Origin of the sequence: Azospirillum humicireducens (assembly GCF_001639105.2) — a bacterium.
Classification (GTDB): domain Bacteria; phylum Pseudomonadota; class Alphaproteobacteria; order Azospirillales; family Azospirillaceae; genus Azospirillum; species Azospirillum humicireducens.
Genome location: NZ_CP028906.1, coordinates 419,141 through 475,781, shown reverse-complemented (window position 1 = coordinate 475,781; position 56,641 = coordinate 419,141). Strand labels below are relative to the sequence as shown.

Annotated in this window: 46 protein-coding genes, 6 pseudogenes and 1 riboswitch (1 of these 53 only partly in view); of the genes and pseudogenes, 30 read left to right on the top strand and 22 right to left on the bottom strand. The window is 69.4% G+C overall.

The window, feature by feature from the left end:
* The 7 genes and pseudogenes from paaE to paaK form a co-directional block, all read left to right on the top strand.
* Positions 1-417, top strand: the 3' end of a protein-coding gene (gene paaE, locus A6A40_RS26615) for a 1,2-phenylacetyl-CoA epoxidase subunit PaaE (protein ID WP_108548836.1). 663 nt of this gene lie to the left of the window's left edge; only the last 417 of its 1,080 coding nucleotides appear in the window; its start codon lies beyond the left edge, outside the window; it ends in the stop codon at positions 415-417.
* Between the two features lie 40 nt (positions 418-457).
* The gene (paaN, locus tag A6A40_RS26610) at positions 458-2,137 is read left to right on the top strand and encodes a phenylacetic acid degradation protein PaaN (protein ID WP_108548835.1); all 1,680 of its coding nucleotides are present in this window, start codon (positions 458-460) and stop codon (positions 2,135-2,137) included.
* A complete protein-coding gene (paaG, locus tag A6A40_RS26605) occupies positions 2,134-2,925 on the top strand; it encodes a 2-(1,2-epoxy-1,2-dihydrophenyl)acetyl-CoA isomerase PaaG (protein ID WP_108548834.1) in 792 nt (263 codons plus the stop codon). The genes paaN and paaG overlap by 4 nt, the downstream gene beginning before the upstream one ends.
* Positions 2,925-4,424: pseudogene (gene paaH, locus A6A40_RS26600) on the top strand (3-hydroxyacyl-CoA dehydrogenase PaaH); the annotation flags it as partial. The gene paaG and the pseudogene paaH, both read left to right, overlap by 1 nt.
* 155 nt (positions 4,425-4,579) lie before the next feature.
* Positions 4,580-5,038, top strand: coding sequence for a hydroxyphenylacetyl-CoA thioesterase PaaI (gene paaI / locus A6A40_RS26595; RefSeq protein ID WP_108548833.1), 459 nt, complete (start codon positions 4,580-4,582; stop codon positions 5,036-5,038).
* Positions 5,031-6,239, top strand: a complete 1,209-nt coding sequence (gene pcaF, locus A6A40_RS26590; RefSeq protein ID WP_108548832.1) for a 3-oxoadipyl-CoA thiolase — start codon at positions 5,031-5,033, stop codon at positions 6,237-6,239. The genes paaI and pcaF overlap by 8 nt, the downstream gene beginning before the upstream one ends.
* A gap of 62 nt (positions 6,240-6,301) precedes the next feature.
* Positions 6,302-7,592: pseudogene (paaK, locus tag A6A40_RS26585) on the top strand (phenylacetate--CoA ligase PaaK); the annotation flags it as partial.
* A gap of 101 nt (positions 7,593-7,693) precedes the next feature.
* Here the strand turns inward: paaK and A6A40_RS26580 are convergent.
* The 8 genes and pseudogenes from A6A40_RS26580 to A6A40_RS26550 form a co-directional block, all read right to left on the bottom strand.
* Entirely contained in the window at positions 7,694-8,347 is a 654-nt protein-coding gene (locus A6A40_RS26580) for a MarC family protein (protein ID WP_108548995.1), read from the bottom strand.
* Positions 8,348-8,456: 109 nt separating this feature from the next.
* Positions 8,457-9,269 carry an IclR family transcriptional regulator gene (locus A6A40_RS26575; protein WP_014189500.1) on the bottom strand — a complete coding sequence of 271 codons (813 nt, stop codon included), beginning with the start codon at positions 9,267-9,269 and terminating at the stop codon, positions 8,457-8,459.
* A gap of 113 nt (positions 9,270-9,382) precedes the next feature.
* Positions 9,383-9,973, bottom strand: a pseudogene (locus tag A6A40_RS31860) (AAA-type ATPase lid domain-containing protein); the annotation flags it as partial.
* Position 9,974: 1 nt separating this feature from the next.
* Positions 9,975-10,223 (bottom strand): annotated as a pseudogene (locus A6A40_RS32510) (sigma 54-interacting transcriptional regulator); the annotation flags it as partial.
* 1,103 nt (positions 10,224-11,326) lie between these two features.
* A complete protein-coding gene (locus A6A40_RS26565) occupies positions 11,327-12,139 on the bottom strand; it encodes an IclR family transcriptional regulator (protein WP_014189500.1) in 813 nt (270 codons plus the stop codon).
* 84 nt (positions 12,140-12,223) lie between these two features.
* Positions 12,224-13,432, bottom strand: a complete 1,209-nt coding sequence (locus A6A40_RS26560) for an ABC transporter substrate-binding protein (RefSeq protein ID WP_108548831.1) — start codon at positions 13,430-13,432, stop codon at positions 12,224-12,226.
* 166 nt (positions 13,433-13,598) lie between these two features.
* Positions 13,599-14,321, bottom strand: coding sequence for an ABC transporter ATP-binding protein (locus A6A40_RS26555; RefSeq protein ID WP_108548830.1), 723 nt, complete (start codon positions 14,319-14,321; stop codon positions 13,599-13,601).
* Entirely contained in the window at positions 14,314-15,081 is a 768-nt protein-coding gene (locus A6A40_RS26550) for an ABC transporter ATP-binding protein (protein WP_108548829.1), read from the bottom strand. Before A6A40_RS26550 ends, A6A40_RS26555 begins: the two co-directional genes overlap by 8 nt.
* Before the next feature lie 342 nt (positions 15,082-15,423).
* Positions 15,424-15,646: riboswitch (cobalamin riboswitch) on the top strand.
* Positions 15,647-15,690: 44 nt separating this feature from the next.
* Between A6A40_RS26550 and A6A40_RS26545 the strand changes: the two genes are divergently transcribed.
* The 8 genes and pseudogenes from A6A40_RS26545 (at position 15,691) to cobJ (ending at position 24,678) form a co-directional block, all read left to right on the top strand.
* The gene (locus A6A40_RS26545) at positions 15,691-15,879 is read left to right on the top strand and encodes a CbtB domain-containing protein (protein WP_108548828.1); all 189 of its coding nucleotides are present in this window, start codon (positions 15,691-15,693) and stop codon (positions 15,877-15,879) included.
* Positions 15,880-15,889: 10 nt separating this feature from the next.
* Positions 15,890-16,663 (top strand): CbtA family protein, encoded by a 774-nt coding sequence (locus A6A40_RS26540; protein WP_108548827.1) that lies wholly within the window; start codon positions 15,890-15,892, stop codon positions 16,661-16,663.
* Between the two features lie 13 nt (positions 16,664-16,676).
* Positions 16,677-17,738: a cobalamin biosynthesis protein CobW gene (cobW, locus tag A6A40_RS26535; RefSeq protein WP_108548826.1), complete on the top strand. Its 1,062-nt coding sequence runs from the start codon at positions 16,677-16,679 to the stop codon at positions 17,736-17,738.
* A 128-nt stretch (positions 17,739-17,866) separates the two neighbouring features.
* The gene (gene cobN, locus A6A40_RS26530; protein WP_108548825.1) at positions 17,867-21,280 is read left to right on the top strand and encodes a cobaltochelatase subunit CobN; all 3,414 of its coding nucleotides are present in this window, start codon (positions 17,867-17,869) and stop codon (positions 21,278-21,280) included.
* Positions 21,277-21,953, top strand: a pseudogene (locus tag A6A40_RS31850) (precorrin-3B synthase); the annotation flags it as partial. The gene cobN and the pseudogene A6A40_RS31850, both read left to right, overlap by 4 nt.
* Positions 21,954-22,517: 564 nt before the next feature.
* Complete coding sequence (locus A6A40_RS26520; protein ID WP_108548824.1) at positions 22,518-23,156, top strand: precorrin-8X methylmutase; 639 nt, start codon at positions 22,518-22,520, stop codon at positions 23,154-23,156.
* Positions 23,153-23,908: a precorrin-2 C(20)-methyltransferase gene (locus A6A40_RS26515; RefSeq protein WP_108548823.1), complete on the top strand. Its 756-nt coding sequence runs from the start codon at positions 23,153-23,155 to the stop codon at positions 23,906-23,908. Before A6A40_RS26520 ends, A6A40_RS26515 begins: the two co-directional genes overlap by 4 nt.
* Entirely contained in the window at positions 23,905-24,678 is a 774-nt protein-coding gene (gene cobJ, locus A6A40_RS26510; RefSeq protein WP_108548822.1) for a precorrin-3B C(17)-methyltransferase, read from the top strand. Before A6A40_RS26515 ends, cobJ begins: the two co-directional genes overlap by 4 nt.
* 49 nt (positions 24,679-24,727) lie before the next feature.
* Here the strand turns inward: cobJ and A6A40_RS26505 are convergent, their stop codons facing one another.
* Entirely contained in the window at positions 24,728-25,498 is a 771-nt protein-coding gene (locus A6A40_RS26505) for a cobalt-precorrin-6A reductase (protein ID WP_236784056.1), read from the bottom strand.
* Positions 25,499-25,505: 7 nt separating this feature from the next.
* On the opposite strand from A6A40_RS26505, the gene cbiE reads away from it, so the two are divergent.
* The 3 genes from cbiE to cobM are packed head-to-tail and all read left to right on the top strand — an operon-like array spanning position 25,506 to position 27,960.
* Entirely contained in the window at positions 25,506-26,759 is a 1,254-nt protein-coding gene (gene cbiE / locus A6A40_RS26500) for a precorrin-6y C5,15-methyltransferase (decarboxylating) subunit CbiE (protein WP_108548821.1), read from the top strand.
* A complete protein-coding gene (locus A6A40_RS26495; RefSeq protein ID WP_108548820.1) occupies positions 26,747-27,190 on the top strand; it encodes a cobalamin biosynthesis protein in 444 nt (147 codons plus the stop codon). The genes cbiE and A6A40_RS26495 overlap by 13 nt, the downstream gene beginning before the upstream one ends.
* Entirely contained in the window at positions 27,187-27,960 is a 774-nt protein-coding gene (cobM, locus tag A6A40_RS26490) for a precorrin-4 C(11)-methyltransferase (RefSeq protein ID WP_108548819.1), read from the top strand. Before A6A40_RS26495 ends, cobM begins: the two co-directional genes overlap by 4 nt.
* On the opposite strand, the gene A6A40_RS26485 is transcribed toward cobM, so the two are convergent.
* Positions 27,927-29,087: a cobalt-precorrin-5B (C(1))-methyltransferase gene (locus A6A40_RS26485; protein ID WP_108548818.1), complete on the bottom strand. Its 1,161-nt coding sequence runs from the start codon at positions 29,085-29,087 to the stop codon at positions 27,927-27,929. The two genes, cobM and A6A40_RS26485, sit on opposite strands and share 34 nt — an antisense overlap.
* Between A6A40_RS26485 and cobA the strand changes: the two genes are divergently transcribed.
* From cobA to bluB, 3 genes are read left to right on the top strand one after another with little or no spacing between them, the layout of a single operon-like run.
* The gene (gene cobA, locus A6A40_RS26480) at positions 29,086-29,901 is read left to right on the top strand and encodes a uroporphyrinogen-III C-methyltransferase (protein ID WP_108548817.1); all 816 of its coding nucleotides are present in this window, start codon (positions 29,086-29,088) and stop codon (positions 29,899-29,901) included. The two genes, A6A40_RS26485 and cobA, sit on opposite strands and share 2 nt — an antisense overlap.
* A complete protein-coding gene (locus A6A40_RS26475; RefSeq protein ID WP_108548816.1) occupies positions 29,879-31,207 on the top strand; it encodes a cobyrinate a,c-diamide synthase in 1,329 nt (442 codons plus the stop codon). The genes cobA and A6A40_RS26475 overlap by 23 nt, the downstream gene beginning before the upstream one ends.
* Before the next feature lie 3 nt (positions 31,208-31,210).
* On the top strand, positions 31,211-31,876 hold the full coding sequence (gene bluB, locus A6A40_RS26470) for a 5,6-dimethylbenzimidazole synthase (protein ID WP_108548815.1): 666 nt from the start codon (positions 31,211-31,213) through the stop codon (positions 31,874-31,876).
* A 172-nt stretch (positions 31,877-32,048) separates the two neighbouring features.
* Here bluB and A6A40_RS26465 read toward each other — a convergent pair whose 3' ends face one another.
* The 7 genes from A6A40_RS26465 to A6A40_RS26435 form a co-directional block, all read right to left on the bottom strand.
* Complete coding sequence (locus A6A40_RS26465) at positions 32,049-33,332, bottom strand: TRAP transporter large permease (RefSeq protein WP_108548814.1); 1,284 nt, start codon at positions 33,330-33,332, stop codon at positions 32,049-32,051.
* Positions 33,323-33,862, bottom strand: coding sequence for a TRAP transporter small permease (locus A6A40_RS26460; protein WP_108548813.1), 540 nt, complete (start codon positions 33,860-33,862; stop codon positions 33,323-33,325). Before A6A40_RS26460 ends, A6A40_RS26465 begins: the two co-directional genes overlap by 10 nt.
* Positions 33,863-33,925: 63 nt before the next feature.
* The gene (locus A6A40_RS26455) at positions 33,926-34,930 is read right to left on the bottom strand and encodes a TRAP transporter substrate-binding protein (protein ID WP_108548812.1); all 1,005 of its coding nucleotides are present in this window, start codon (positions 34,928-34,930) and stop codon (positions 33,926-33,928) included.
* Between the two features lie 532 nt (positions 34,931-35,462).
* On the bottom strand, positions 35,463-36,104 hold the full coding sequence (locus A6A40_RS26450) for a TerC family protein (RefSeq protein WP_108548811.1): 642 nt from the start codon (positions 36,102-36,104) through the stop codon (positions 35,463-35,465).
* A gap of 266 nt (positions 36,105-36,370) precedes the next feature.
* A complete protein-coding gene (locus tag A6A40_RS26445; protein WP_108548810.1) occupies positions 36,371-37,456 on the bottom strand; it encodes a Gfo/Idh/MocA family protein in 1,086 nt (361 codons plus the stop codon).
* Complete coding sequence (locus A6A40_RS26440) at positions 37,456-38,277, bottom strand: GntR family transcriptional regulator (protein ID WP_108548809.1); 822 nt, start codon at positions 38,275-38,277, stop codon at positions 37,456-37,458. The genes A6A40_RS26445 and A6A40_RS26440 overlap by 1 nt, the downstream gene beginning before the upstream one ends.
* 149 nt (positions 38,278-38,426) lie before the next feature.
* A complete protein-coding gene (locus tag A6A40_RS26435) occupies positions 38,427-40,472 on the bottom strand; it encodes an NADPH-dependent 2,4-dienoyl-CoA reductase (RefSeq protein ID WP_108548993.1) in 2,046 nt (681 codons plus the stop codon).
* 294 nt (positions 40,473-40,766) lie between these two features.
* On the opposite strand from A6A40_RS26435, the pseudogene hyi reads away from it, so the two are divergent.
* The 3 genes and pseudogenes from hyi to A6A40_RS26420 form a co-directional block, all read left to right on the top strand.
* A pseudogene (hyi, locus tag A6A40_RS26430) lies at positions 40,767-41,554 on the top strand (hydroxypyruvate isomerase); the annotation flags it as partial.
* A gap of 80 nt (positions 41,555-41,634) precedes the next feature.
* Positions 41,635-42,519, top strand: coding sequence for a 2-hydroxy-3-oxopropionate reductase (gene glxR, locus A6A40_RS26425; RefSeq protein WP_108548808.1), 885 nt, complete (start codon positions 41,635-41,637; stop codon positions 42,517-42,519).
* Positions 42,520-42,698: 179 nt separating this feature from the next.
* On the top strand, positions 42,699-43,973 hold the full coding sequence (locus A6A40_RS26420; RefSeq protein WP_236784053.1) for a glycerate kinase type-2 family protein: 1,275 nt from the start codon (positions 42,699-42,701) through the stop codon (positions 43,971-43,973).
* A 565-nt stretch (positions 43,974-44,538) separates the two neighbouring features.
* Here the strand turns inward: A6A40_RS26420 and A6A40_RS26415 are convergent.
* The 3 genes from A6A40_RS26415 to A6A40_RS26405 form a co-directional block, all read right to left on the bottom strand.
* On the bottom strand, positions 44,539-45,786 hold a 1,248-nt coding region (locus tag A6A40_RS26415), incomplete at its 3' end, for a methyl-accepting chemotaxis protein (protein ID WP_236784052.1).
* A gap of 470 nt (positions 45,787-46,256) precedes the next feature.
* Positions 46,257-47,048, bottom strand: coding sequence for a cyclic nucleotide-binding domain-containing protein (locus A6A40_RS26410; RefSeq protein ID WP_108548806.1), 792 nt, complete (start codon positions 47,046-47,048; stop codon positions 46,257-46,259).
* 60 nt (positions 47,049-47,108) lie between these two features.
* Positions 47,109-47,726 carry a TlpA family protein disulfide reductase gene (locus A6A40_RS26405; RefSeq protein WP_335645206.1) on the bottom strand — a complete coding sequence of 206 codons (618 nt, stop codon included), beginning with the start codon at positions 47,724-47,726 and terminating at the stop codon, positions 47,109-47,111.
* Between the two features lie 89 nt (positions 47,727-47,815).
* On the opposite strand from A6A40_RS26405, the gene argH reads away from it, so the two are divergent.
* Genes argH through lysA form a run of 3 tightly spaced genes read left to right on the top strand, consistent with a single transcriptional unit; the run spans position 47,816 to position 50,783 of the window.
* Complete coding sequence (gene argH / locus A6A40_RS26400; protein WP_108548804.1) at positions 47,816-49,264, top strand: argininosuccinate lyase; 1,449 nt, start codon at positions 47,816-47,818, stop codon at positions 49,262-49,264.
* Entirely contained in the window at positions 49,261-49,467 is a 207-nt protein-coding gene (locus tag A6A40_RS26395; protein WP_108548803.1) for a hypothetical protein, read from the top strand. The genes argH and A6A40_RS26395 overlap by 4 nt, the downstream gene beginning before the upstream one ends.
* A gap of 56 nt (positions 49,468-49,523) precedes the next feature.
* A complete protein-coding gene (gene lysA / locus A6A40_RS26390) occupies positions 49,524-50,783 on the top strand; it encodes a diaminopimelate decarboxylase (protein WP_108548802.1) in 1,260 nt (419 codons plus the stop codon).
* A gap of 66 nt (positions 50,784-50,849) precedes the next feature.
* Here lysA and A6A40_RS26385 read toward each other — a convergent pair whose 3' ends face one another.
* Entirely contained in the window at positions 50,850-51,359 is a 510-nt protein-coding gene (locus A6A40_RS26385; RefSeq protein WP_108548801.1) for a hypothetical protein, read from the bottom strand.
* Positions 51,360-51,613: 254 nt separating this feature from the next.
* Between A6A40_RS26385 and A6A40_RS26380 the strand changes: the two genes are divergently transcribed.
* From A6A40_RS26380 to A6A40_RS26370, 3 genes are all read left to right on the top strand, one after another.
* Complete coding sequence (locus A6A40_RS26380; RefSeq protein ID WP_108548800.1) at positions 51,614-52,258, top strand: DUF47 domain-containing protein; 645 nt, start codon at positions 51,614-51,616, stop codon at positions 52,256-52,258.
* 10 nt (positions 52,259-52,268) lie between these two features.
* Positions 52,269-53,282, top strand: coding sequence for an inorganic phosphate transporter (locus A6A40_RS26375; protein WP_108548799.1), 1,014 nt, complete (start codon positions 52,269-52,271; stop codon positions 53,280-53,282).
* Positions 53,283-53,425: 143 nt separating this feature from the next.
* Positions 53,426-53,740 (top strand): hypothetical protein, encoded by a 315-nt coding sequence (locus A6A40_RS26370; RefSeq protein WP_108548798.1) that lies wholly within the window; start codon positions 53,426-53,428, stop codon positions 53,738-53,740.
* 196 nt (positions 53,741-53,936) lie between these two features.
* Here the strand turns inward: A6A40_RS26370 and A6A40_RS31845 are convergent.
* The coding region (locus A6A40_RS31845; RefSeq protein WP_418208638.1) for an ATP-binding protein at positions 53,937-55,849 on the bottom strand (1,913 nt) is incomplete at its 3' end.
* Positions 55,850-56,641: the final 792 nt, after the last annotated feature.

Genomic DNA, 56,641 nt, shown 5'->3' with positions numbered 1-56,641 from the left:
CCGATGGTGGAGGAGGTGCGCGACGCACTGGCCGACTGCGGCATGCCGGCCGCGAATATCCATGTCGAGCTGTTCGGCACCACGACCGCCGCGCGGCCCTCGGTCAGGAAGGTGGCGACCGACACGCCGACCGACGCCGCGACCATCGCCATCCTTCAGGACGGCAAGCGCAAGGAATTCACCCTGCCTTACGACGGCGAGAGCATCCTCGACGCCGCCCACCGGCACGGCGCCGACCTGCCCTATTCCTGCAAGTCCGGCGTCTGCTGCACCTGCCGCGCCAAGCTGCGCGAAGGCAAGGTCGAGATGGCCGAGAACTACTCGCTGGAACCGTGGGAGGTCGAGGCCGGCTATGTCCTGACCTGCCAGTCGCGCCCTCTGACCGAACGGGTCGTCATCGACTTCGACGCCGCCTGAGCAAAGACAGCCAACAACGACAACAAGGAAACGCCCCGCCATGACCACCACCCCGCAGAGCCTGTTCGAGACGCATGAGGCGACGCTGCAGAAGGCCGTCGAGGCCTGCCGCAGCCGCGCCTACTGGTCGGCCTTCCCCGAAATGCCGAGCCCGCGCGCCTATGGCGAGACGGCGGCGGTGGATGGCGAGGCGGCCTTCGCGGCCTATCGCGACAAGCCCTTCGAGCTGGACCAGCCGGGCGTCATCGGCACGGTGGGCGGCGAGCGCTCGCCCTTCGGTTTCGACCTCGGCATCAGCTACCCGGTGTCGGACGTCGAGGCTCTGGTGACTGCGGCCAAGGCGGCGATGCCGGGCTGGCGCAAGGCCGGGCCGAACGGCCGCGCCGGCGTCTGCCTGGAAATCCTGAAGCGGCTGAACGCGCGCAGCTTCGAGATCGCCAACGCGGTGATGCACACCACCGGGCAGGCCTTCATGATGGCCTTCCAAGCCGGCGCCCCGCACGCCCAGGACCGTGGGCTGGAGGCGGTCGCCTATGGCTGGAAGGCGATGACCGACCAGGCCCCGGCGGCGCGCTGGGAGAAGCCGCAGGGCAAGAACCCGCCGCTGGTGATGGACAAGCGTTTCGAGGTGGTCGGCCGCGGCGTCGGGCTGGTCATCGGCTGCGCCACCTTCCCGACCTGGAACGGCTATCCCGGCCTGTTCGCCAGCCTCGTCACCGGCAACGCGGTGATCGTGAAGCCCGGCCCGACCGCCATCCTGCCGCTCGCCATCACCGTGCGGATCGCGCGCGAGGTGCTGGCGGAGTGCGGGCTCGACCCCAACCTCGTCACGCTGGCCATCGGCGACACCATCGCCAAGGATCTGGCTCTGCGGCCGGAAGTGGCGGTGATCGACTACACCGGCTCGACCGGCTTCGGCGACTGGCTGGAGCGGAACGCCCGCCACGCCCAGGTCTACACCGAGAAGGCCGGCGTCAACAGTGTGGTGATCGATAGCACCGACGATCCCAAGGGCATGGTGCGCAACCTCGCCTTCACGCTCAGCCTCTATTCCGGCCAGATGTGCACGACGACCCAGGTCATCTTCGTGCCCAAGGACGGCATCCAGGCCGGCGGCGAGCACATGACTTTTAATCAGGTGGTCTCGGCCCTTGCCGGCGGCGTCGACAAGTTCCTGTCCGACCCGGAGCGCGCGGTCGAGGTGCTGGGCGCCATCCAGTCCGACGCCACGCTGGCCCGCATCGACGAGGCGGCGAAGCTCGGCACCGTCGTGCTGCCGTCGCGAACCATCGCCCATCCGAAATTCCCGGACGCCCGCATCCGCACGCCGCTGATCCTGACCATGGATGCGGATGAGGAGGACAAGTACGGCCATGAGCTGTTCGGCCCGATCTCCATCATCGTGAAGACCGACAGCACCGCCGACAGCCTGGAACGCGCCGCCCGCCTGACGCGGACCAAGGGCGCGCTCACCACCGGCCTCTACAGCACCGACCCGCAGTTGATCGAGCAGGCGACCGACCTGTTCGTCGAGGCCGGCGTCGCCCTGTCGGTGAACCTCACCGGCGGCGTCTTCGTCAACCAGTCGGCGGCCTTCAGCGACTTCCACGGCACCGGCGCCAACCCGGCGGCGAATGCCGCGCTGTGCGACCTCGCCTTCGTCGCCAACCGCTTCCGCGTGGTGCAGAGCCGCGTTCCGGTGCTGGAGGCCGCGCAATGAGCGACAAGACGATCCTCCTCGACATCGCCGACGGCGTCGCCACCGTCACGCTGAACCGGCCGGACCGGCTGAACAGCTTCACCGCGGCGATGCATGAGGAGCTGCGCGAGGCCATCGCCGAACTGCGCGACGACAAGGCGGTGCGCTGCCTGCTGCTGACCGGGGCCGGGCGCGGCTTCTGCGCCGGGCAGGATTTGTCCGACCGCGCCGTCGCGCCGGGTGCCCAGGGGCCGGATCTCGGCGCCTCGATCGAGACCAACTACAACCCGCTGGTCCGCAGCCTGCGCGGCCTGCCGATGCCGGTGGTCTGCGCGGTGAACGGCGTCGCCGCCGGGGCCGGGGCCAACATCGCGCTCGCCTGCGACATCGTTCTGGCGGCGCGCTCGGCCAGCTTCATCCAGGCCTTCTGCAAGATCGGGCTGATCCCCGACAGCGGCGGCACCTGGACCCTGCCGCGTCTGGTCGGCCATGCCCGCGCCATGGGCCTCGCCATGCTGGGCGACAAGCTGTCGGCCGAGCAGGCGGAAGCCTGGGGCATGATCTGGAAGGCGGTCGATGACGACAAGCTGGCGGCGGAGGCCGGGGCGCTGGCCCGCCAGCTCGCCACCCAGCCGACGCACGGTCTCGCGCTGATCAAGCGGGCGCTGAACGTCTCGCTGGACAACGACCTGAACACCCAGCTCGATCTGGAGCGCGACCTCCAGCGCGAGGCCGGCCGCACCCAGGATTACCGCGAGGGCGTGGCCGCCTTCGTGGCCAAGCGCGCCCCGAAGTTCGAGGGACGGTGATGGCGGCGCTCGATCCCTCCGTCACCGTCGCGGTGGTCGGGGCCGGCGCCATGGGCCAGGGCATCGCCCAGGTCGCGGCGCAGGCCGGCCACCCGGTCCTGCTGGTCGACAGCCGCCCCGGCGGCGCCCAGGCCGCCGTCGAGTCCATCGCCAGGGCGCTGACCGCGCTGGTCGAGAAGGGCAAGCGCACGGCGGCGGAGCGTGACGCCACGGTGGACCGCCTGCGCGCGGTGGACGGCCTGTCCGACCTCGCCCCCGCCGGTCTGGTGGTGGAGGCCATCGTCGAGGATCCCGACGTCAAGCGCCGCCTGTTCGCCGAGCTGGAAGGCATCGTCGGGCCTGACGCCATCCTCGCCACCAACACCTCGTCGCTGTCGGTCACCGCCATCGGCGCCGGGGTGCGGCGGCCGGAGCGTCTGGCCGGGCTGCATTTCTTCAACCCGGCGCCGCTGATGGCGCTGGTCGAGATCGTCAGCGGCCTCGCCACCGATCCGGCGGTGCTCGACACGCTATTCGACACGGCGAAGGCGTGGGGCAAGAGCCCGGTTCGCTGCCGCTCGACCCCCGGCTTCATCGTCAACCGCGTCGCCCGCCCCTTCTACGCCGAAGGGCTGCGTCTGGTGCAGGAGCAGGCGGCCGATCCCGCCACCATCGACGCCGTCGTCCGCGAGGCCGGCGGCTTCCGCATGGGGCCGTTCGAGCTGATGGATTTGATCGGCCACGACGTGAACTTTGCCGTCACCCGCTCGGTCCATGCCGCCTATTTCGGCGACCCGCGCTTCCAGCCCTCGCTGATCCAGCAGGAGCTGGTCGAGGCCGGGCGTCTCGGCCGCAAGACCGGCCGCGGCTTCTACGACCACAGCCCCGGTGCCGCCAAGCCGATGCCGCGCAGCGCCGAGCCGGCCGCCAAGCCAGAGCGCGTGACCGTGCAGGGCGACCTCGGCCCCGCCGCGTCCCTGGCCGGGCTGCTGCGCGAGGCCGGCATCGCGGTGGAGGAAACCGCCGGCAGCGGGGTGCTGCTGGTGGACGGTATCACGCTGGCCCTGACCGACGGCCGCACCGCCACTGCGCGAGCGGCGGAGGACGGCATCGCCCCGCTGGTGCTGTTCGATCTGGCGCTGGATTACGCCAAGGCCACCCGCGTGGCTCTGGCCCCCGCCGATGGCACGCCAGCCGAGGCGCTCGCCGTATCCGCCGGGCTGTTCCAGGCGCTGGGCAAGGCGGTGTCGGTGATCGACGACGCCCCCGGTCTGGTGGTGATGCGCACCGTCGCCATGCTCGCCAACGAGGCGGCGGACGCGGCGATGCAGGGCGTCGCCAGCGCCGCCGACATCGACATCGCGATGACCAAGGGCGTGAACTACCCGCTGGGTCCGCTGGCCTGGGCCGAGCGCATCGGCCTGTCCCATGTGCTGGGCGTGCTCGACGCATTGGCCCGCACCTACGGCGAGGACCGCTACCGCGCCTCGGCCCTGCTGCGGCGAAGGATCTCCGCAAGCNCGGGGAGGGGGAGGGGGCCCAAGCGGAGCTTGGGAAGGGTGAGGGGTGATCCAAGACGAACGCACCTGATCCTTGGATCACCCCTCACCCGGCGCCTGCGGCGCCCCCCTCTCCCGAGACGGGAGAGGGATTCAAGAAGCAAGGAGCCGCTCCTATGACCACCGCCCCCGACACCCCCCAATCCCTCGCAGAAGCGGTCGGCCGCGGCATGTACGAGCGCGACCATTGCGCCCAGGCCCATGGCATCGAGCTGCTGGAGATCGCCCCCGGCTATGCCCGCATGAGCATGACCGTGCGCAAGGACATGGTGAACGGCCACGACATCGGCCATGGCGGCATGACCTTCACGCTGGCCGACACCGCCTTCGCCTATGCCTGCAACGCGGCGAACGAGGTGACGGTGGCGGCGGGCTGCTCCATCACCTTCCCGGCTCCGGCTAAGCTGGGCGATTTGCTGACCGCCGAATGCCGCGAGGTGCACAAGCGCGGCCGCTCCGGCGTCTACGACGTCACCGTCACCACCCAGGACGGCACGGTGGTCGGCCTGTTCCGCGGCCAGTCGGCGCGCCTCGCCGGCAGCGTGATCCCCGTTCCCGGAGCCTCCCATGCGTGAAGCCTTCCTCTGCGACGCCGTCCGCACCCCCTTCGGCCGTTACGGCGGCGGGCTGGCCCCGGTGCGCCCGGACGACCTCGCCGCGGTGCCGCTCCGCGCCCTGATGGAGCGCAACCCCGGCGTCGAATGGTCCGCCGTCGATGACGTGATCCTCGGCTGCGCCAATCAGGCCGGCGAGGACAACCGCAACGTCGCCCGCATGGCGGCGCTGCTGGCGGGATTGCCCGACGCAGTGCCCGGCACCACGGTCAACCGCCTCTGCGGCTCCGGGATGGACAGCATCGGCATGGCCGCCCGCGCCATCAAGGCGGGCGAGGCCGAGTTGATCGTCGCCGGCGGCGTGGAGAGCATGACCCGCGCCCCCTTCGTCATGGGAAAGTCCGACAGCGCCTTCTCCCGTCAGGCCGAGATCTTCGACACCACCATCGGCTGGCGCTTCGTCAACTCAGCTATGAAGGCGAAGTTCGGCATCGACAGCATGCCGGAGACGGCGGAGAACGTCGCCGCCGACTACGGCATCTCCCGCGCCGACCAGGACGCCTTCGCCGTCCGCAGCCAGCAGCGCGCCGGCCGCGCCCAGGAGTCCGGCCGCCTCGCCCGCGAGATCGTCCCGGTCAGCATCCCGCGCCGCAAGGGCGAGCCGACCATCGTCGCCACCGACGAGCATCTGCGCCCCGACACCACGCTGGAGGCGCTGGCCAAGCTCTCCACCCCCTTCCGCAAGGAGGGCGGCAGCGTCACCGCCGGCAACGCCTCGGGCGTCAATGACGGCGCCGCCGCGGTGATCGTGGCGTCCGCGGACGCCGTGAAGCGCTACGGCCTGACCCCGCGCGCCCGCGTCGTCGGCACCGCGGTGGCCGGCGTGGCGCCGCGCGTGATGGGCATCGGCCCGGCGCCTGCAACGCAGAAGCTGCTGGCCCGCCTCGGCCTCTCCATCGGCGATATCGACGTGATCGAGCTGAACGAGGCCTTCGCCGCCCAGGGCCTCGCCGTGCTGCGCATGCTGGGCCTGCCCGACGATGCCGAGCATGTGAACCCCAATGGCGGCGCCATCGCGCTGGGCCACCCGCTGGGCGCCAGCGGCACCCGTCTGGTCGCCAGCGCGGTGATGGAGCTGGAGGACCGCAAGGCGACCCGCGCGCTCTGCACCATGTGCATCGGCGTCGGCCAGGGCATCGCCATGATGGTGGAGCGGGTCTGAAGGGTATTGGGCTTCACCGGCCGCCAAGCGCCGGGCATCAGTACGAAGGGGAGAAACGCACCATGTCCATCGTGACCGACAGCGGCGTGAACCAGACCAAGCCCGGCATGGACCGCTACGAGTTCGCCAGCCGCGACGAGATCACGGCGATGCAGACGGAGCGGCTGGCATGGTCGCTCCGCCATTCATACGCCAACGTCGACTCCTTCCGCGCCAAGTGCGAGGCGAAGGGCGTCCATCCCGACGACTTCAAGGATCTCAAGGATCTGGCGCTGTTCCCCTTCACCGTGAAGGACGATCTGCGCCGCGCCTATCCCTACGGCATGTTCGCCGTGCCGATGGAGGACATCGTCCGCGTCCATGCCTCCAGCGGCACCACCGGGCGGCCGACGGTGGTCGGCTACACCAAGGGCGACATCGACGTGTGGTCGGAGGTCGTCGCCCGCTCCATCCGGGCGGCGGGCGGCACGCGCAACGACATCGTGCACATCGCCTATGGCTACGGCCTGTTCACCGGCGGCCTCGGCGCCCATTACGGGGCGGAGCGGCTGGGCTGCGCCGTGGTGCCGATGTCGGGCGGCCAGACCGAGAAGCAGGTCCAGCTGATCCAGGACTTCAAGCCGACCATCATCATGGTCACGCCGTCCTACATGCTGAATATCGCCGACGAGATGCGCCGCCAGGGCATCGACCCGCGCAGCACCAGCCTGCGCGTCGGCATCTTCGGCGCCGAGCCCTGGACCGGCGCGCTGCGCGAGGAGATCGAGCGCACCTTCAACATCCATGCGGTGGACATCTACGGCCTGTCGGAGGTGATGGGGCCGGGCGTGGCATCGGAATGCGTGGAGACCAAGGACGGCCCGGTGATCTGGGAGGACCATTTCTATCCCGAGATCATCGACCCCGACTCAGGCGAGGTGCTGCCCGACGGCTCCTACGGCGAGCTTGTCTTCACCACGCTGACCAAGCAGGGCATGCCGGTCATCCGCTACCGCACCCGCGACCTGACCCGGCTGCTGCCGCCGACCGCGCGCGGCATGCGGCGGATGGACAAGATCACCGGCCGCTCCGACGACATGCTCATCATCCGCGGCGTGAACGTCTTCCCGACCCAGGTCGAGGAGCTGATCTGCAAGATCCCGGCGCTGGCCCCCCATTATGAGCTGGTGGTCAGCCGCGACGGCCACATGGACAACCTCGCCGTCCGGGTGGAGATGCATGACGGCATCCATCCGTCGGAATGGGACGGCCACGCCCGGCACCTGCAGCACTCGATCAAATCGCTGATCGGCATCAGCACCCGCGTCGAGGTGGTCGAGCCCGGCGGCATCGCGCGCTCCATCGGCAAGGCCANGGATCGATTCGCTGGCGCCCAGGAACTGCGAGAAGGAGTATTTGGCCCGGCGCTCATGCGCCAGCTCCTTCCCTCTCCCGGGGCGGGAGAGGGAGAGATCTCAGCCCTTCTGCGACAGCAGCGGGAAGGCGTCCAGAACACCGGTCAGCAGGATCTGGACGCCGACGCAGAACAGCAGGAAGGCGAACAGCCGCGTCAGCACCCGCACCCGCGTCGGGCCGAGGAAGGCGACGATGCGGTCGGCGGAACGGTAGGACAGCCAGATCAGCGCGGCGATCGCCAGCGCCGCGCCCGACATGCCCAGGAAGAACTCGATCAGCCCGTCACCCCGCGTCGGGCGGGTGGATCCCAGCGCGATGGCGACCGAGATGGTGCCCGGCCCGGTGGTGAAGGGAATCGTCATCGGGAAGAAGGCCGATTCCGCCAGCCCGTCGCCGTCGCCGGCCGCCTGTTCCTGCTTGCGTGCCTCGTGCCGTTCCGGCGCGGTCAGCAGCGCCCAGGCCCGTTCGGCCACGACGAAGCCGCCCGCGATCCGCAGTGCCGCCATCGACACGCCGAAGAAGTTCAGCACATAGGCGCCGGCCCACAGCGCGGTCAGCATGACGATGGCCGAATAGAGGCTGACCAGCCCGGCCAGCCGCGCCCGGTCGCGTGGACTGCTGTCGGCCGTCACCTGACTGAAGATCAGCGCCATCGCCAGCGGGTTGACGATGGAGAACAAGGCGGTGAAGGCGAGCAGGAAGCTGTCGAGCATGGGATCCGGGGAGTCGGTCGGCTGTCCGAACAGTTAGCTGGGACGGGACAATGCTGGCAAGGGCGGCGTTGCCGTCTCCGGCTTCACCCGGTTCATCCCTTCACCCCGCTCATCCGTTGAACAGCGTGGCGTCGATCCGCCGGACCATCGCCACCAGCCGCGGGGCGAACTCCTCCTCCAGCTTCTGCAGATCGACCATGAAGGCCGGCCCGCCGCAGTTGAAGGCCAGCACCTGCGATCCGTCACGCGGCACGAAGGGAACGCCGACGGCGTGCACCTCCGACTTCCAGGCCCCGATGGAGCGGCAATAGCCGCGCGTCCGGTAATCCTCGATGGCCTGGAGGATGCCGTCGCGGATCTCGGGCCAGCGCTCCCCCTCATGCTCCTCCAGCTTCGCCATCAAGGGTGCCCGCTCCGCCTCCGGCAGGGCGGCCAGATAGGCGCGGCCCATGCCGGTGGTCGACAGCTTGATGTGGGAGCCGACGTCGAGCGACAGGGTGATCGGCCCGGTCGCCTTGCAGCATTCCAGATAGATCATGCTCAGCCGGTCGCGCCCGCCCAATGCCACGGCAAGCCCGGTCTGGTCGGCCAGTTCCTGCATCAGCGGGCGGGCGACCTGCCGGATGCCCATGCCGGACAGGCTGGCATAGCCCAGCGCCAGCACCGAGGTGCCGAGCCGGTATTTGCCGGTGTTCTGGTCATAGGCGAGATAGCCCAACTTGGCCAGCGTGTAGGTCAGCCGCGACACCGTCGGCTTGGGCAGGCCGGTGCGCTGGGCCAGCTCCAGATTTCCCAGCATCGATTCGTTGCGGCGGAAGGCGCGCAGCAGTTCCAGCCCGCGGGCCAGCGCCGTGACGAAGCGCGGGTCCTTCTCGTCCTCCGCCAGATCGTCGGCGACCAGAGCCTCTTCCCGCCTGCGCATGACACAATCCTCCCGCAACACCTCACAGGACGATCCTGCCAGCGGTCGGCCGGCGCGTCAACGAAACAGCATTTCGTAGTACGAAATTTGCGGCCGGCGGCCGGTGCCCGCGTCTACTGCGTCGCCCCCAGCCCCAGCGTCATCATGCGTTCGTACAGCGACGCGCGCGATATGCCCAGCAGCTTCGCCGCCCGCGCCTTGACGCCGTTGGCCTCTTCCAGCGCGGCGGCGATGGCGTGGCGCTCGGCGGCGTGCAGCACCTCCTGCAACGGCCTCGCCCCCGCCGCCAGCGGCAGGGCCGAGGCGCCGGCCGGGTGCTGCATGCCGGGCAGAACGCTGCGGATGTGCGGCGCGGTCAGGATCGGCGCGTCGGTCAGCGCCACCACCCGCTCCAGCGTGTTGTAGAGTTCGCGCACATTGCCGGGCCAGTCATAGTCGCGCAGCACCTGCACCGCCGACTCCAGAAGCTCGCGCGGCGGCGTGCCCTGCTGGATCGCCAGCTGCTCCAGGATGCGGTCGGCGATGCTCTCGATGTCCTCCGGCCGGTCGCGCAGCGGCGGCAGGGTGATCGGCACCACGTTCAGCCGGTAATAGAGGTCGGCACGGAACTGCTTGTCGCGCACCAGTGCGTGCAGGTCGCGGCTGGTGGCGGCGATGATGCGCACATCGACCCGCACCACCTTGTTGGAGCCGAGCGGCTCGATNGATCTCGTCCAGGAACAGGGTGCCGCCGTTGGCGAGCTGGAACTTGCCCTCGCGGTGGCGGCGGTCGGCGCCGGTGTAGGCGCCGGGGGCGACGCCGAAGAACTCAGCCTCCAGCAGGGTGTCCGGAATGGCGGCGACATTGACGCCGACGAAGGGCTTGGACGCCCGCGGGCTGGCCGAATGGATGGCCTGGGCCAGCAGCTCCTTGCCCGTCCCCGTCTCCCCCAGCAGCAGGACGGTGCTGTCCATCTGCGCGGCGCGGCGGCCCAGACGCTTGATCTCGCGGATCGATTCGCTGGCGCCCAGGAACTGCGAGAAGGAGTATTTGGCCCGGCGCTCATGCGCCAGCTCCTGCTGGGCGCGGGCCAGCTCCTCCTGCATCTTCTCGTATTTGCGGACCAGCGGGCGCAGATACTCGGCGCGGTCGAACAGCACGAAGCCGATGGCGCCGATGATCGAGCCGTCGATGCCGAACAGCGGCATCCGCGTCACCACGAAGGACCGGTCGTCGAACTCCATGATGTCCAGCGGCTGGGGCTGGCCGCTCTCGATCACCCGGCGCAGCTGGCTGTTGGGGATGACGTCCTCGACCTGACGGCCGCGCGGGTCGCCGGGAACCCCCAGCAGCGCCTTGTACTTCTCGTCCATCCAGGCGATGCGGCCAGTGTGGTCGACCGCGACGGCACCGACGCACATGGATTCCAGATGTTCGAACAAGGAGTGCACCGCTCGCTGGCGCAACGCTTCGAAATCGACGGTGTCGCCCACGTCACCCTCCCAGACGGGACCGATCTTCGTCGTCCCGGTGTCGAGGCCCATTGCGGCGCCGGCCTTGGTGCCTGCTGCATTGCAACGCAATTTGCCAACAATATCAGAGGTCAACATAGTAGCCCATCCGTCGGATTAAAGGGAAGGCGCACAGGATCGGGCGGGTGCGCGGGGTCGATCCGCACCCGTTCAACAGACCAGAGCTTGACGGCACGCGCACCGTGGCGCTTTTTTAAAAATGCAACCCGGACCTGTTCTCTACATCCTCCGCCATATCCATTCTATTATTCGCGATTTTCAACCCAAACGAGCAATTGGGCGGAAAAAGGAGGGGGACCTCTCGGTCCCCCCTGGGGGAGTTCGCGGAAATGGGAGGCGGTCTCAGTGCCCGCGCTTGGGCAGCCGATGCAGAATCTCGCCGACGATGCCGCGTCGGAAGACCAGGACGCAGACGACGAAGATGCAGCCGATCACCAGGATCCGGGGAGTCGGTCGGCTGTCCGAACAGTTAGCTGGGACGGGACAATGCTGGCAAGGGCGGCGTTGCCGTCTCCGGCTTCACCCGGTTCATCCCTTCACCCCGCTCATCCGTTGAACAGCGTGGCGTCGATCCGCCGGACCATCGCCACCAGCCGCGGGGCGAACTCCTCCTCCAGCTTCTGCAGATCGACCATGAAGGCCGGCCCGCCGCAGTTGAAGGCCAGCACCTGCGATCCGTCACGCGGCACGAAGGGAACGCCGACGGCGTGCACCTCCGACTTCCAGGCCCCGATGGAGCGGCAATAGCCGCGCGTCCGGTAATCCTCGATGGCCTGGAGGATGCCGTCGCGGATCTCGGGCCAGCGCTCCCCCTCATGCTCCTCCAGCTTCGCCATCAAGGGTGCCCGCTCCGCCTCCGGCAGGGCGGCCAGATAGGCGCGGCCCATGCCGGTGGTCGACAGCTTGATGTGGGAGCCGACGTCGAGCGACAGGGTGATCGGCCCGGTCGCCTTGCAGCATTCCAGATAGATCATGCTCAGCCGGTCGCGCCCGCCCAATGCCACGGCAAGCCCGGTCTGGTCGGCCAGTTCCTGCATCAGCGGGCGGGCGACCTGCCGGATGCCCATGCCGGACAGGCTGGCATAGCCCAGCGCCAGCACCGAGGTGCCGAGCCGGTATTTGCCGGTGTTCTGGTCATAGGCGAGATAGCCCAACTTGGCCAGCGTGTAGGTCAGCCGCGACACCGTCGGCTTGGGCAGGCCGGTGCGCTGGGCCAGCTCCAGATTTCCCAGCATCGATTCGTTGCGGCGGAAGGCGCGCAGCAGTTCCAGCCCGCGGGCCAGCGCCGTGACGAAGCGCGGGTCCTTCTCGTCCTCCGCCAGATCGTCGGCGACCAGAGCCTCTTCCCGCCTGCGCATGACACAATCCTCCCGCAACACCTCACAGGACGATCCTGNCCCAGCGGGGGAGGGTTAGGGAGGGGGTCTAACTCCGACGCCCCCTCACTTCACCAGCGCACATCCGCTCTGCTTCGGGTCCATGAAGGCGGTGTCGGCCGGGATGGTCTTGACAACCTTGTAATAGTCCCAGGGCGCCTTCGACTCGGCCGGAGTCTTCACCTGGACCAGATACATGTCGTGGACCATGCGGCCGTTGGCGGCAATCCTGCCCTTCCTGGCGAACATGTCCTCGACCGGCGTCTCGCGCATCTTGGCGGCGACCTTGTCGGCGTCGTCGGTCTTGGCCGCCTCGACCGCCTTCAGATAGTGCCTCACCGCCGAATAGACGCCGGCCTGCACCATGGTCGGCTTCTTGCCGGCCTTGGCCTCGAACTTTTTCGACCATTCGCGGGTCTGGTCGTCCATGTCCCAATAGAAGCCGGTGGTCAGCATCAGCCCCTGCGCCGACTGCAGCCCCAGCGCATTCACGTCGGTGATGAACAGCAGCAGGCCGGCCAGGCTCTGGCCCGACTGGGTGATGCCGAACTCCGCCGCCTGCTTGACCGCGTTGATGGTATCGCCGCCGGCATTCGCCAGCCCGATCACGTCGGCCCCCGACCCCTGCGCCTGCAGCAGGAAGGAGGAGAAGTCGGCGGTGCCCAGCGGATGGCGGACCGCACCGGCGACTGAGCCGCCCAGCGACTTGACCATCTTGGAGGTCTCCTCCTCCAGCGACTGGCCGAAGGCGTAGTCGGCGGTGACGAAGAACCACTTCTTCTTGCCCTGCTCGTACAGGGCGCGGCCGGTGCCGGCGGCCATGGCGTAGTTGTCGTAGGTCCAGTGGAAGCCGTAGGGGCTGCACTGCGCGCCGCTCAGCGCCGTCGCACCCGGACCGGACATCAGGAAGATGCGCTTCTTGTCCTTGGTGATGCCCTGCACCGCCAGCGCGGCGGCGGAGTTCGGCACGTCGGCGATCACGTCGACGCCGCCGGTGTCCACCCACTCGCGCGCCTTCGACGCGGCGATGTCGGCCTTGTTCTGGTGGTCGGCGACGACGATCTCGATGGCGGCGCCGGCGGCCTTGTTGCCGAACTCCTCAGCCGCCATCCGCGCGGCGATGGCGGACCCCTCGCCGGCCAGATCGGCGTAGATGCCGGAGCGGTCGTTCATCACGCCGATGCGGATGACGTTGTCCGACACCTGGGCGGCGGCCGGAACCGCAGTCCCGGCCAGCGTCAGCAGGGCGGTGCCGGCGAGAAGAAGCGTGCGCATCGGAAGGTCTCTCCCTCTTTGGATTTGTTGTCGGCCGGTCCCCGTCGCGGGAACCCGGAGCCATAATCGGGCAAATCCCCGGCGGTTCGCCGACCCGGCCCCAGGAGCGGGCCCAGGAGCGGACGGGGCGGCGTCGAGGCCGGGAAGGATCGGAAGGCTGGACGGGCTACACGCCGAGATAGGTGTGGAGCTTGTCCATGTTGGCGTTGAGCTGGTCGTTGGGGATCATGTCCACCACATGCCCCTCCTCCATCACGTAATGGCGGTCGGCGATGGTGGCGGCGAAGCGGAAATTCTGCTCCACCAGCACGATGGTGAAGCCGCGCGCCTTCAGCGCCCGCACCGCCACGCCGATCTGCTCGATGATGACCGGGGCCAGCCCCTCGGTCGGTTCGTCCAGCAGGATCAGGGTGGCGCCGGTGCGCAGGATGCGGGCAATGGCCAGCATCTGCTGCTCGCCGCCCGACAGCCGCGTGCCCTGGGTGCTCCCACGGCCCTTCAGGTTGGGGAACAGGTCGTAGATCTGCGGGATCGTCATCCCGCCGTCCTTCACCACCGGCGGCAGCGTCAGGTTCTCGTCCACGCTGAGGCTGGAGAAGATGCCGCGCTCCTCCGGCACATAGCCGATGCCGAGCCGCGGGATCCGGTGCTGGGCCATGCCGATCAGCTCCTGCCCCTGGAAGCGGATGGAGCCGGTGCGCTTGCCCATGATCCCCATGATGGCTCGCATGGTGGAGGTCTTGCCGGCGCCGTTGCGGCCCAGCAGCGTCACCACCTCACCCTGGCGCACCTCCAGGCTGACGCCGTGCAGCACATGGCTCTCGCCGTAGAAGCCGTGGAGGTCGGCGATCTCCAGCATCGCCGTTTTGGTCTGCATCCCGTCAGGCATGTCCGGTCCCCATATATGCTTCCATCACCTGCGGGTTCTTCGAGACGACCTCGTACGGCCCCTCCGCCAGGATCTCACCGCGGCGCAGGACGGTGATGGTGTCCGACAGGTGGGCGACGACCGACAGATTGTGCTCCACCATCAGCACGGTGCGGTCGGCGGCGACGCGCTTGATCAGGGCGGCGGTGCCCTCGATGTCCTCATGGCCCATGCCGGCCAGCGGCTCGTCGAGCAGCATCACCTCCGGGTCGAGCGCCAGGGTGGTGGCGATCTCCAGCGCGCGCTTGCGGCCATAGGGCAGCTCGGCCGCCAGATGGTTGGCCCAGGGGGAGAGGTTGACCGCCTCGATCAGCTCCAGCGCCCGGTCATGCAGGTCGTAGAGCGACGATTCGGACTTCCAGAAGTGGAAGCTGGTGCCGAGCGGCCGTTGCAGGGCCACGCGGACATTCTCCAGCACGCTGAGGTGCGGGAAGACGGCGGATATCTGGAAGGAGCGGACCAGCCCCATCAGCGCGATGTCCGCCGGCTTGGTGCGGGTGATGTCGCGGCCCTTGTAGAGGATCTGGCCGCGGGTGGGGGTGAGGAACTTGGTCAGCAGGTTGAACACCGTGCTCTTGCCCGCGCCGTTCGGGCCGATCAGCGCATGGATGGTGCCCCGCTTCACTTGCAGGTTCACATCCCGAACCGCCACGAAGCCTTTGAACTCCTTCGTCAGGCCACGCGCTTCCAGGATGATGTCGTCGTTCGGTGCGGCGTTCATCGGTCGCGAATTCTCCTCCCGTTCGTCCTTATATCGGGCTTCGAGCCCTTAGCTTGTCCCGGCGCCGAACACCGGGGCCGCCATGCGGCGGGACGTTTCACCGGCTGTCGTACGCACGAAGCGTGCCACGGTGGGGGTCACGTCGTCCGGACCAGCGGACCCGTTGTTTCTCCGCCGGTTCCGTTTCGCTTTCTCCCTCTCCGCTCCGGAGCTTCGCGCCGAAAAGTGTCGGAATCGCGGACACTCTGTCCATCGAACATGACACCATCCAAAATGTCGGCACGCAAGACCATCCGTGCGACCGACACCATATTGCGGGCTTGCCAAATCGGCACCGCACTGCGATGGTGCCCCTCCGACGGTGCCCTGCCCGTCCTGACGGACGGCGGGGATAATAGGGAATGCGGTGCGGACCTCCATTGCATGGAGTCCAAAGCCGTGGCTGCCCCCGCAACTGTGTGCGGCGAGCGTCCCGTCCATCATGCCACTGGCCTTGGCGCCGGGAAGGCGGACGGCGATGCGACGACCCGCGAGCCAGGAAACCTGCCGGCGGATGTATCGACCCTTCCCAACCCCGCCGGGTGTGGCGGGACAGCGAGGATTCAGTCAATGACCACCCATTCGCTCCACACGGCCGCCGGCTCCGCGAGCCGCAGCGCCACCCAGACCGCGGTCGCCGCCTTCGCCGCGATCCTGCTCGGCAGCTTCCTGCTGTATGGCGTCGGCTTCGCCCAGCCGCAGCAGATCCACGACGCGGCACACGACGCCCGTCACTCCTTCGCCTTCCCCTGCCACTAAGCAGCGGGTCATGGATCTGATCCGGCGGCTGTTCACAGCCGCTTTGGTCGCGGGCGTGCTCTCCGGCACGGCCGCTTCCGTCGTTCAGCAGGCGACGACCGTCCCGCTGATCCTTGAAGCCGAGAAATACGAGGTGGTGACTCCGCCGCCCGCTCCGGCCGTGGCCGCCCCCGGCGCTGCTGCCGCTGGCGAGTCGCACCAGCACGGCCCCGTGCGCGAGGTCGGCGAAGGCGTGCCCACGACGCTGGACGAGGCGATGCAGCGCATCGGCCTGACCATCGCCTCCAACCTGCTGACCGGCGTCGCCTATGCGCTGCTGCTGTCGGCGGCGATGCTGCTGGCCGGCCGGCCGGTCGATGCGCGGCGCGGGCTGGTGTGGGGGGCCGGCGGATTCATCGCCGTGTCGCTGGCGCCCTCCTTCGGCTTGGCCCCGGAATTGCCGGGCATGGCTGGAGCCGAGCTGGAGCTGCGACAGCTCTGGTGGCTGTCAGCCGCGGCCGGGGCCGGGGCCGGCGTGGCGGCACTCGCCTTCGCCCGCAACCGCCTGGTCATCGCCGCCGCCGTCCTGGCCGCCGCCTTGCCCCATCTGATCGGCGCCCCCCATCCGGAAAGCGCCGAGGGTGCCGTGCCGCCGGAACTGGCCGCCCATTTCGTCACCGCCTCGCTGGGCAGCGCCGCGCTGTTCTGGGCGATTCTGGGCGCGGCCTGCGGCTGGCTGATGAGTGGTCTGGTCCGCGAGACCGACCATCGCCCTGCCCTGCGGGCCCAGCCCGGCGCGCGTTAAGGAGGCGCAAACCATGTCCGCTCTTGAGAAAGCGGCCGCCGGCAAGGTTCCGGCGACCGTCATCACCGGCTTCCTCGGCGCCGGCAAGACCACGCTGATCCGCGGCCTTCTGGAAAAGGCAGACGGTCGCCGGCTGGCCCTGATCATCAACGAGTTCGGCGATGTCGGGATCGACGGCGACATCCTGCGCGCCTGCGGCAACCCGACCTGCACCGAGGACGACGTGATCGAGCTGGCGAACGGCTGCCTGTGCTGCACCGTCGCCGACGATTTCGTCCCGGCCATCGAGAAGCTGCTGGCCCGGCCGGAGCCGCCCGAGCATATCATCATCGAGACCAGCGGCCTTGCCCTGCCGAAGCCGCTGGTCCAGGCCTTCCACTGGCCGGCGATCAAGACCCGCGTGACCGTGGACGGCGTCATCGCCGTGGTCGACGCCGCCGCCGCCGCCGAGGGCCGTTTCGCCCCCGACCCCGCGGCGCTGGAGGCCCAGCGCGACGCCGCCGGCACCGTCGACCACGAAACGCCGATCGAAGAGGTGTTCGAGGACCAGCTGCTCTGCGCCGACCTGATCGTCGTCAACAAGACCGATCTGGTGGCATCCGGCGACCTCGCCCGCGTCGAGGATCTGATCCGCGGCGCCCTGTCCCACGCGGTCGGCCGCGACGCCAAACTGGTGCGTGCCTCGCAAGGGGCCGTCGATCCGCTGGTCCTGCTCGGCGTCGGGGCGGCGGTGGAGGACGACCTCGCCAACCGTCCCAGCCACCATGACGACGAGGACGGTCACGACCACGACGACTTCACCAGCTTCGTCGTGGAGCTGCCGCCGCAGCCCGACCCCGCCCGTCTGGCGATGACGCTGGAGCAGGTCGCCGGCCTGCATGGCGTTCTGCGCCTGAAGGGCTTCATCGACGTGCCCGGCAAGCCGATGCGCCTGCTGGTCCAGGGCGTCGGCACCCGCATCCAGACCCATTACGACCGCCTGTGGAAGCCCGGCGAGGAACGCCGCAGCCGTCTGGTGGTGATCGGCGAGACCGGGCTGGACCGTGATGCGGTGACGCGGGCGGTTGTTGGGTAAGAGTTGCGGTTGTTGGGTATTAGTTAGNCAGCCGATCGCGGGAGAGGGGACTGCCGCCGCTTCGCAAATCTACCCTCTCCCTCGAAGAGGGGGAGGGAGGGGGCACCGCCGCCCCTGGACATCGAACCATGCACCTGCTCGCCGCCCGCCAGGACGAACTGGACGCCGGCCCCCAGGCGGAAGATCTGGGGCAGACGCCGGCCGACCTCGTCATGCTGTCCTTCTCCGACAGCGACCTGACCGCGCTCGCCGCCGCGTGGCGGGCGGGGCGCGGGCACTTGCCCAGCCTCCGCCTTGCCAACCTCAACCGCCTCGGCCATCCGCTGTCGGTCGATCTCTACGCCGACGCCATCGTCGCCAAGGCGAAGCTGGTGGTCCTGCGCCTGCTCGGCGGCAGCGGCTATTGGCGCTACGGCCTCGACCGCCTCTCCGCCCTGTGCCGCGGGCGTGGCATCCCGCTGGCCGTCCTGTCCGGCGAGGCGCAGCCCGACCCGAACCTCACCGCCTACGGCACCATCGCCCCCGAGGCCGCCGACCGGCTGTGGCGCTATTTCACCGAGGGCGGCCCGGCCAACATGGCCCATCTGCTGGCCTGCGCCGCGACGCTGGCCGGCACGCCCCTGCCCCATGACGACCCCGCCCCGGTCCCGCGCTTCGGCGCCTATGAGGGCTGGAGCGGACCCGTCACCGCAAACGCTCCGGTCGCCGCGGTGGTCTTCTACCGCTCCCACCTGCTGGCCGGCGATCTGGCCCCGATCCATGCGCTGTGCGACGCGCTCAGCGCCCGCGGCCTCACCCCCCGCCCGCTGTTCGTCGCCAGCCTGAAGGAGCCGGACTGCGCCGCCTGGACGCGCGCCAGCCTGACCGCCCAGAACGCCGCCGTCGTCATCAACACAACCGCCTTCTCCGCCGCCCGCGACGACGGTTCCCCCCTGGAGGCCAACGGCAGCCCGGTGCTGCAGGCCATCCTCTCCACCACGCCCGAAGCCGGCTGGCAGGCGTCCACGCGCGGGCTGGCGCCGTCCGACCTCGCGATGAATGTCGTGCTGCCGGAAATGGACGGCCGCATCATCGCCCGCGCCATCGCCTTCAAGACGGCGGGAGAGCCCGACCCCGACCTGCAATTCGCCGCCCCGCTCCTGCGTCCGATTCCCGACCGGGTGGCCTTCACCGCCGACCTCGCGGCAAGCTGGGTCCGGCTGTCCCGCATCCCACGGGCAGAACGGCGGCTGGCGCTGGTGCTGTCGGACTATCCCGGTCCCGGCGGCGGCATCGGCCATGCGGTGGGCCTCGACAGCCCGGCCAGCACCGTGGCGATGCTGAACCGCCTGTCCGGCGAAGGTTACGGCCTGTCCGCCATTCCGGACAGCGGTGCCGACCTGATGGCGGCACTCACCGCAACGCCCACCCCGACCCTGTCGCTGGCCGATTACCGGCGCCTCGCCCCGCCGAGCTTGCGCGCCCGCATCGCCGAGACCTGGGGCGAGCCCGAGGCCGATCCCGCCTGCCGCGAGAACGCTTTCGCCTTCCGCGTCCTGCCCTGCGGCACTGCCGTGGTTGCGGTGCAGCCCAGCCGCGGCCATGGCCCCTTGACCACCGCCCAGCATCACGACCCCGACACGCCCCCCAGCCACGGCTATCTCGCCTTCTACCTGTGGCTGCGCCATGTCGCCGGCATCCATGCCCTGGTGCAGATCGGCGCCCACGGCACGCTGGAATGGCTGCCGGGCAAGGCGGTGGCGCTGTCGGCAGAGTGCTGGCCGGAGATCGTCGGCGGCGCCCTGCCGACCCTCTATCCCTTCATCGTCAACAACCCCGGCGAGGGGGTGCAGGCCCGCCGGCGGCTGGGCGCCGTGCTGATCGGCCATCTGACCCCGCCGCCGGTCGACTCCGGCCTCTACGGCGACCTCGCGGCACTCGAAACCGCCATCGACGAATATTCGCAGGCGACCGGACTCGACCCGCGGCGGCTGGGCATGCTGCGCGAAACGATCCTCGACCTCGCCTGGAAATCCGGCGTCGCCGCCGACTGCAATCTGCGCCCGGACGACGATCCCGACGCCATCCTGTCGCGGCTGGACGCCCATCTCTGCGACATCAAGGAGCTGCAGATCCGCGACGGGCTGCATGTCTTCGGCCACAGCCCGGCCGGCGAGCGCCGCGACCGACTGACCGCCGCCGTCGCGCGCTCCGCCGATCCGGCCATGGTGGCTTCCGCCGCCGAAAACATAGACGCCTGCGGCGAGGCGGAGATGCGGGCGCTGCTCGATGGGTTGGACGGCCGCTTCGTTCGCCCCGGCCCCGGCGGATCGCCCGCGCGCGGGCGGGCGGACACGCTGCCGACCGGCCGCAACCTCTATGCGCTCGACCCGCGCGGCGTGCCGACGCCGACCGCCTGGACTCTCGGCTGGCAGGCGGCGGACGCGCTGATCACCCGCTATCTCCAGGACCATGGCGACTGGCCGCAGCGGCTGGTGGTGGATTGCTGGGGCACCCCCGCCATGCGCACCGGCGGCGACGAGCTGGCGCAGGCGCTGGCCCTGCTCGGCGTCCGCCCGATCTGGGAGAACGGCTCCGGCCGCGTCACGGGGTACGAGATCATGCCGGCCGGCGTGCTCGGCCGTCCGCGGGTGGATGTCACGCTGCGCATCTCCGGCCTGTTCCGCGATGTCTTCCCGCAGCAGATCGCCCTGTTCGATCAGGCGGTGCGCGCCGTCGCCGGGCTGGACGAACCGGACGACACCAACCCGCTGGCCGCCACCGCGCGGGCCGAGGAGCTGCGCCTTGCGGCATCGGGCACCGCTGCTGCGGACGCCCGCCGCTGGGCCACCGCCCGCATCTTCGGCGCCGCCCCCGGCATCTACGGCACCGCGCTGTCCGGCATGATCGCGCGCGGCGACTGGACGTCGCGGGCCGATTTCGGCGCCGCCTATCTGGAAGGCGGCTGCCACGCCTATGGCGCCGGGCTGGAGGGCGTGCCGCTGCCGGCATTGTTCCGACGCCGGGTCGGTGGCGCCGACGCGCTGGTCCACCACCAGGACCAGCGCGAGCATGACGTGCTGTCCACCGACGGCTTCATGCAGTTCGAGGGAGGATTCGCCGCGGCGGCGGCGCTGGAGGAGTCCGAACCGGCGCTCTACCACCTCGACAGCGCCGATCCGGAAAAGCTCACCGTCCGCACGCTGGCGGAGGAGATTGCCCGCACCCTGCGCGGCCGGGCGGCCAACCCGCGCTGGATCCAGGGCATGATGCGCCACGGCTATCGCGGGGCGGCGGAGCTGGCGGCCGGCGTCGACACGCTGTTCGCCTTCGCCGCCACCACCGACGCCGTACGTCCCGCCCATTTCGACCTGCTGTTCGACGCGTATGTCGAGGATGCGGAGGTGTGGGACTTCCTGTCGCATGCCAATCCCGCCGCCGCCCGGCACATTCTGGCGCGCATGAGCGAGGCGCTCGACCGCGGCCTGTGGCATCCCCGCCGCAACTCCACCGCGGAGGATTTGGCCGAGGAGCAGCGGCGCCTCCGGGAGATCGCCGCATGACCAGCCCTGTCGCCAACCAGCCGAGACGGCGTGGCACCTGCCCCGGCGTGCTGGCGCCGATGCAGGTCGGCGACGGGTTCCTGCTGCGCATCCGCGTCCCCGCCGGCGTTCTGCCGGCCGAGCACGCCCGCCGTATCGCGGAACTGGGCGATCGTTTCGGCAACGGCCTGATCGACCTCAGCCACCGCGGCAATCTGCAGCTGCGCGGCATTCCCGCCGACGCGCTGGAACCGGTGACCGACGCCCTGCGCGAGATGGGCTATGTCTCCGACGATGCAACGGGCGAAGCGGTGCGCAACGTCCTGTGCTCCCCCACCGCCGGGCTGGATCCCGCCGCGGCGATGGACGTACGGGAGGTGGCACGTACGCTCGACGCGCGTCTGGCGGAGGACACGGCCCTGCACCGCCTGCCGCCGAAATTCGGCTGGCTGGTCTGCGGCGGCGGCATCGGCCATCTGGCCGGCAGCAGCACCGACGTACGCTTCGACGCGGTGGACGCGGCCCGGTTCCGGGTGTCGCTGGGCGGGACGCTGGCGAAGGCTGCGCCGCTGGGGCTGTGCCGGGCGGAGGATGTGGCGGATGTGGCCTCCGCGCTGGGCCGCGCCTTTCTGGACTTGCGCGCATCGCTGCCGGAGCCGCCGCGCCGCATGGCCGGTCTGGTCGCGGTGATCGGNGGTCCGCCTGTCGCGGCAGCGCAAACTTTGTTTGCGCGAGAGCGGGGGGGAGAAGGGACTTATAGCCGGGAAAGTGGTCGCCTTCCCCTTCGGCCGCCTGACCGCCAACGCCCTCTCCGTCCTCGCGTCCGCCTGCGTCGAGATCCGCATCACCCCCTGGCGCGCCCTGATCCTCGTCTCCCCCTCCGCCGACGCCGAAACCGTCGCCCGTGCCCACGGCGCCATCCTCTCCCACACCGACCGCCGGCTGAAGCTGACCGCCTGCAGCGGGGCGGGCGGCTGCGATGTCGGCACCACCGACACCCATGCGACGGCGCTCGCCATCGCCGAGCGCGCAGGCCCCTTGCTGGACCATGTGCGAATGGTGCATGTGTCGGGCTGCGCCAAGGGCTGCGCCCATCCCGCCATCGCCGATGTCACCCTGACCGCCCGCGACGGGGTGTATGACGTCGCCCTGAACGCCAAACCCGGTGATGCCGCCCGCCAGAAGCAGGAGCACACCGGCCTGTCTCCCGCCGACGCCGTGGCCCGCGTCGCGGATCTGTTGACCGAGGAGTCCACCGGTGCCTGAGCCGCTCTACGACTATATCCGCGACGGAGCGGCCATCTACCGCCAGTCCTTCGCCACCATCCGGGCGGAGGCCGACCTGTCCGCCATTCCCGACGATCTGAAGCCGGTGGCGGTCCGCGTCATCCACGCCTGCGGCATGGTCGATGCCGCCCAGGACATGCTGTTCTCCACCGATGTCGGCACCGCCGCCCGTGCCGCTCTGCGGTCCGGCGCCCCCATCCTCTGCGACAGCGAAATGGTCGCCCATGGCGTGACCCGTGCCCGCCTGCCGGCCGACAACGCGGTGGTCTGCACGCTCCGCGATCCCGCCGTGCCCGATCTGGCCAGGAGCATCGGCAACACCCGCTCCGCCGCCGCGCTCGACCTGTGGGGCGACCGGCTGGGCGGATCGGTGGTCGCCATCGGCAACGCGCCGACCGCCCTGTTCTACCTGCTGGAGATGCTGGCGGCCGGCGCGCCCAGACCGGCGGCGATCCTCGGTTTCCCCGTCGGCTTCGTCGGCGCGATGGAAAGCAAGGACGCCCTGGCGGAAAACCCCTTCGGCGTCCCCTATCTGGCGATCCGCGGCCGGCGCGGCGGCAGCGCCATGGCCGCCGCCGCCGTCAACGCGCTGGCGAGCGACGTCGAATGAACGGCGAAATCCCTCCCCCAAATCCGTCCACCCTGGGCACCCTGTTCGGCGTCGGCGTCGGCCCCGGCGACCCGGAGTTGATGACGCTGAAAGCGGTGCGCACCATCGGCGCCTGCCCGGTCGTCGCCTATTTCTGCAAGCGCGGCACCCGGGGCCAAGCCCGTCGCATCGCCGATCAAGCCATCGCGCCCGACCAGATCGAGCTGCCGATGGTCTATCCGGTGACGGTGGAGCTGCCGCCGACCCACCCGGAATACGGCCGTCAGATCGAGGCCTTCTTCGACGAGTCCGCCGAGCGCATCGCCGAGCATCTCGCCGCCGGCCGCTCGGTGGCGGCGCTGAACGAGGGGGATCCGTTCTTCTACGGCTCCTTCATGCATCTGTTCCTGCGGCTGTCCGGCCGTTTCAGGGCGGAGGTGATTCCCGGCGTCACCAGCATGGTGTGCAGCGCCTCGCTGCTGCCGCGGCCGCTGATGCTGCGCGACGACGTGCTGTCGGTGATCCCCGGCACGCTGGACGAGGAATCGCTGGTCCGTGCCCTGACCGCCGCCGACGCCTGCGTGGTGATGAAGCTGGGCCAGAATTTGCCCAAGGTCCGCCGCGCCATCGCCACCGCCGGGCTGGCCGAGCGTGCGTGGTACGTCGAGCGCGCCAGCATGGACGAGCAGCGCTTCATGCCCTTCCTGGAGGCGCCGGACGTCGCCCCCTACTTTTCGCAGATCGTCATTCCGGGCGAGGGAAAGCGCGGATGAGCGGCCCTGAAAACAACGGCTGGCTCAAAGTCGTCGGCCTTGGCCCCGGCCCCGAGGATTGGCTGACGCCGGAAGCCCGGCGCGATCTGGCCGAGGCGACCGATCTCGTCGGCTATTTCCCCTATGTCGAGCGGGTGCCGCCGGGCAATCAGGTGCGTCACGCCTCCGACAACCGGGTGGAGCTGGACCGTGCCCGCTTCGCGCTCGATCTGGCGGCGCAGGGCCGGCGGGTGGCGGTGGTCTCGGGCGGCGATCCCGGCATTTTCGCCATGGCCGCCGCCATCTTCGAGGCGCTGGACGATCCCGACGTGCCCGAGGCGTGGCATGCGGTGCATCTCTCGGTCGATCCCGGCGTTTCCGCCATGCAGGCCGCCGCGGCGCGGGCCGGCGCGCCGCTGGGGCATGATTTCTGCGCCATCTCGCTGTCCGACAATCTGAAGCCGTGGGAGGTGGTGCTGCGGCGCTTGCGTCTGGCGGCGGAGGCGGATTTCGTCATCGCGCTCTACAACCCGATTTCCAAGGCCCGCCCCTGGCAACTCGGCGCCGCCTTCGACGCCCTGCGCGACATCCGCGCCCCGGAAACGCCCATCGTGCTGGGCCGCGCCGTCGGCCGACCCGACGAGCAGTTGATGGTGACGACGCTCGGCGAAGTACGGGCGGAGCAGGCCGACATGCGCACGCTGGTCATCATCGGCGCCTCGCACACCCGCTTCTTGCCCAAGGCCGATGGCGGGCGCTGGGTGTACACGCCCCGGCATTACCGGGGGTGAGGANCATGGGAGGGTTAGGGAGGGGGCAAAGGTTGAGGACGCAAAAGCCTCACACCCCCTCCAGCCACCGCACCGCATCCTCCACGTCGTGCAGCTCCGTCACACCGTTGCCGGCCGGCCGCTCCACCATCACCACCGGCAGACCCAGCTTGCGCGCGGCCTCCAGCTTCGCGTCGGTGGCGCGTCCGCCGCTGTTCTTGCTGACGACCACCTCCACCCCCTCCCCGCGCATCAGCGCCAGTTCGCTTTCAACGGTGAACGGCCCGCGGTCGAGGATAAGGCTCATGCGCGGCAGGGCCGGCATCGGTTCCGGCGGATCGACCGCGCGAATCAGGTAGCGCTTGTCCGGCACCGCCTCGAAGGCGGCGACCTCCTGCCGACCGATGGTCAGGAACACGGTGTCGCCCAGACCGCGCAGCGCCAGCGCCGCCGCATCCATGTCCGGCACGCCGATCCAGCGGTCGCCCGACCCCTCCACCCAAGCCGGCCTGGTCAGCAGCCGCAACGGCACGCCGACCTGCGCACAGGCCGCGGCGGCATTGGCGGAGATCTGCGCGGCGAAGGGATGCGTCGCGTCGATCACCGCCCCGATCCCCTCGACGCGCAGGTAGTCGGCCAAGCCCTCCACCCCGCCGAAACCGCCGATGCGGGTGGGCAGCGGCGGCAGCACAGGGTTCTTCGTCCGGCCGGCCAGCGACACACGGGCGTCGATGCGCGGATGACCGGCCAGCCTTTTCGCCAGCGCCGTCGCCTCCGTCGTGCCGCCCAAAATCAGCGCCTTGACCAACTCCCCCTCCCCACCCGTCAGGATCGGCGCCATGGATAGCATGGGAACGGCCCGCTGGCTCACCATCGTCGGCATCGGCGAGGATGGCTGGGACGGTTTGCCGCCCGCCGCCCGCGCAGCGGTGGAAAGCGCCACAATCCTCTATGGCGGCAGCCGCCATCTCGGCCTCACACCGGTCGTTGCGGGACAGCAACGGCTGCCCTGGCCGTCGCCGATGACCGACGCCTTCCCCGGCCTGCTCAGCATGCGCGGGCAGCGGGTTTGCGTGCTGGCGAGCGGCGATCCGTCCTGGTACGGGGTGGGCGCCACCCTGTCGCGGCTCGTTCCGGTTTCGGAAACGACGGTGATTCCAGCCCCGTCTGCCTTCAGCTTGGCAGCATCACGGCTCGGCTGGCCCCTGCAGGACTGCCGTTGTCTGACCGTCCATGGCCGTCCGCTGGAGCAGATTGTTCCGCATCTGCAACCGAATTGCAGATTGCTGCTTCTTTCCTGGGACGGAACGACACCGGCCAAGCTCGCCGCCCTGCTGCGCGCCCGCGGTTTCGGCGCCTCGCGCCTGACGGTGCTGGAGGCGATGGGCGGCCCGCGCGAGGCCCGGCTGGAGGCCACCGCCGACGCCTGGAGCGCCGGACAGGTCGCCGACCTCAACACCATCGCGCTGGACTGCGTCGCCGCCCCCGATGCCCGCATCCTGCCGCTGGCGCCCGGCCTGCCCGACGACTGGTTCGAGCATGACGGCCAGATCACCAAGCGCGAGGTGCGCGCCGTCACCCTGTCCTTCCTGGCGCCGCGCCGGGGCGAGCTGCTGTGGGACGTCGGCGCCGGGTCGGGCTCCATCGGCATCGAATGGATGCTGCGCGATCCCGCCAACCGCGCCATCGCCGTCGAACATCATCCGGAGCGCATCGCCCGCATCCTCGCCAATGCCGCGGCCTTCGGCGTGCCCGGCCTGACGCTGGCGCGCGGCAAGGCTCCCGCGGCGCTGGACGGGCTGGAGCAGCCGGACGCCATCTTCATCGGCGGCGGGCTGACGGCCGATGGCGTGCTGGCGGCCTGCTGGGACGCCCTGCCCCCCGGCGGCCGGATCGCCGCCAATGCGGTGACGCTGGAAAGCGAGGCGGTGCTGTTCGACGCGCACAAGCGGCTGGGCGGCGAGCTGACCCAGATCACCGTTGCGCGCGCCACGGCGGTCGGCGGCTTCCGCGGCTGGCGCGCCGCCATGCCGGTCACGCTGTGGCGAGCGGAAAAGCCATCTTCCGAGAAGCCGTATGCGGAGGGCGCATGGACCGTCTGACGCCTGACTCCCTGCTGCTCGGCCCCGTCTTCGTCGGTCTCGGCTGCCGCCGCGGCTGCGGCTGGGAGGAGATCGCCAATCTGGTCGCCGTTGCCTTCGACGAGGCTGCGCTGCCCGACGCCGCGCGCCAGCTGGCGGCGCTGGCCGTCCCGGCAATGAAGGCCGACGAGGCGGGACTGGCGGAAGCGGCCCGCGCGCTCGGCCTGCCTCTGCGCTTCATCGAGGAGGAGGCGATGCTGGCGGCGCAGGACCGCGTCCACACCCGCTCCGCCACCGTGCTGGCGGCGGTCGGGCTGGCCTCGGTCGCGGAGGCCGCGGCGCTGGCCGCCGCCGGGCCGGGATCGCGCCTGCTGCTGCCGCGCCGCTCCACCCCCCGCGCCACCGTGGCGCTCGCCCTGCCTGCCGTCGCTCTCTCGGAGTCCCGTTCATGACCGTCCATTTCATCGGTGCCGGACCGGGCGCTCCCGACCTGCTGACCCTGCGCGGCCGCGACCTGATCGCCCGCTGTCCGGTCTGCCTCTATGCCGGCTCCCTTGTCCCGAAGGAGATAATCGCCCACGCCCCCGCCGACGCCCGGATCATCGACACCGCGCCCTTGACGCTGGAGGAGATCGTCGCCGAATTCCGGGCCGCCCATGCCGCCGGCCAGGACGTGGCGCGACTGCATTCCGGCGACCTGTCGGTCTACAGCGCGCTCGGCGAACAGACCCGCGCGCTGCGGGAACTCGGCATCCCCTACAGCATCACCCCCGGCGTGCCGGCCTTCGCCGCCGCGTCGGCTGCGCTTGGGCGGGAGCTGACTTTGCCGGAGGTCAGCCAGACCCTGATCCTGACCCGCACCGAAGGGCGCGCCTCGGCAATGCCGGCGAACGAGACGCTGGAGGTGCTGGGCGCATCGGGCGCCACGCTGGCGATCCACCTGTCGATCCACGTCATCGACCGGGTGGTGGAGCGGCTGACCCCGCTCTACGGCGCCGACTGCCCGGCGGCGGTGGTCTACCGCGCGACATGGCCGGAGGAGCGGGTTCTGCGCGGCACGCTGGCCGACATCGCGGCGCAGGTGGCGGCCTCACCGATGGAGCGCACCGCGCTGATCCTGGTCGGCCCGGCGCTGGGCCATGAGGAGTTCCGCTGCAGCGCGCTGTATGACGGCAGCCATGTGCGCCGCTATCGGGGGTTGGGCCAGGAGATGGGGGAGTGAGCCTCTCCGACGATGCGCCCCTGGCGGTCGGTGACGAGCACCTCGACGGCGACCGGCGCATCCTCCAGCACGTCCTGAGCGGCGCGGCGGGCCAGCTCGGCCACATGATCGGCCAGGGCCAAGCCGGCGGCGTCCGCCATGCCCAGCACCTGCGCCGCCGTGTTGGCGCCGCGCGCCTCTGCGACAAGCTCCGGCCCGGCGCCCAGTTCCGCCAGCCGGTCGGCCAGCCAGTCGAAATCGACACTGTTGCGCTTGCTGTGCAAATCCATCAGCCCACGCGCCAGCTTGCCGAACTTGGCGAAGCCGCCGCACAGGGTCAGGCGCGGAACGGGATGGCGGCGCAGGTATTTCAGCGTGCCGCCGACGAAATCGCCCATGTCGAGCAGCGCCTGCTCCGACAGGCCATAGCGCGCCACCACCGCCTTTTCCGACAGATCGCCGGTGCAGGCCGCGACATGGCTCAGCCCGGCCGCCCGCGCCACGTCGATGCCGCGCTGGATCGAGGCGATCCAGGCCGCACAGGAATAGGGCACGACGATCCCCGTCGTCCCCAGGATCGACAGCCCGCCCAGGATGCCGAGCCGGCCGTTCATGGTGCGCTTGGCGAGCTGCTCCCCCTTCTCAACCCCGACCTCCACCACCAGATCGGCCGGCTGGCCGGCCTCACGCGCCGCCTCTCCCACCGCCTGCGCGATCATGCTGCGCGGCACCGGGTTGATGGCGGGCTCGCCGACGGGCAGCGGCAATCCGGGCAGGGTCACGGTGCCGACGCCGGGACCGGCGCGGAAACTCACGCCGCTGCCGGGCGCGCCGCGCCAGACACGCGCCCGCACCAGCGCGCCATGGGTCACGTCGGGATCGTCGCCGGCATCCTTGACCACGCCGGCCGCGGTCCAGGGTCCATCCGCCCCCTCCCCCTGCCCCGTCACCGCCAGCGCGAAGGCCGGGGTCTGACCACCGGGCAGGGTCACGGTCACCGGGTCGGGAAACTCACCTCCGAACAGGGCCTCTGCCGCCGCCCGTGCCGCCGCGGTTGCGCAGGTTCCCGTCGTCCAGCCGCGGCGCAAGGGTGTAGCATCCTCCCCGGCACCGCCTTCCGTCTTCTCCGACCCTGAGTCCGCGTTCATGTCGTTTGAGTCGTCCATTCCCGAAAGCGTCCTGGTCCCCTTCGCCCCCGGCAGCGTCTGGCTGGCCGGCTCCGGCCCCGGCGATCCCGGCCTGCTGACCCTGCTGGCGCTGCAAGGTCTAAGGCAAGCCGACGTCATCGTCCATGACGCGCTGGTCGCCGAACGGATCATGGCGCTCGCCAGCCCGTCGGCAAGGCTGGAGTTCGCCGGAAAACGCGGCGGCCGTCCCTCCGCCCATCAGGACGACATCACCAACCGCCTGATCGAACTGGCGAAGGAGGGGCACCGCGTGCTTCGCCTGAAGGGCGGCGACCCCTTCGTCTTCGGCCGCGGCGGGGAGGAGGCGCAGGCGCTGGCCGCCCACGGCATTCCCTTCCGCATCGTGCCGGGCATCACGTCCGGCATCGCCGGCCCGGCCTATGCCGGCATCCCGGCGACCCACCGCGACACCAACCAGGCGGTGATCCTGGCGACCGGCCACTCGCTGGGCGGCGGGCCGGACTGGCGGGCGCTGGCCGCCACCAAGGCACCGCTGATCCTCTATATGGGCTGGAAGGCGCTGCCGACCATCGCGGCGGAGCTGATGGCCGGCGGCCTGTCCGCCGATACCCCCGTCGGTGTGGTGACGGAGGCGACCACCGCCAACCAGAAGAGCCTCGTCACCAGCCTCGGTACCTGCGTCGCCGATCTGGCGGCGAGCGGGCTGGAACCGCCGGCCATCATCGTGATCGGCGAAATGGTGCGGCTGCGCCCGGCGCTGGACTGGCTACCGGCCCAGGCGGTGCTGCAAAATGCCAGAGGGAACAATGGCTAAGGGCCTCATCATCGCCGCCCCGGCCTCGGGCACCGGCAAGACCACCCTGACGCTGGGCCTGCTGGCGGCACTGCGCGCCCGCGGCATGGCGGTGGGGGCGGTAAAGTCGGGGCCGGACTACATCGACCCGGCCTTCCACCGCGCCGCCACCGGCCGGCCGAGCGTCAATCTCGACACTTGGGCGATGGGGCCGGACCTGCTGGACGGGCTGGCCGCCCGCGCCGCCGAGGGCGCCGACCTGCTGGTCTGCGAAGCGCTGATGGGCCTGTTCGACGGTGTCGCCGGGGTCGGGGCCACCGGCACCGGATCGACGGCGGAGATCGCGGCGCGCACCGGCTGGCCGGTCCTGCTGGTGGTGAACGCCAAGGGCCAGTCGCAATCGGCCGCAGCGCTGGTGAAGGGCTTCGCCACCTACCGCGATGACGTGACCATCGGCGGCGTCGTGCTGAACAATGTCGGCAGCCCGCGCCACACCGCGCTGGCCGGCGGCGCCATCGAGGCGCTCGGAATTCCGGTTCACGGTTCCCTGCCCCGCGCGCCGGATCTCAGCCTGCCCGAACGCCATCTCGGCCTCGTCCAGGCCGACGAGACTGAGGGGCTGGCCGACCGGCTGGCCGCACTTGGCCGCTTCGTCGCCGAGCATGTCGATCTCGACCGCATCGCCGCCCTAGCCAAACCCTCGAAGTCCGGTCCCGGCAGCGACGCCCCCGCCCTGCCGCCGCTGGGCCAGCGCATCGCCATCGCGCGGGATGCCGCCTTCACCTTCGTCTATCCGCACCTGACCTCCGGCTGGCAAGCGGCCGGCGCTGAGCTGCGCTTCTTCTCCCCCCTGGCCGACGAGGCACCGCCGCCGGATGCGGACGCCATCTATCTGCCCGGCGGCTATCCGGAACTGCATGCCGGCCGCCTTGCCGCCAATGCCGTCTTCCGCGACGGCCTGCGTGCCGCGGCGGAGCGGGGGCCGGTCTATGGCGAGTGCGGCGGCTACATGGTGATGGGGGAGACGCTGGAGGACGCCGATGGCGTCACCCACCCGATGACCGGGCTGCTGGGGGTGCGCACCTCCTTCGCCAAGCGGCGGCTGCATCTGGGCTACCGCCGGGCGTCCCTGCTGGCCGACGGGCCGCTGGGTCCGGCGGGATCGCCGCTGATGGGGCACGAGTTCCACTATGCCTCGACCCTGTCCCGCGGCGACGACGCCCCGCTGCTGCATGCGACGGCGGCGGACGGCAGCGACCTGGGCGCGCTGGGCAGCAGCCGCGGGCGCGCGCTGGGATCCTTCGTCCACCTGATCGCGCGGGGATAACGGATGGCCAAAGAGAAGGACGAGGCTTTCACCGCGGCGGAGCGCGATGCGCTCTACAAGGCGATCTTCTCCCGCCGCGACGTGCGCGGGCAGTTCCGCCCCGATCCGGTGCCGGACGAGGTGCTGGCGCGCATCCTGCTGGCCGCACACCATGCGCCGTCGGTGGGCTTCATGCAGCCCTGGAACTTCATCGTCGTCACCGACAAGGATGTGAAGTCGCGCATCCATGCCGACTTCACCCGCGCCACCGAGGAAGCGGCGGCGATGTTCGAGGGCGAGCGGCGCAGCCTCTACAGCCGCCTGAAGCTGGAGGGCATCCGCGAGGCACCGATCAATCTCTGCATCACCTGCGACCGCGAGCGCTCCGGCCCGGTGGTGCTGGGCCGCACCCACATGCCGGCGATGGACCTCTACAGCTGCGTCTGCGCCGTTCAGAACCTGTGGCTGGCGGCGCGGGCGGAAGGGCTGGGGGTCGGCTGGGTCAGCATCCTGCACGAGGACGCGCTGCGGGACGCGCTGGGCATCCCGGAACGGATCGTACCGATCGCCTATCTCTGCCTCGGCCATGTCACCCATTTCGAGGCGACGCCGGAACTGGAAACCAAGGGCTGGCGCAAGCGCCTGCCGCTGGAGGATCTGGTGTTCCGCGACCGCTGGCAGGGCGAATGAAGGACGGGGCGCCAGCCCCGCACAGGGATGGCGCCCGCCGCCGCTCCAGCCAGAAACCCGCGGCCTGAAGCCGGCGCAAAAAATGGGCCATCGGCGGAAAGCCGGTGGCCCAGTCCAGGAGAGAAATCGTTCAGGAGAGTGTTTGTTCAGGAGAACCGCGGCCCGCCCCGGTTCAGTTCATCAACAGACGCGGCAGCCACAGCGAGAAGGCCGGAACATAGGTGACCAGCAGCAGCGCCACGAACAGCGCCCCGTAGAAGGGCGTGATGGAGCGCATCACTTCGCCCACCGACACGCCGCCGATGGCGCAGCCGATGAACTGGGTGGTGCCGACCGGCGGGGTGTTCAGGCCGAGCGCGCAGTTGATCAGCATCACGATGCCGAACTGCACCGGGTCCATGCCGTAGGTCATGGCGATCGGCAGGAAGATCGGCGTGCAGATCAGGATCGTGCTGGCCATGTCCATGAAGGTGCCCAGCAGGAACAGGATGATGTTGATCAGCAGGAAGATGACGATCGGGTTGGACGAAATGCCGGCCAGCAGTTCGCCGGTCATGTCCGCCACCTCATAGAGTCCCATGAGGTACTGGAACATCGTCGACACGCCGATCAGCAGCAGCACCACACCGGTGGTCTTCACCGTCTTGGCGGCGGCGGCCAGGAACTTCTCCAGGGTCAGCGTGCGGTAGACCAGCGTGGTCAGCAGCAGCGCGTAGATCACGGCGACGGAGGCCGATTCGGTCGCGGTGAACACGCCGCTGGTGATGCCGGCCAGGATGATGACGACAATCAGCATGCCCGGCAGGGCGGCGGCGAAGGTATGAAGCAGGATGTCCCAGCCGGGGAAGGATCCCTTGGGATAGCCGCGCTTCACCGCGACGTAATAGGCGGCGCCCAGGTTGCAGACCATCAGCAGCAGCGCCGGCATCAGGCCTGCGGCGATCAGCGCGCCGATGGACGCCTTTCCGCCGGCGGCCAGCGCGTAGATGATCATGTTGTGGCTGGTCGGCATCAGCGCGCCGACCAGCGCGGCGTGGGTGGTGACGTTGACCGCATAGTCGGCGTGGTAGCCCTCCCGCTTCATCATCGGGATCATCACCGCGCCCATGGCCGACACGTCGGCGACGGGGGAGCCGGCGACGCCGCCGAACAGGGTGCAGGCCACCACGTTGGACATGCCCAGCCCGCCGCGGATGTGGCCGACCATGCTCTTGGCCGCGGCGACGATCTTGTCGGCGACGCCGCCATGCAGCATCAGCTCGCCAGAGAAGACGAAGAAGGGAATGGCCAGGAACGAGAAGACGTTCATGCCCGACATCATCTGCTGGAAGACCACCGCGACCGGCAGGCCTTCATAGAGGATGGTGCAGAGCGCCGACAGGCCGATGGCGAAGGCGACCGGAATGCCGAGGATGAGGAAGCCGAAGAAGGTGATGCTGAGGATCATCAGTTCCATGACGGCTTTACCTCCTCGCCGCGCAGGATGGCGACGATATGCTCGATGGAGAACAGGACGATCAGCACACCCGACAGGACCAGCGGCACGTAGCGCACGGCTTCGGAGATGTGAAGGTTAGGGATCGTGTAGGACATGACCGAACTGCCGAGAACCCAGCCGTTGTAGGCCATGCAGCCGCCGAAGAGTCCGACCAGCGCGTAGATGAAGATGTCCATCTTGCGCCGCGCACTGTCAGACAGCATCACCAGCAGGGATTCGAGCCCGATGTGGCCGGCGTCGCGGACGCCGACGGCGGCACCGATCAGGGTGACGTACAGCACCAGCACGATGGCCAGGCTTTCCGCCCAGGTCGGCGAGTTGTTCAGCACGTAGCGGCCGAACACCTGATAAAAGACGACCGCGACGATCGCCATCAGACCGATGATGGCGACATACATGCCGGTTCTGGCCAGCGCCGCGTTCATCCGCGTCAGCCAGCCGTCGGAATGCGGCGGGCTGACATCCATTGCTTGCAGCTCGATATCCATGCTGCGGCTCCCCTTGGGTGGCGGCACCGTCCCGCCGGGACGGCGCCGCGCCTCACCCCTTGCTTACTTGGTTTCCTGGACGCGCTGCACGAGGCTCTGGAGCTTCGGCGTGTTGGCGAACTTGTCGTAGACGGGCTTCATCGCATCGATGAATTCCTGCTTGTTGGCGACTTCGACGATCTGGGCGCCGGCCTTCACGACGACGTCCTTCGACTTCTGCTCGCGCTCTTCCCACAGCTTGCGCATGTAGGGCACCGACTCCTTGGCGGCCTGGCGGACCAGGGCCTGGTCGTCCTTCGACAGGCGGTCCCAGGCGACCTTGGAGAAGACCAGCACTTCCGGCGCCATCGCGTGCTCGGTCAGCGTGTAGTACTTGGCCGCCTCGAAGTGGCGCGAGGACTCATAGGACGGGTAGTTGTTCTCGGCGGCGTCGACGATGCCGGTCTTCAGCGCGGTGTAGACCTCGCCGAAGGGCATCGGCGTGGCGTTGGCGCCCAGCGCCTGGATCATGGCGACGAACAGGTCGGACTGCTGGACGCGGATCTTGGCGCCCTTCATGTCGGCCAGCGTCTTGTAGGGCTTGGCGGCCGAATACATGTTGCGCGAGCCGCTGTCGTAGAAGGCGAGGCCGACCATGCCCTGGCTTTCCATCGCCGCCAGGATCTCGTCGCCGATCGGGCCGTCCAGCACGCGGCGCATGTGGCCGGTGTCGCGGAAGATGAAGGGCAGCGCGGTGACCATCGTCTCCGGCACCACGTTGTTCAGCGGCGCGACGTTGATGCGCATCATCTCGAGCGCGCCGATCTTCAGCTGCTCGATGGTGTCCTTCTCGTTGCCGAGGGCGCCGTTCGGGAACACCTTGATGCCGAGACGGCCGTTGGTGCGTTCCGCCAGCAGCTTGCCGACATAGCGCGCGGCCTCGACGGTCGGATAATCGGTCGGGTGGATGTCGGCGGACCGGAAGTCGCGCGCGGCGGCCGGAGCCGACAGCATCGGCGCGGCCATCATGCTGCAGACGGCACAGGCGGCCAGCAGCGCGGTGCGGACCGAAGTCAGAGCAAACTTCATAGGTTCTCCTCCTGAGTGCGGGGCCGGAGCCTGAGCGGGCCGGCCTCTCTTGTTCTGGTGTTTCCGGATTGCCTGGTGGCCGGTGGGCCGCCTGTGAGTGACTGGATGAACTATGGACCGGTTGCAGGCGGTGCGTGGGTGGGAACCCGGTGCGGCCGCTGGCTTTCGCAGCGCTGCGACCGCGCCGCGCGCGGCCGGAGATTGCGCATGGCCGACACAGGCCCCGCCCTTGCCCCCATCCTCATTCCGCCCCGCTTGCCAACGGTGCCGCCCCCCGGCGGCTCCCTGTTCACGTCGCTTAGGATATTAGTATATCACTCTGCGTGCAAGTCTGAAAGTTCAAGGCGGCAACTACCGTTTGGACTTTAAACCGATTTCGATTGGCGGGGGAGAGAGGCAAAGTGACGGCGGATGCGGGGTTCAGCCAGTACACGCATCGCCGCAGGGGGGAGGGTGCGACATTCGGCCCCAGCACTCGCCGCGGCCCTCCCCCCATTTCGCTCAAACGCGGCGCCGATTGCTCTCCGGCCGTTCAGCCGTGACCGTTGACCAGCGGCCACACTTCCAGGGCGCCGCGGTAGATCATGTGCAGGGCGACATACAGGATGACGGCGAGGCCGACATAGGCCAGCCAGCGGTGCTTGTGGAGAATGCGGGCGATCAGGCTGGCGGCAAGCCCCATCAGGGCGATGGACAGGGTCAGGCCGATGACCAGGACCCCCAGATGCTCGCGCGCGGCGCCGGCCACGGCCAGGACGTTGTCGAGCGACATCGAGACATCGGCCACAACGATCTGCCAGACCGCTTGCGCCAGCGTCTTGCGCGGGCCGGCCATTTGGGTTCCGCCGTCGTCCTCCAGCACCTCGACCGCCTCGTCCTCGTCCTGGGGCTGGCGCAGTTCGCGCCACATCTTCCAGCAGACCCACAGCAGAAGCACGCCGCCGGCCAGCAGAAGCCCGATGATCTGGAGAAGCTGGGTGGTCACCGCCGCGAAGCCGATGCGCAGCACGGTGGCGGCCAGGATGCCGATCAGGATGGCCTTGCCGCGCTGTTCCCGCGGCAGCCCGGCGGCGGCCAGACCGATGACGATGGCGTTGTCGCCGGCCAGCACCAGGTCGATCATGATGACCTGAAGCAGCGCGAGAAGCGCCTCAGTTGTGAATAGCTCCATCATTTGAGCGGATGTCCTCGCATCACGAAAAAGTCGGTCGGAGCGACCGCGCGAGGGCTGTTCGGACCGGCCGGGTCATGCCGAAGCATCGACGGGCGGCGTCGGTCGGGGGCACGGGGCGCGGGCCGCTCCTGGTGTTCCCAGTCCGACATCGCAACCGGTGAGGTTGCCAGAGGGGCCCGGCCTGGTGCTGGCGCTTTACGCCAAAGCGGTGGTTTCCGCAAGGCCGCACACCGCGCGGACCGGCGGACGGTTCTGCAGTTGCAAGATCAGCGGTCGGCGACCTCCACGGTTGAATGTCCGGCAGCGGCCTGCAGGATGGCCTCGATCAGCCGGTGCACTTTCAGCGCCTCCCGCCCGTCCACCCGCGGCCGGCGCCCCTGGTCGAGCGCGTCGAGGAAATCGGACAGCACGGCCCGGTGATGCTGGTGCGAGAAGGCCATCGGGTCGGCCCCGCCGCCCAGCGTGGCACCGTCCTCGCCCGCGACGATGCGCCCGCCGCCGACCAGCTGCACCTCCAGCCGGTCGCCGGACAGCAGGGCGGACCCGCCGGTTCCGGCGATCTCGATCCGCTCGGGATAGCCGGGATAGGCGGCGGTGGTGGCGTCGATGGTGGCCATCATGCCGTTGCCGTAGCTGAGCGCCGCGGCGACCACGTCTTCCGTATCCATGCATTTACCCATGCCCGTGGCCGGGCTGCGCAGCACGCTGGTGGCGGCGAAGCCGGCGACCTGCTGCGGCAGGCCGACCAGCCCGACGAAGGCGTCCAGCGTGTGGATCGCCTGGGTCAGCAGCACGCCGCCGCCGTCCCGCGACTTCATGCCGCGGCCGGGCTGGGCGTAATAGGCGGCATCGCGCCACCAGCGCACCGACACCGCCGCCGACAGCGGCCGGCCCAGCGTGCCGTCGCGCATCACCCCGGCCAGCCGCTCCACCGAGGCGCGGAAGCGGTGCTGCAGCACGACGCCCAGCGTCAGCCCGGCCGCCTCCATTGCCGAAACCACGGCGCGCGCGCCCTCCGGCGTGGCGTCCAGCGGCTTTTCCAGCAGCACATGCTTGCCGGCGGCGGCACAGCGGGCGACCAGTCCGGCATGGCTGTCGGGCGGGGTGAGCAGCAGGACGGCGGACAGCGCCGGATCCTCCAGCAGGGTCTCGATCCGGTCGACCACCGGCAGTCCGTGGCGGGCGGCGAAGGCGGCGCGGCGCTCGGCCGAGGGGCTGAAGCAGCCCGCCACCTCCACCCGGTCCCGAAGGTCGATCAGGCTCTGCGCATGGGGGGCAGAGGCCATGCCCAGGCCGATCACGCCGATGCGGCGGCGGCCGGATGCAACCGAAGATTCTAGCGGGGCGGCCATCAGGGCGTTCCTTCCATGGCTGCGCCTGTCAGTCCTGCGTCGCTCAGGCTGCCGGAGAAATAGAGCGGGGCGGCGTTGCGCACGTCGTCCACCGTGATCTGCAGGTTGTCCAGATGCAGGGTCAGGCTCCGTTCGGCCCGGTCTGGATCGCGGGCGGCGATGGCCTCGACGATGGCCTCATGTTCGGCGATCACCGTGCGCATGCGGCCGGGAACCGGCAGGGTCAGCCGCCGGCAGCGGTCGAGCTGGACCTTGGCCTGCTGGATGATCGTCCAGAATCCGGGATAGCCCGCCATTTCGGTGATCAGGGCATGGAAAGTCTCGTCGGCCTGATGGAAGCCGTTGGCATCGCCGACCGCATCGACCTCGCGCTGCTGCTCCAGGCAGGCGCGCAATGCTGCGATCTGGCTGCGGCTGGCCCGCTCCGCCGCGAAGCGCACCGTGGCGCGCTCCAGAACCTTGCGGATCACGCCGGCTTCCGGCAGCGCCTCCAGCGGGATGCGGGCGACGAAAGTGCCGGATTGCGGGAAGATCTCGATCAGCCCCTCGTCCGCCAGCCTCAGCACCGCCTCGCGCACCGGCGTGCGGCTGACGCCATAGGCCTCGGCGATCTGCTTCTCGACGATTGGGTCGCCCGGCTTGCGCCTCAGCGACACGATCTCCGCCCGCAGATCGCGGTGGATGGCGTCGGCCGCCGTCGGGCCGCGCCGCACGTCGCGCCGGGCCGGCGGGCGGACCTGCAGCGGGGCGGCCTTGCCCGGTTTGGTCGGACGGGTGGCTGCGGTGGAACCGGTTTTGGCCGGCGGGTTGCCCGATGGCATGGCGTCCAGCCTCCTCAGGAGCGACTGTCACCAGAATACTAATATATCAGCTAGGGCGGCAAGCAATTTCGCTCGTCCCCCGTCGCCAACGGGTGTGACAAAGGCGCCCGCATACCCGCCATGGCTGTGGTGCGGTGGGCGGCGCGTCCTTAAAGGGCGGCCGCCAGCTTGGTTCCCTGGGCGATGGCGCGCTTGGCGTCCAGTTCGGCCGCGATGTCGGCGCCGCCGATCAGGTGGACGGCGAGGCCGGCAGCCTCCAGCGGGGCCTGCAGCTCGCGCAGCGGCTCCTGCCCGGTGCAGAGAACGATGCTGTCGACTGCCAAGGTCTGCACCCGCTCGCGCGTCTCACCGAAGCTGACGGTCAGCCCCTCGTCGTCGATGCGCTCGTAATTCACCCCGGACAGCGCCTGGATGTTCTTCATCTTCAACTGGGCGCGGTGGATCCAGCCGGTGGTCTTGCCCAGCCCGGCGCCGGGCTTGCTCGCTTTGCGCTGGAGCAGCACGATCTCCCGCGCCGGCGGCGTCAGGTGGGGGCGGATGCCGGCGACGCCGCCGCGCGCCTCGGCCGGATCGGCAACCCCCCACTCGGCGCGCCACAGCGCCGGCTCCAGGCTGGGCGACGGCCCCTCATGCGCCAGGAATTCGCTGACGTCGAAGCCGATGCCGCCGGCACCCACCACCGCGACGCGCCGGCCGACCGGCTTGGCGCCGCGCAGCACATCGATGTAGGTCAGCACCTTCGGATGGTCCTGGCCGGGGATCTTCGGGTCGCGCGGCACCACCCCGGTCGCCAGCACCACCGCATCGAACCCGGCGCCCGTCAGGTCGTCGGCGCTCACCCGCCGGCCCAGATGCAGCGCCACCCCGGTTTCCGCCAGCCGGTTGCGGAAATAGCGCAGCGTCTCGTGGAACTCCTCCTTGCCGGGGATCAGCTTGGCCATGTTGAACTGGCCGCCGATCTCGTCGGCCGCGTCGAACAGATGGACCTCGTGCCCACGCTCCGCCGCCGTCGTGGCGCAGGCGAGCCCGGCCGGGCCGGCGCCGACCACGGCGACGCGCTTGCGCTTGGTGGCCGGCGCGATCACCAGTTCCGTCTCGTGGCAGGCGCGCGGGTTGACCAGACAGCTCGCCGTCCTGCCGGAGAAGATATGGTCCAGGCAGGCCTGGTTGCAGGCGATGCAGGTGTTGATCGCCTCCGGTCTGCCCGCCGCCGCCTTGGCGACGAAGGCCGGATCGGCCAGGAAGGGCCGCGCCATCGACACCATGTCGGCCAGCCCCTCGCCGATCACCGCGTCGCCGACCTCGGGCGTGTTGATGCGGTTGGTGGTGCAGAGCGGGATCGACACCGCCTCTTTAAGCTTTCCCGTCACCCAGGCGAAGTTGGCGCGCGGCACGCTGGTGGCGATGGTCGGCACCCGCGCCTCGTGCCAGCCGATGCCGGTGTTGATGATGGTGGCCCCGGCCCCCTCGATGGCCTGGGCAAGCTGCACCACCTCCTCCCATGTGCTGCCATCGGGGATCAGGTCCAGCATGGACAGGCGATAGATGATGATGAAGTCGCGCCCGACCGCCTCGCGCATGCGCGACACGATCTCCACCGGGAAGCGCATGCGGTTCTCATAAGCGCCGCCCCATTCGTCGGTGCGCTGGTTGGTGTGGGTCACCAGGAACTGGTTGATCAGGTAGCCTTCCGACCCCATCACCTCCACCCCGTCATAGCCGGCCTCGCGCGCCAGTTCGGCGCAGCGGACATAGGCCCGGATCTGGCGCTCCACCCCCCGCGCGGTCAGGGCGCGCGGGGTGAAGGGGGTGATCGGCGACTTGATGCGCGACGGCGCCACCGACAGCGGGCTGTGGGCATAGCGCCCGGCATGCAGGATCTGCAGCGCGATCTTGCCGCCTTCAGCATGCACCGCGTCGGTGATGACCCGGTGCGCCCGCGCCGCGCCATGCCGCGCCAGGGTGGAGCCGAAGGGCGACAGCCACCCCTCCACATTGGGCGAGAAGCCGCCGGTCACCATCAGCCCGACCCCGCCGCGCGCCCGCTCGGCGAAATAGGCGGCCAGACGCGGGAAATGGCGGCGGCGGTCCTCCAGCCCGGTGTGCATCGACCCCATCAGCACCCGGTTCTTCAGTACCGTGAAGCCGAGGTCGAGCGGGGCCAGCAGATGCGGATAGGGTTGGGAGCCGGGCATGGTCACGGGCTGGCTCACTGGGTGGTTCCTCCGGCTTGTGAAGACGGCGCTTCTGGTGGCGCTGGGGATACGGATGATCCGTGCTGCGGAGCCTAGTTCAGGGTGACGTATGCGTCAACATGGTTCCGCGACGATCCGCACTCCCCCGTCCGCATTGTCCGCCAACCCCGCTTTCCGCTGGATGAAAAAGGCGTCTGCCGAACTGGCTCAAGGCCCTGCGCGGCGGTCAAGCTCCCGACCCAAGGGCCGCCCCTCCATCCGCGGCGGCCAATTCGCGCAACCGGGAGTTCGGCCATGGTGCAGTTCGCCGCCAACCTGACGATGCTCTACAACGAGCATCCTTTCCTCGACCGATTCGCCGCGGCGGCCGATGCCGGCTTTCGTGGCGTGGAGTATCTGTCCCCCTACGACTTCCCCGCCGACGCGCTGGCCGAGAAGCTGCGCCAAAATGGCTTGACCCAGGTCCTGCACAATCTGCCGGCCGGCAACTGGGGCGGCGGCGAGCGCGGCATCGCCATCATGCCCGACCGCGTGCAGGAGTTCCGCGACGGCGTCGCCCGCGCCATCGACTATGCCGGCACGCTGGGCTGCAAACAGGTCAACTGCCTCGTCGGCATCCTGCCGCAGGACGGCGACGCCGCCGCCGCGGAAAGCACGCTGACCGGCAACCTCGCCTATGCCGCCGATGCGCTGGCCGGCGCCGGGATCCGGCTGCTGATCGAGCCGATCAACACCCGTGACATCCCCGGCTTCTACCTGAACCGCACGAAACAGGCGCTGGACCTGATCGCCAAGGTCGGCTCCGGCAATCTGTACGTGCAGTATGACATCTACCACATGCAGATCATGGAAGGCGATCTGGCCCGCACCATCGAGGCCAACCTCGCCCGCATCGCCCATGTCCAGCTGGCCGACAACCCCGGCCGCTTCGAACCGGGCACCGGCGAGATCAACTATCCCTTCCTGTTCAAGCATCTGGACGCCATCGGCTACGGCGGCTGGGTCGGCTGCGAATACAAGCCGAAGACGACGACGGACGAGGGGCTCGGCTGGTTCGCCCCCTACAAGACCGAACCGGCACANCCCACCGAAGGGGGGGGAGGGTTAGGGAGGGGGCACCCGCCGCAGCATGCCCACCCATTCAAAGAGAAGGACCACAGTCATGAAGGTCGGATTCATCGGTCTCGGCATCATGGGCACCCCGATGGCGGGGCATCTGCTGGACGCCGGTCACACCCTCTACGTCCACGACATCAAGCCGGTCCCGGCCGAGCTGACGTCCAAGGGCGCCATCCCCTGCCCGAGCGGCCAGGAGGTCGCGGCGGCGGCCGAGGTCGTCATCACCATGGTTCCCGACACGCCCCATGTCGGTGCCGCCCTGTTCGGCGAGAACGGCGTCGCCGCCGGCCTGTCGGCGGGCAAGATCGTGGTGGACATGTCCTCGATCTCCCCCATCGAGACCAAGGAATACGCCAAGCGCATCAACGATCTCGGCTGCGCCTACCTCGACGCGCCGGTGTCGGGCGGCGAGGTCGGGGCCAAGGCCGCCTCGCTGACCATCATGGTCGGCGGCCCGCAGGAGGCCTTCGACACGGTCAAGCCGCTGTTCGACAAGATGGGCAAGAACGTCACGCTGGTCGGCGGCAACGGCGACGGCCAGACCACCAAGGTCGCCAACCAGATCATCGTCGCGCTCACCATCGAGGCGGTGGCCGAGGCCCTGCTGTTCGCCTCCAAGGCCGGCGCCGATCCGGCCAAGGTCCGTCAGGCGCTGATGGGCGGCTTCGCCTCCTCGCGCATCCTGGAGGTCCATGGCGAGCGGATGATCAACCGCAACTTCACCCCCGGCTTCCGCATCGAGCTGCACCAGAAGGACCTGAACCTGGCGCTGAGCGGTGCCAAGGCGCTGAACCTGTCGCTGCCGCACACCGCCAGCTGCCAGCAGCTGTTCAACGCCTGCGCCGCGCAGGGCGGGGCGGCCTGGGACCATTCCGGCATGCTGCGCGCGCTGGAACTGCTGGCCGGGCACGAGGTGGGGGCGAAGTGAGGTGAGATTCGGCGCCGGGTTGCCCCCTCCNTTAAGGAATTCATCGACTTTAAGCGGGGGAGGGTTAGGGAGGGGGCAATCGGCGACACCAAACACCACCCCACCCGCACCATTCCCCCACCCCCCATTCCCGTGCATCCTATCCGCCCCGCTCCCGACGCGACCATGAGCACCGCCCCATGACCACCGCCATGACCACAGACGCCCTGCTCCACGACCTGTTCCAGGCGGCGCTCACCGCGGTGACCGCCGAGACTAGGCTGCCGGCGGCTCTGCCGCAGCCGCCGAAGGGCCGCACGGTGGTCATCGGCGCCGGCAAGGCGGCGGCGGCCATGGCGAAGACGGTGGAGGACCATTGGCCGGGACCGCTGACCGGCCTCGTCGTCACCCGCTACGGCCACGATCTGCCGACAGAGCGGATCGAGGTGGTGCAGGCCAGCCATCCGGTGCCCGACGCCGCCGGACAGGAAGCGGCACGACGCATCGTCGAGATGGTGCAGGGACTGACCGCCGACGACCTCGTGCTCTGCCTGATCTCCGGCGGCGGCTCCGCCCTGCTGGCGCTGCCGGCGCCCGGCATCACGCTGGAGGACAAGCGCGCCGTCGCCAAGGCGTTGCTGAAGAGCGGGGCCGACATCGGCGAGATGAACTGCGTGCGCAAGCATCTGTCGGCGGTGAAGGGCGGGCGGCTGGCGGCCATGGCCCATCCGGCGCGCGTCGTCTCGCTGCTGGTCTCCGACGTGCCGGGCGACGACCCCTCGGTGATCGCCAGCGGCCCGACCGTGCCCGACCCGACCAGCTTCGCCGACGCCCGCGCCATCCTGGCCAAGTACAACATCACCCCGCCGCCGGCCGTGGCCGGCTTCCTGGAAGCGGCGGCGGACGAGACGCCGAAGCCCGGCGACCCGCGCCTCGGCGGTGCCGAGACCACCATCATCGCAACCCCGCAGGATGCGCTGGAGGCCGCGGCGGCACTGGCCCGCGACCGTGGCTACAATCCCGTCATCCTGGGCGACGCCATCGAGGGCGAAGCGCGCGAGGTCGCCAAGGTCCATGCCGGCATCGCCCGGCAGACCGCCCGCCACGGCCAGCCCGCTCCGGTGCCCGCCGTCATCCTGTCCGGCGGCGAGACCACGGTGACGGTGCGCGGCCAGGGCCGCGGCGGCCGCAACGTCGAATTCCTGCTGGCGCTGGCGGTGGCGCTCGACGGCCATCCCGGCATCTGGGCCGCCGCCTTCGACACCGACGGCATCGACGGGACGGAGGACAATGCCGGCGCCATCCTGCGCCCCGACACGCTGAAACGGGCCGAGGCGATGGGCCTGGATGCCAAGGCCTTCCTCGCCGACAACGACGGCTACAGCTTCTTCAAGGCGCTGGGCGATCTGGTCGTCACCGGCCCGACCCGCACCAACGTCAACGATTTCCGGGTGATCGTGGTCGAGCCGGCCTGACCTTCGGCAAGAAAGCGGCTGACGGGCAAAGCCGCTTTCCCTGTCGAACGCATCGCGCCGGCATGACGCCGGAACCTGCATCGCCGGAACCTGCATCGATTGCCATTGCCTCTTGCGGTCGATCTGACACGCACGAGGCAATGGCCTTGGCCGGCGAACGGAATCACGCCTCCAGTCGAGTCCGCTTGCAACGCGAACCGATCCAACGTCAGGCCGCCCGCACCTCGGAAAGGAAGCGTTCGACCTCGGTCGACAAGCTGTGCGCCTGCCGGGACAATCCCTGGGCGGCACCGAGCAGATCCGCCGCCGCCTGCCCGGTTACGCCGGCCGCCTGTTCGACCCCGGCAATGTTCGTCGTTACATTCTGCGTTCCCTGAGCCGCCGCCTGCACGTTGCGGGCGATCTCCTTGGTGGCCGCATCCTGTTCTTCCATGGCCGCGGCGACGCTGGTCGAGATCTCGCTCAGTTCATCGATGATCCGGGCAACCTCGCTGATCGCGTTCACCGCTTGGCCGGTGGCCTGCTGCATGCCGCCGATCTGCCCGGCGATCTGCTCGGTGGCCTNGGTCGCGTTGAGCGCCAGGAGATTGGTCTGGCTGGCGATGTTGGTGATGAGCTTGATCACCTCCCCCACGCTGCTGGCCTGGGTGGCCAGCGTCTGGATCGAGGCGCTGGCCCCCTCGGCCGTGCCCACGGCAAGCCGGGCAACCTCCGACGAGCGGGCGACCTGACGGCCGATCTCCGCGATGGAGCCGGAAATCTCCTCGGTGGCGGCCGCCACGGTCTGCACGTTGGACGACGCCTCACGGGTCGCTCCCGAGACGGCGGACGCCTGGGCTTTGCTTTGTCCGGCCATCGCAGAAAGCTGCTGCGCGTTGCCCTGCATCTGCGCCACCGCGTCGGAAACCTGGGTGACGACGTTCTTGACCGAACTCTCGAACCGCTCGGCCATGCGGTTCATCACGGTCCGGCGCTCCGCTTCGGCGCGCGCCTTCTGTTCGGCCTGTTCCGCCTCAAGAGCCAGCTTGGCGACGGCGTTCTCCCTGAAAACCCTGGCCGTGCGGGCGATGGCGCCCACCTCGTCCCGGCGCTCGTCGCCCGTTACCTCGACCGAGGTCTCACCGGCCGCCAGCCGCTCCATGACCGCGACGATGCGGCGGATCGGCAGGCTGATGCCGTGGCGTGACATGCCGTAGGCGATCAGAAGGCAAAGCACGCACCCGCCTCCGGCAATCGACAAGGCGAGGACGAAGGAATGGTTGCTTTTCTCAGTGGCGCTGCGGGATGCCTCGCCGACGACCGCGGTCGCGGCATCGCTGTATTTGTTCAAGGCATCGCGCAATTTGACCATGCCAGGATCGAAATCCTGCTTCATGATACGAAGCGCCTTGTCATGGTCGTTGGCCAGAACCGCCGCTTTGACGTCCTGCAAAGCACGCTCAAGAACGCTGAAATCCTTAAGGAATTCATCGACTTTGGCGGCCGATTCGGGCATCGCGCCCTTGGCATCGGCCAGGAACTGCCGAAAGCGTGGCAGCCGGGCATCGAGTTCCTTCGTCGTGTTTTTCAAATGCTGCGGATCGCGATCGACAATAAGCGCATAGGCCAAACCCCCGATGGCATTGATCGCACGGCTGGCCCGTAACGCAGAAACCGCCCCCTTCACCTGATTGTCGATCATGCTGGAGTAAAGGGAGTCGATCTGCATCATACGCGAGACGGAGAACAGGTTCGTTCCAACCGTCAATGCCGATAGAAACAGCAGAAGCCCAACGATCTTGATGGAAATTGATAAATTATTGAGAACTTTCATTTTAGCCGTCCTCCTGCACCGCCTGCCCGCCAATCCTTAGAATCCCGCGAGCAACAAAGTGCTTTCAAGAAACTTTTTGTGTCAAAAAACAAAACATATTTATAATTTTTGGGAAATTTATTTATGAAATTTTACTTTTAACAGTGAAACATAATAATCAAGCTATATTATATGAGACTAATTTTTCCGGATGAATTCCGGACAACACGAAAAACGTCCATGGAAGCCAATACAAGCACTTTCAACAAAGCCGATCCTGCGGATTGGAATCCACAGCATCAGCCGGATCGATGGATTTTCAGCAGCGTTCTTGAATTCGGGAAGGGCCGCACAGCACAGCATCTTGCGCATCCCGCGGAAACCGGCAGTCCGCCTCGATCCATCGATTCCAGGTGGTCCGATCTGACCGGAACACGGTCATAAAATCTACAAATGGCCGATTTACGGCCATTTGGCAGGATGCGCGCCCTTCACACAGATTTCCCGCCGGAGGATGACGCAGGCTCCGCCGCCTTCGGCTTCATGAGTTGCGAGATGTAGATCCGCGTCAGCGACTTCAGGATCGGCGGCATCGCCATCACCGCGTCCTCGAAGCTGCGCTTGTCGATCACCTCGCAGATGCCCCCGGCGACCGCCACCGCGGTGACGTCGGGCAGACGGCCGGTCAGCAGATAGATCTCGCCGAACAGGCTGCCGGGACCGAGCGCCGCGATCTCCTCCCCCAGCGTGCCGCGGCCGGGGCGGAGCGCCACGCGGCCGGACTGGATCAGATAGGCGGTGTTGACCGGCTCGTTGGGACTGAAGAAGACATGCCCCTCGCGGATCATGCGGCGGTCGACCACCTTCTGGAAGGAGTTGGTCGACCGGAAATCGACCGGATTGCCGAACCTTGCGGTCGGCGGCAGGCCATAGTCTCGGCGGATGGCGGCGATCAGGCTCTGCAGCAGGTATGACGCCAGCGGCGGACTGCGCTTCAGCAGGCCGCGGAAGGCGTCCCTCGTCACCTCGACGCAAGACACCTCGGTCAGCGAACGCACGGTGGCGCTGCGCTCGCCATCGTCGATCAGCGCCATCTCGCCGACCACGGCCCCTTTGCCGACCACCCCCAGGCGCCGGTTGCCGCCCTCCGGCGTGGTCAGCAGCACCTCAAGCTCGCCGGATTCGATCAGCCACGCCCGGTCGGCGCGTTCGCCCTGCCGCATCATCACGATGCCGGGGCCGATGGTATAGCGCTTGGGACCGGAAGCGGCGGATTGCGTCATGGGGCGGCTCGGGAGAGGCAAAAGGTTATCGCCGCACTCTACTCCATGGCCGCCAAACCGTCAGCCGCCCGTCTTCATCACCCCGCGGTCTCGCGCCGGCCCGCCGCCGCGGCCCAGATGCTGGCGCAGGAAGGCGACGACCTCCGGCGCATCCCACTCCACCGCCCCCTCGACGCGGCCAAGCTCGCGGCCTTCGGGATCGACCAGGATGGTGGTGGGCAGTCCGCGCAGCGACAGCGCCTTCATCGAGTCCGACGCCGGGTCGAGGAACACGGTCAGATTCTGCACGCCCGTCTTCTTGTAGAAGGGCTCGACCGCCGCCCGCCCGCCACGGTCGAGCGACAGCGCCACCACCTGGAAGGCGTCGCCACCCAGCTGGGCCTGCAGCCGGTCGAGCGACGGCATCTCCTTCACGCAAGGGCCGCACCAGGTCGCCCACAGGTTCAGCAGGATCACCCGGTCCCTGAAGTCGGCCAGATCGACCCGCCGCCCCTCGGCGTCGATGAAGGACAGCGGCGGCATCGGCTTGGGCTCCCCCCCCTTGAACTTCTCCAGCTTTTCGACGCCGGTGGAGGCGACAGGCGTGGCCCCTGACGGGGAGTCCGGCGCGCCCAGCCGCAGCACCTCCGGTGGAGTGGGCGCAGCACCGGCGCTCCACCACAGGCCGGCCCCGGCCATGCACACACAAACCGTTGCGACAGCCGCCAAAGTCCGCATACTCACGCTTCCTCGCTCCCCTTCACCCGAATGCCCCGGTATCCGTCCCCATGAGCGCCGATCAGACCACGCCGACTTCCGCCGCCGCAACCGGCGCCTCCACCGGCTCTGCCGCACCCGCCGCCAGCCAGATGTGGGGCGGGCGATTCGCGCGCGGTCCCGCCGCCATCATGGAGAAGATCAACGCCTCCATCGGCTTCGACAAGCGGCTCGCCGACCAGGACATCGCCGGGTCGAAGGCCCATGCCGCGATGCTCGCCAAGCAGGGCATCATAACCCAGGCCGACGCCGACGCCATCATCGCCGGCCTCGACCGCGTGAAGGCAGAAATTGATGCCGGCGACTTCACCTTCAAGGTGGAGCTGGAGGACATCCACATGAATGTGGAGGCCCGGCTGGCCGAGCTGATCGGCGAGCCGGCCAAGCGCCTGCACACCGGCCGCTCGCGCAACGACCAGGTTGCGACCGATTTCAAGCTGTGGGTGCGCGACGCCATCGACCGGACCATCGCCGGACTGACCGCGCTGCAGGCCGCGCTGATCGACCTGGCGGAGCAGCACACCGGCACGGTGATGCCCGGCTTCACCCACCTGCAGGCGGCGCAGCCCATCAGCTTCGCCCACCATCTGCTGGCCTATGTCGAGATGTTCGGGCGCGACCGCGGCCGCTTCCGCGACGCGCGCTGCCGGCTGAACGAATGCCCGCTCGGCTCGGCGGCGCTGGCCGGCACCCCCTACCCCATCGACCGCTTCATGACTGCGGAGGCGCTGGGCTTCAACCGGCCGACCGCCAATTCGCTGGACGCGGTGTCCGACCGCGACTTCGCGCTGGAATATCTGTCGGCGGCGTCGATCTGCGCCATGCACCTGTCGCGCTTCGCCGAGGAGATCGTGATCTGGTGCTCGGCCCAGTTCCGCTTCATCAAGCTGTCGGACGCCTTCACCACCGGCTCGTCGATCATGCCGCAGAAGAAGAACCCGGACGCGGCGGAGCTGGTGCGCGCCAAGGCCGGCCGGGTGATCGGCAGCCTGAACAGCCTGCTGATCGCCATGAAGGGCCTGCCGCTGGCCTATTCCAAGGACATGCAGGAGGACAAGGAGCCGGTGTTCGAGGCCGACGACACGCTGGCGCTGTGCATCGCCGCCATGGAAGGCATGGTGCGCGACATGCAGCCCAACGTCCCGGCGATGCGCGAGGCCGCCGACCGCGGCTTCCTGAACGCCACCGACCTCGCCGACTGGCTGGTGCGCGAGCTGGACATGCCCTTCCGCGAGGCGCACCACGTCACCGGCCGCGCCGTGAAGGCGGCGGAGGACCGCCGCGTCGGCCTGACCGACCTGACGCTGGCCGAACTCCAGGCCATCGAGCCGCGCATCACCGAAGCCGTCTATCCGGCGCTGAGCATCGAGGCGTCGCTGAACAGCCGCACCAGCTTCGGCGGCCCGGCCCCCGTCCGCGTGCAGGAGGCGGTGAAGGCCGCCCGGGAGCGTTTCCTGTGAACCGCCATCTTCCCCGGCCCGTCACCCTGACCGTCCTCGCCCTGGCCGGCGTGCTGGCGCTCGCCGGCTGCGGCAAGAAGCCCAGCACGGTCGACAGCCCGCGTCCGGAAGGTCAGGCCGATCCCTTCCCGCGCCCCTATCCCAACCCCTCGCTGGACCCGAAGCCCGGTAAGCCGGCCGGTTCCGGAGTCCAGTTCCCATGACCGCCCGCACCGGTTCGCCCAAGAGTTCGCCCAAGAGTTCGCCGAATGGTTCCCCGATGAGCGTCTTCGCTTACCGCAACGGCGTGCTGCACGCCGAATCCGTGTCGCTGGAGGATGTGGCGCGCGAGGTGGGGACTCCCTTCTACCTCTATTCGACCGCGGCGCTGGAATCGCACTACAACGCCTATGCCGGCGCCTTCGCCGGGCAGGATGCCGGCGTCTGCTATGCGCTGAAGGCCAACTCCAACCTCGCCGTCATCCGCACCCTGTCCAGGCTCGGCGCCGGCGGCGACGTGGTGTCGGTCGGCGAGATGAAGCGCGCGCTGGCCGGCGGCATCCCGGCGGAGCGCATCGTCTTCTCCGGCGTCGGCAAGACCCGCGAGGATCTGCGCGCCGCGCTGGAGGCCGGCATCCACCAGATCAACGTCGAGTCGGTGCCGGAGCTGGAGGCGCTGAGCGAGGTGGCCTCGTCCATGGGCGTGGAGGCCCCCATCGCCTTCCGCGTCAACCCGGATGTCGACGCCAAGACCCACGCCAAGATCGCCACCGGCAAGAAAGAGAACAAGTTCGGCATCGACTACGACCATGCGCGCGAGATTTACCGGCGCGCGGCGGCCCTGCCGGGCATCAAGCCGGTCGCCATCGCCGTCCATATCGGCTCGCAGCTGACCGACCTCGCCCCCTTCCGGGCGGCTTACGAGCGGGTGGCGGCCCTGCTGCACCAGCTGCGCGAGGATGGGCACGACATCCAGCGCCTTGACCTCGGCGGCGGACTCGGCATCACCTACAAGAACGAGGCGCCGCCCGATCTGGCCGACTATGCCGCGATGGTGCGCTCCATCACCGGCAATCTCGGCTGCCGCATCACGCTGGAGCCGGGCCGTTCGCTGGTCGGCAACGCCGGCATCCTGGTCAGCCGCGTCATCTATGTGAAGCAGGGGCTGCACCGCCGCTTCGCCATCGTCGACGCGGCGATGAACGACCTGATCCGCCCGTCGCTCTACGACGCCTATCACGGCATCGTGCCCGTCGCGGAGCCGGCCCACGGCGTCGCGGCGGAGCCCTACGATGTGGTCGGCCCGGTGTGCGAGAGCGGCGACACCTTCGCCGTCCAGCGCCCGCTGCCGCCGCTGGCCGACGACGACCTCGTCGCCTTCCTGTCGGCCGGCGCCTATGGCGCGGTGATGGCCTCGACCTACAACAGCCGGCCGCTGGTGCCGGAGGTGCTGGTCAACGGCGACCGCTTCTCCGTCATCCGCCCCCGCCCGACGGTTGAGGAGATGCTGGCGGCCGAGCGCGTGCCCGACTGGCTGTAAGGAGTGCTGGCTTCAAGGGCTCGTTCATGGTGGGAAAAGGCTCTCCGGCCTCTTCCCACCATCCCCTCAGGTGCGGATCAGCCCATCCGTCCTGGACGGCTCGGCCGGCGGATTGACCGGGCCCGGTGACAGCTGCCAGCCGTCGAGCGCGCGTTTCAGCGCGTCCAGCCCGGCCCCGGCGGAGGATTTGGCCTCGTCGGCGGCGCGGGTGATGGCGGCGCAGAGTTCGGCGCGCCGCTTGGGATCGTCGCGGCTTTCCTGCAGCGCGCGGCCGACATCGTCGGCCGTCCCGCCGTTCTTGGCGTCGGGCGGCGCCGTCTTCGGGTCGATGCCCAACAGGGGCAGCAGATACTCCCGCCCCTTCTCGCGAGCCAGCGCCACCGCCCTGTCGCCGAATCGCTCCGCCGTCGCCAAACCGGCGTCCCAGGTGCTGAGCGCGGCCGAGACGGTCGGGCTGCAGCGCCCGGCGGGATCCGCCGGTGCTGCCGTCTGCGCCTGCAGCGGGGCGGCGGAGAGCAGCAGGACCGCCAGGGCCGGCACGGCAAGGCGGCGGATGGGGCTGGATGGGCACGTCATGCGGGCAAACCTGCGGTCTTGAGGGGGCCTGACGGTCATTTGGGGAGGCGGCACGCGCCTTTCCATGGCCCCGCACAGCCGACCCGGATCATTCCGTCAAGTGTCTGGAAAGTGCGCAGTGGCCGCAACCTGTGGCGATTTTGCTACCGGATGACCGTTTCATGACTGTTACATGACACAGCGCCGCTGCACTGCGCGGCGAAGCGTGCTAAGAGCGGCGCCAAATCACTCCAGTCATCGCGAGTCACCGTCCCATGCTGCTGCGCGCTTTCCGTTCGCTGATGCCGAAGGAGGAACGCTTCGTCGACCAGTTCGTCGAGCAGGCCCGCCACATCGTGGCCGCCGCCGCCGCCCTGGAAGCGGTGATGGACGCGGGTCCGGAGGAGCGGGCGCAGAAGATCGCGGCGCTGAAGCGGGTGGAGAAGGACGCCGACCGCATCGCCAAGGATGCCGGGCGCGACCTGCACCGCGCCTTCATCACCCCCTTCGACCGCTCGGACATCCTGTCGCTGATCAACGCGCTGGACGACGCCATCGACCTGATGGACGAGGTTCCACGCCATGCCGGCCTGTACGGCATCGAGACCTTCGACGAGCCGATGCGCCGCTTCGTCGTCCTCATCCGCCAGCAGGCCGACGTGATGGTGGAGCTGATGCCGCTGCTGGGCGCCATCGCCCGCAACGCGGAACGGATCGACCATCTCTGCGGCCGCATGTCCGACCTGGAGGACGAGGCCGACGACGTGCTGCGCAGCGCCCTGCAGTCGCTGATCGCCGAAAAGCCGGACATGATCGCCTTCCTCGGCCGGCGCGAGCTGTATGAGATGCTGGAGGCGGTGACCGACCGCTGCGACGACGTCGGCGACCTGGTCGCGGGCATCACGCTCGATCAGGTCTGAGGCGGCGGCAATGGAGGCCCTCCAGCTCGCTCTGCCGGCGATCGTCCTCATCGTCTTCGTGGCGCTCGCCTTCGACTTCATCAACGGCCTGCACGACGCGGCGAATTCCATCGCGACGGTGGTGTCGACCCGCGTGCTGTCGCCGAAGCTGGCCGTACTGTGGGCGGCCTTCTTCAACTTCATCGCCTTCCTGTTCTTCGGCCTGCATGTCGCCACCACCGTCGGCACCGGTCTGGTCGATCCGCTGGTGATGGACCCGGCGGTGATCCTGGCGGCGCTGATCGGCGCCATCGGCTGGAACCTGATCACCTGGTATCTCGGGCTGCCGTCATCATCCTCGCACGCGCTGGTCGGCGGCATCGCCGGGGCCGGCATCGCCAAGGCCGGATTCGGTGCCATCATCGCCAGCGGCTTCACCAAGACGGCGGTCGCCATCGTGCTGTCGCCGGGCATCGGCCTGCTGCTGGCCCTGCTGCTGATGCTGGTGGCGTCCTGGGTGTTGCGCCGCGCCGTCCCCTTCACCGTCGACCGGCAGTTCCGCCATCTCCAGCTCGTCTCCGCCGCCCTCTACAGCCTGGGCCATGGCGGCAACGACGCCCAGAAGACGATGGGCATCATCGCCGTGCTGCTGTTCAGCCAGGGCATGCTGGGCGATACCTTCTACGTGCCCTTCTGGGTCATCATCACCTGTCAGGCGGCGATGGGGCTGGGCACCATGATGGGCGGCTGGCGCATCGTCCGCACCATGGGCTCGCGCATCACCGACCTGAAGCCCTATCAGGGCTTCTGCGCCGAGACCGCGGGCGCCATCACGCTGTTCGGCGCAACCTGGCTGGGCATCCCGGTGTCGACCACCCACACCATCACCGGCGCCATCGTCGGCGTCGGCTCCGCCCGCCGCACCTCGGCGGTGCGCTGGGGTCTGGCCGGTCGAATCGTCTGGGCCTGGGTGCTGACGATTCCCGCCTCCGGCACCGTCGCCGCCCTGTCCTACCTGCTGGTGGCGGGCCTGCTGACCCCGTAAACGGGCCGCCGGCCCGCGCGGCCGGGCAGGAAATCGGGGGCGGGAACACGGCGCGAACGGATAAACCCTTCGTGCAGCAGCGCGGCCTTGACCCGGAAGGGCGGGAACGGCAGGATCGGTGCGGTGGAGACAGGATACCGGTCATGCCGCATATCGAACGCACCGACCAAGGCGAGCAGTATGTGCTTCCCGGCACCGAACGCCGGACGGTCCCCGGCTTGCCCTATGCGGCGGAAGCCGACGGCCAATTGACCCTTCATTTCTACGCCCCGCCCGACAAGTCCGAACGCCGGTCCCGCCCGACCTCCTCGCGCGCGATGCCCTCCACCCCGGCGATGCCCGCAGTGATGCCGGCCGCGATGACCCAGGTCCAGACCTCGACCTCGGGAGAGGCCACGGCGCAAAGCCTGTTCGGCCGCCGCCTCGCCCATTTCCCGCAGGTGTTCGAAACCCCCTGAGGGCTGTCCACGACCGTTTACGCGACACCTGTGCGGCTGCGGCCGGATGCCAGGGTGCGGGCGACCTGACGCAGCAGGATCTCGCGGTCATAGGGCTTGCCGATGTGCCCGTTCATGCCGGCCTCGCGGCATTGCCGCCGTTCCTCTTCGGATGAGCCGGCGGTCAGCGCCAGGATCGGCACATCGCCACGGGGCNATCTGCACGTCCATCAGCACCAGATCATAGTCGCCGGCCTTCACCGCCTGCACCGCCTCGGCACCGTCCGCAACCAGATCGATGCCATAGCCGCTGTCGCGGAACAGGGCCGCCAGCAGTTCGCGGTTGATCGACAGATCCTCGGCGATCAGCAGGCGCGGCGGCCCGGCCGGCCGGGGTGCGGCAGGAGCCGGGACGGAAACCAGGGGAGGGGCCGGGAGGGAGGAAGGCGCAGTCACGGCCGCCCCTCCGCGTCCGCCGGCGGTGCGGGCCAGCTGCTGGCGCAGTTCGTCGATGGAGAAGGGCTTGGCGATCATCGCCACCTCGGGTCCGAAGGCGGCGGGGTTGCCGACGGCATGCGCGGCGAAACCGGAGGCCAGCAGCACCGGCAGACCGGGGCGCATGCGGGCGGCCTGCCGCGCCAGCTCCGTGCCGTCCATGCCCGGCGGCATGACCACATCGCTCAACATCAGATCCAACGGTTCCGGACCATCCAGGATCACCAGCGCCTCGTTGGCATTGGCTGCCGCGATCACGCGATGCCCCCAGCCGCGCAGCAGCCCGGCCACCATGTCGCGAACGGTCGGGTCGTCGTCCACCAGCAGGACCGACAGCGGCTGCACGGCAGGGGCCGGAGCGATGGGGGGCAGAGCGGCGGCGGGGGCAGGCGCAGGCGTCGGCTGCGGCGCCGGCCGCGGTTCCGGAGGCAACAGGCGGGCGGCGGGCAGGCACACCGTCACCGTGGTTCCGACGCCCAGCGTGCTGCGCAGCGCCAGGGTGCCGCCATGCAGCTCCACCAACCGCTTGGTCAGCGGCAGCCCCAGCCCGGCGCCGTCGATGCCGCGGTTGGCGGCGCTGTCGACGCGGACGAAGGGCTGCAGGACACGCTCGACATCCTCGGCGGGAATGCCGAGACCGGTGTCGGTGACGCGGATCACCGGAACGCCATCGTCCAGCGCTGCCGACAGGGTCACGGATCCGCCCGACGGCGTGTATTTCACCCCGTTGGCGATCAGGTTCAGCAGGATCTGGCGGATGCGCCGGTCGTCGCCGCGCAGGTGCCGCGCCGCCGGCGCCACCGCCGCCGACAGCAGCACGCCGGCGCGCTCGGCCCGCGGGGTCAGCATGCGGACGGCGAAGTCGGCCGCCGCCTCCAGATCGCAGCGCCCCTCCTCGATGGGAAGCACACCGGCTTCCGCCCGCGCATGGTCGAGGATCTCGTTGATCAGTTCCAGCACATGCTGGCCGGAATCGCGGACATTGGCGGCATATTGCCGGTAGATCGGGGTGCCGACCGGCCCTTCCGCCTCACGCGCGATCAGGTCGGCGAAGCCGATCACCGCGTTCAGCGGGGTGCGCAGCTCGTGGCTGAGACCGGCAAGGAATTCGCCCTTGGCACGGTTGGCGGCCTCGGCAGCCTGCCGCGCGGTCTCCGCCATGTCGCGGGCATGGTCGAGCGCCGCGGCCAGCCGGGCGCTCTCGTCGCGCTCGGCGCTGGTCCGCTCCACCGCAGTGCGCGCCTCGGCCAGCGCCACCTGCGCCTTGCGCTCGCGGTCCAGATACCGCAGGCCCCAGGCCAGCGCCGCGAGGATCGCCAGCAGCCCGACGACGGTCTCCGCCACCGTGTATAGGGTGCGGATGCGCCACGAGGCCATCGCCTCGGTCCGGTCGATGCCGGTCAGCACCACCAGCCCGTAATCGCGCATGGTGCGGTAGGCGGCGAGGCGCAGCACGCCGTCCAGCACCGACGGCAGCAGAAACTGCCCCTCCGGCGCCTCGCTCAGCTTGGTCTGGAACAGCAGCCCTCCGGCGACCGAGCGGCCCACCGACGCTTCCGTCGCCGGGCGGCGGGCGACGACCTCGCCGTTCGGACGGTAGACGCCGATCAGCGGGTCGAACTCGAAACCCAGCATATTGTAGAAATCGGTGAGGGTATCGACCCGGATCGACGCGGACGCCACGCCGACGAAGCGCCCCTCGTCGTCATGCAGGGGGCGGGACACCGGGAAGACCAGCGGCTGGCTGCCGGTGCGCCCCGGCTGCCCGGCACCGATATGCAGACGCAGGCCGCTCCGCAGGGCCTCCAGACCGGCCGGATCGGCGAAGCTGGCGATGCGGTTGGGGAAACTGGCCGATTCCAGGACGGCCCGCCCATCGGCATCATAGATCCAGATCGCGTCCGCGCCCTCGATGTGGGCGGCGTATTCGCGCAGGCGGGACCAGTGCTTCAGGTCGCGGACCCTCTGCGGCCCGCCGGCCTCCGCCACCATCGCCGCGGTCTGGTCGAGCGCGATGTCGGCCGTGCGCACCGTCCGGTGGACATGGTCATCCACCAGCCGGGCCATGTCGCGGACCATGACGAAGTGGCGCTGCTGCGTGTCCTGGTAATCGTAGTAGATCCTGTGCGCCGCGTTGCCGGCCAATGCGGCCAGAACGACGACCACCACCAGAGCGCCCCTGACGAAGCGTCCCACAGATCCTCCCGGAATTCACCCGACCCGCCGCGCGATGCAGCCCGACCGATGCGGCCAAGCCGATTCGGCCAAACCGATGCTTCAGCTGCAAACTATCACGAAACCCGCCGGCCCGGCGCGGTATTCGGCGGCAGGTCCTGTCAGGGTTTGCCCCGATGGCAAGCGTCAAGGGCGGCAGGGGCCGGCCGCAGGGTTATCGCATTTGCCCAAGGATGGAGGGGCGGCGACATC

What these genes read in the sequence shown, in the direction of transcription:
- A6A40_RS26445 (WP_108548810.1), bottom strand. Translation starts at nt 37,456, where the DNA reads ATGGCCGCCCCGCTAGAATCTTCGGTTGCATCCGGCCGCCGCCGCATC.
- A6A40_RS26375 (WP_108548799.1), top strand. Translation starts at nt 52,269, where the DNA reads ATGGAGGCCCTCCAGCTCGCTCTGCCGGCGATCGTCCTCATCGTCTTC.
- cobN (WP_108548825.1), top strand. Translation starts at nt 17,867, where the DNA reads ATGCACCTGCTCGCCGCCCGCCAGGACGAACTGGACGCCGGCCCCCAG.
- paaN (WP_108548835.1), top strand. Translation starts at nt 458, where the DNA reads ATGACCACCACCCCGCAGAGCCTGTTCGAGACGCATGAGGCGACGCTG.
- A6A40_RS26550 (WP_108548829.1), bottom strand. Translation starts at nt 15,081, where the DNA reads ATGAACGCCGCACCGAACGACGACATCATCCTGGAAGCGCGTGGCCTG.
- A6A40_RS26545 (WP_108548828.1), top strand. Translation starts at nt 15,691, where the DNA reads ATGACCACCCATTCGCTCCACACGGCCGCCGGCTCCGCGAGCCGCAGC.
- lysA (WP_108548802.1), top strand. Translation starts at nt 49,524, where the DNA reads ATGAGCGTCTTCGCTTACCGCAACGGCGTGCTGCACGCCGAATCCGTG.
- paaI (WP_108548833.1), top strand. Translation starts at nt 4,580, where the DNA reads ATGACCACCGCCCCCGACACCCCCCAATCCCTCGCAGAAGCGGTCGGC.
- cobA (WP_108548817.1), top strand. Translation starts at nt 29,086, where the DNA reads ATGTCGTTTGAGTCGTCCATTCCCGAAAGCGTCCTGGTCCCCTTCGCC.
- paaG (WP_108548834.1), top strand. Translation starts at nt 2,134, where the DNA reads ATGAGCGACAAGACGATCCTCCTCGACATCGCCGACGGCGTCGCCACC.
- A6A40_RS26435 (WP_108548993.1), bottom strand. Translation starts at nt 40,472, where the DNA reads ATGCCCGGCTCCCAACCCTATCCGCATCTGCTGGCCCCGCTCGACCTC.
- A6A40_RS26565 (WP_014189500.1), bottom strand. Translation starts at nt 12,139, where the DNA reads ATGCGCAGGCGGGAAGAGGCTCTGGTCGCCGACGATCTGGCGGAGGAC.
- A6A40_RS26485 (WP_108548818.1), bottom strand. Translation starts at nt 29,087, where the DNA reads ATGAACGCGGACTCAGGGTCGGAGAAGACGGAAGGCGGTGCCGGGGAG.
- cobM (WP_108548819.1), top strand. Translation starts at nt 27,187, where the DNA reads ATGACCGTCCATTTCATCGGTGCCGGACCGGGCGCTCCCGACCTGCTG.
- argH (WP_108548804.1), top strand. Translation starts at nt 47,816, where the DNA reads ATGAGCGCCGATCAGACCACGCCGACTTCCGCCGCCGCAACCGGCGCC.
- A6A40_RS26405 (WP_335645206.1), bottom strand. Translation starts at nt 47,726, where the DNA reads ATGGCCGGGGCCGGCCTGTGGTGGAGCGCCGGTGCTGCGCCCACTCCA.
- cobJ (WP_108548822.1), top strand. Translation starts at nt 23,905, where the DNA reads ATGAGCGGCCCTGAAAACAACGGCTGGCTCAAAGTCGTCGGCCTTGGC.
- A6A40_RS26575 (WP_014189500.1), bottom strand. Translation starts at nt 9,269, where the DNA reads ATGCGCAGGCGGGAAGAGGCTCTGGTCGCCGACGATCTGGCGGAGGAC.
- A6A40_RS26370 (WP_108548798.1), top strand. Translation starts at nt 53,426, where the DNA reads ATGCCGCATATCGAACGCACCGACCAAGGCGAGCAGTATGTGCTTCCC.
- A6A40_RS26465 (WP_108548814.1), bottom strand. Translation starts at nt 33,332, where the DNA reads ATGGAACTGATGATCCTCAGCATCACCTTCTTCGGCTTCCTCATCCTC.
- A6A40_RS26495 (WP_108548820.1), top strand. Translation starts at nt 26,747, where the DNA reads ATGGACCGTCTGACGCCTGACTCCCTGCTGCTCGGCCCCGTCTTCGTC.
- glxR (WP_108548808.1), top strand. Translation starts at nt 41,635, where the DNA reads ATGAAGGTCGGATTCATCGGTCTCGGCATCATGGGCACCCCGATGGCG.
- cobW (WP_108548826.1), top strand. Translation starts at nt 16,677, where the DNA reads ATGTCCGCTCTTGAGAAAGCGGCCGCCGGCAAGGTTCCGGCGACCGTC.
- cbiE (WP_108548821.1), top strand. Translation starts at nt 25,506, where the DNA reads ATGGGAACGGCCCGCTGGCTCACCATCGTCGGCATCGGCGAGGATGGC.
- pcaF (WP_108548832.1), top strand. Translation starts at nt 5,031, where the DNA reads ATGCGTGAAGCCTTCCTCTGCGACGCCGTCCGCACCCCCTTCGGCCGT.
- bluB (WP_108548815.1), top strand. Translation starts at nt 31,211, where the DNA reads ATGGCCAAAGAGAAGGACGAGGCTTTCACCGCGGCGGAGCGCGATGCG.
- A6A40_RS26505 (WP_236784056.1), bottom strand. Translation starts at nt 25,498, where the DNA reads ATGGCGCCGATCCTGACGGGTGGGGAGGGGGAGTTGGTCAAGGCGCTG.
- A6A40_RS26515 (WP_108548823.1), top strand. Translation starts at nt 23,153, where the DNA reads ATGAACGGCGAAATCCCTCCCCCAAATCCGTCCACCCTGGGCACCCTG.
- A6A40_RS26560 (WP_108548831.1), bottom strand. Translation starts at nt 13,432, where the DNA reads ATGCGCACGCTTCTTCTCGCCGGCACCGCCCTGCTGACGCTGGCCGGG.
- A6A40_RS26385 (WP_108548801.1), bottom strand. Translation starts at nt 51,359, where the DNA reads ATGACGTGCCCATCCAGCCCCATCCGCCGCCTTGCCGTGCCGGCCCTG.
- A6A40_RS26580 (WP_108548995.1), bottom strand. Translation starts at nt 8,347, where the DNA reads ATGCTCGACAGCTTCCTGCTCGCCTTCACCGCCTTGTTCTCCATCGTC.
- A6A40_RS26450 (WP_108548811.1), bottom strand. Translation starts at nt 36,104, where the DNA reads ATGATGGAGCTATTCACAACTGAGGCGCTTCTCGCGCTGCTTCAGGTC.
- A6A40_RS26460 (WP_108548813.1), bottom strand. Translation starts at nt 33,862, where the DNA reads ATGGATATCGAGCTGCAAGCAATGGATGTCAGCCCGCCGCATTCCGAC.
- A6A40_RS26410 (WP_108548806.1), bottom strand. Translation starts at nt 47,048, where the DNA reads ATGACGCAATCCGCCGCTTCCGGTCCCAAGCGCTATACCATCGGCCCC.
- A6A40_RS26555 (WP_108548830.1), bottom strand. Translation starts at nt 14,321, where the DNA reads ATGCCTGACGGGATGCAGACCAAAACGGCGATGCTGGAGATCGCCGAC.
- A6A40_RS26420 (WP_236784053.1), top strand. Translation starts at nt 42,699, where the DNA reads ATGACCACCGCCATGACCACAGACGCCCTGCTCCACGACCTGTTCCAG.
- A6A40_RS26475 (WP_108548816.1), top strand. Translation starts at nt 29,879, where the DNA reads ATGCCAGAGGGAACAATGGCTAAGGGCCTCATCATCGCCGCCCCGGCC.
- A6A40_RS26380 (WP_108548800.1), top strand. Translation starts at nt 51,614, where the DNA reads ATGCTGCTGCGCGCTTTCCGTTCGCTGATGCCGAAGGAGGAACGCTTC.
- A6A40_RS26440 (WP_108548809.1), bottom strand. Translation starts at nt 38,277, where the DNA reads ATGCCATCGGGCAACCCGCCGGCCAAAACCGGTTCCACCGCAGCCACC.
- A6A40_RS26455 (WP_108548812.1), bottom strand. Translation starts at nt 34,930, where the DNA reads ATGAAGTTTGCTCTGACTTCGGTCCGCACCGCGCTGCTGGCCGCCTGT.
- A6A40_RS26540 (WP_108548827.1), top strand. Translation starts at nt 15,890, where the DNA reads ATGGATCTGATCCGGCGGCTGTTCACAGCCGCTTTGGTCGCGGGCGTG.